The organism is Myxococcota bacterium, from assembly GCA_041389495.1.
Classification (GTDB): Bacteria; Myxococcota_A; UBA9160; order UBA9160; family UBA4427; genus JAWKRT01.
The window spans coordinates 1,192,077-1,249,360 of record JAWKRT010000002.1; the positions used below are offsets into that span (position 1 = coordinate 1,192,077).

Here is a 57,284-nt window from a genome sequence, read left to right on the forward strand (position 1 = left end):
CGGACTCGACGCCGCCGAAGCCGGGCGCGGACGTCGCGCTCGTCGGTCACGCCTATCCGCCGACCGCCGACGCGCGCGAGTTCGACGTGTCGCTGCAGGTGGGCGAGCGCATCCACGTCGTGCGCGTGTTCGGCGACCGGCACTGGGAGCGCGGCCTGCTCGGCTGGCGCCCCACGCCGCCCGAGCCCGTCGAGCGCGTGCCGCTCGTCTACGAGCGCGCGTTCGGCGGCGCCGACCTCTGCCCGAGCGACCCGGCGAAGCACGCCTTCGAGCCGCGCAACCCGGTCGGCACGGGCTTCGTCGGACGCGGCGGCCGCGAGCGGCTGCGCGATCTCGCGCTGCCGAACCTCGAGGATCCGGGCGCGCCGATCGGGCGGCCGAAGGATCGCCCGGCGCCCGCGGGCTTCGGATTCGTCGCGCCGGCGTGGAGCCCGCGCGCCGAGCGCGCGGGCACGTACGACGACGCGTGGCAACGCGATCGCTGTCCGCTCCTTCCGCTCGACTTCGACGAGCGCTTCTTCCACGCCGCCCATCCCGCGCTCTGCTCCCCGCAGCCGCTCGCGGGCGGCGAGCGCGTGCGCATCGTGAACGCGAGCCGCGACGGCACGCTCGACTTCCGCCTTCCCGCCGAGTCGCTCGCGGTGACGGCGTGGATCCGCGGCGAGCCCGTGCGCGGCGAGTCGCGCCTCGACACGGTCGTGATCGAGCCCGACGCGCGCCGGCTCGTCGCAGTCTGGCGCGCGGCGATCCCGTGCCCGCGCACGCTCCTCTACGTGCAGTACGTGTTCGTGAAGCGCGCCGGGGACGCGCGCGGCGACGCGCGCGCGGAGGTCGCGTGAGCGCCGTCGCCGCGCCGGGCGCGGTCGTGACGGCCGTCGGTGCCGTGACCCCGGTCGGCTGCGGCGTCGTCGAGACGGGCGCCTCGATCCGCGCGGGCATCGCGCGCCTGCGCGTGCATCCGAGCTACGTGCCGATCCAGCCCGAGATCCCCGACGGCGAGCCCGAGCCCGTGCGCGCGGCGTGGGTGCTCGATCCCGGGCTCGGCGTCGGGCTGCGCGAGCGACTCGCGCGGCTCGCGCTCGCCGCGCTCGCCGACCTCGCCGCGACGAGCGGGCTGCGGCGCGACGAGTGCGAGGGGCTTCCCGTCGCGTGGGCGCTGCCCGAGCGCGGACGCGACGGCATCGCCGACGTCGACGCGGCCGACCTCGCGCGCGACGTCGCCGCGCGCAGCGGGCTCGCGCTCGCATTCGCCGGCGCGTGCGAGGACGGCCACGCGGCGGCGCACGCCGCGCTCGCGCGCGCGCTCGAGCAACTCGCGGGCGGCGCGCCGCGCTGCCTGGTCGTCGCCGTCGACTCGCAGCTCGACGAGGACGTGCTCGCGTCGCTCGACGCCGCCTACCGGCTGCGCAGCGCGCGCAACGTCGACGGCTACATCCCCGGCGAGGCGGCGGTCGCGCTGCTCGTCGAGCGCGCCGACGCGGCGCGCGCGCGCGGCGCGCACGCGCCGGTCGCGATTCGCGGCGTGGCGCGCGGGGACGAGCCGTCCTCGAGCCGGTCGGACGCCGCGTCGACGGGCGCGGGGCTCGCGGAGGCGTGCCGGGCGGCGCTCGCGGGAGCGGCGCTCGAGCGCGCGCGCTGGGTCGTGTGCGACCTCAACGGCGAGAGCCATCGCGCCCACGAGTGGGGCACGGTATCGACTCGGCTCGCGGCGGAGCTCGCGTCCCCCGCCGTGTGGCACCCGGCCGACTGCGCGGGCGACGTCGGGGCGGCGTCGGGCGCGCTCGGGGTCGCGCTCGTGGCGCGCGCGCACGCGCGCGGCTACGCGCCGGCCCGCGATGCGCTCGTCTGGTGCGCGTCGGAGGGCGCCGCGCGCGCCGCGGCGATCGTCGGCGCGAACGAGGAGGCAGGCCCATGGGCTCGACCGTGATCGTCAACGGCCGCACCGCCGTGCACAAGGGCAGCGGCGGCGTCTCGACCGCCTTCCCCGACGTGTGCAAGACGCCGACGCCCGGCGGCCCCGTCCCCATTCCGTATCCGAACGTCGCGATGTCGTCGGACACGGACAAGGGTGCGAAGAAGGTGAAGGTCGACGGCAACCCGGTCGCGCTCGCGAGCTCGAACTTCAAGACGAGCACGGGCGACGAGGCGGGCTCGGCGGGCGGCGTCGTGTCCTCGAAGACGAAGGGCAAGGCCGAGTTCGTGAACTACTCGTTCGACGTGAAGGCCGAGGGCAAGAACGTGCCGCGGCTCGGCGACCTGATGCTGCAGAACAAGGGCGGCTCGCCGAACACGCCGCCCGCGCCCGAGGTGCAGCCGCCGGCCGTGGCCGTGCCGCTCGCCGACCCGGAGGCGCAGGACGACGAGCTCGAGGAGGTCGCCGTCATCGACGTCGAGGAGTACGACCGCGAGGAGTCGGAGTAGGAGGCGGCGCGATGCCGACGTTCCAGCAGTGGGTGAACTTCCCCGACCGCGACGGCCGCATCGGCAGCGTGGCCGTGACGCGCGCGGACTTCGTCGACGGCGACGTGCCCTCGACGAGCCGGATGGGGCGCGTCGTCTACGTGCGCGCGCGCTTCCGGCGCAACGAGTCGGGCGGGGTCGCGAAGCTCGAGATCATTCCCGACGGCGACAACGCTCGCTATTCGCTGCGCGAGCGGAGCAGCCACGCGGGCATCTTCGTGCCGTCCGCGCAGCGCGGCGTGCGCATCGCGCGCGACGGGCGCGCGCGCTTCCGCGTCACGCTCCCGCCGGCGGGCGGCGACAAGTTCCGCTTCCGCGCGCGCAACCCCGCGACGGGCCACACCGTCGACTGCGACGTCGAGATCGAGACGCGGCGCAAGCTCTTCTTCCAGCTGATCCGCATGCGGCGCGCGCGCAAGATCACCGCCGCACACGCGCGCCGCTTCGAGGACCGCTTCTGGGACACGGGCTCGAAGCTCTACCTGAAGCTCGAGGAGCTCGCGACCGGCCGCACGATCCCGAACCTCGTGAACTTCGACGACACGATCCAGTCGGTCGCCGACCGCGTGAAGCGCGACGCGCGCGGCCAGTACGACGCGTCGCGCGCGCCGTTCTCGTTCGTCGTCGTCTTCGTCAACCGCAACTGCATCCAGGGCACGGAGAACGGCAGCCAGCGCGCGACGAACGGCGGCGGCGCGCTGCAGATCCAGACGAACGACCCGCTCTTCCACTACGCCGACCCGTCCGTCGGCTACTACAACCGCGTGACGTGGACGCCCGACGGCGGCCCGCCCGAGGTCGTGCCGCGGAGCGCCATCACGGTCGTCGACAAGTGGACGCTCTCGATCGACGCGTCGGCGCTCGCGTCGGGGCCCGGGCGGCTGCGCTGGTCGCTCAAGGTGGTCGAGATCGAGGGGATGGGGCTGTCGCTGCCGACGGAGAACCTGTGCACGGTCGCCTCGCGTTCGCTCGACGCGACGGTGCCGAGCCGCGAGATGCTGAACGTGATCGTGCACGAGGTCGGCCACAAGATCGGCATGGTGCCCGGGCCGCAGGGCGACCCCGACCTCGACCGCCAACCCAAGTACTACGACGGGCGCGGGCACAGCGGCGGGCACTGCCACTTCGGCGCGCCGCTGCTCGCCAACTACATGGCCGCGGGCAACCCGTCCATCGACCCGCGCTGCACGATGTTCGGCGACACGAGCTCGGACACCGACCGGTTCTGCCGCTACTGCCTGCGCTCGGTGCGCCGGCTCGACGTGAGCCCCGCGCGCAAGCAGGGCCTGCGGCGGCAGTTCTGATGCGGCGCGGCCCGGCGAGCGGGCGGAACGGCGCGGCGTGGGCGTGGGCGATCGCCGCGGCGCTCGCGCTCGCGTCGGGCTGTGCGAGCGCCGGCGCGAGTGCGGGTGTGGGCGCGGGAGACGCCGCGGGAGGGGAGGGAGCGATGAGCGGAACGGATCCGGTCGAGGACGCGGCGGCCTTCGAGGCGGTCGATGTCGGGAGCTTCCGCGAGGCGGAGTGCTCTCCCGTGTTCGACGACGACGAGCGCGGGCTGCGCATCCGCATGCCGGCGCGCGCGGTGCTGCCCGTCGCGGGCGGCGCGTTCGAGCCCGACGCGCGGCTGCCGCTGTGCATGGCCGTGCAGATGAGCGGCCTCGAGCTGCGCGGCTACGACAGCGTGTTCGAGGCGGTGAACGTCGTCGTCGTCGACGACGCCGGCGAGAGCGTCTTCGCGGGCCGCGTCTGGCGCGACCGCACGCGCCGGCCCGCGCAGCGCCCCGAGCGCAGCGACGACGCGCTCGCCGCCGTCACGCTCACGAAGTTCTACAACCCGGATCTGCTCGAGTTCGCGGCGCTCCCGGCGCGCGCCGGGCGCTACCACGTCACCGCGCTGCTCGACGACATGAAGTCGAACACGTGCTCGGTCGAGGTCGTGCCGGAGGGCGAGGAGTGAGCGACCGCGCGGACGCGGACGCGCGCACCGCGGAACGCCTCCCGCACTTCCGCGCCGCGCCGACGAGCCCGCGGCTCGACGACGGCGCGCTCGGCATCGCGCTCGCGACCGACGGGGTCGTGGCGTCGCGCGACGCGCGCACGTGGCCGCTGCGCGGCGTCGTGCGCATCGCGCTGCCCGAAGGCCTCGACCGGCCCGTCGACGTGCTGCGCCGCATCGCGATCGTGATGACGCCCGAGGCGGACCGCGTGTCGCAGCCGCACCGCGTCGCCGCCGACGCCGTGCTGTTCGACGACGACGTGGTCGCGGGCGAGCGCGTCACCGCCCACTTCAACGTCGACGTCCTGCGCGCCTTCCGCCCGGTCGCGCGCCGCGACCGCTATCACTTCGTGGCCGCGATCGGCGCCCACACCTCGGACGTCGTGAGCGTGGACGTCGAGCTGCCGTGGCTCGACGAGGGCGCGGGCGCCGCCGCCGACGCGGCGGACGAAGACGCCGCGGATGCCGCGGCGGACGACGAGCCCGCGGACGACGCGGACGACGGCGACGAGGAAGCGGACGATCCGGGCTGGGAGGTCGACGACCCCGCGTGAGCCGCGCGCCGAGCGCGCGTGCGGCCTCGCGCGGCGCGCGTCGGGCCGCGCGTCGAGCGCGTGTCGGGTTCGAGGCCGCGCGCCGCGCGTCCGTCGTCAGGGCGCGGTGGCGCCCTCGCGACCGCCGGCGCCGCCCGCCTCCGCGCCGAGCGCGCGCTCGAGCTCGTCGGCCGCCTGCGCGAAGAGCCCGGCGGCGCGCGGCCAGTCCTCGGCGCCCATCGCCTCGTTGCCCTCGGCGAGCAGGAACGGCGCGCGCCCCGCGTCGCCGCCGCGCTCGCGCAGCGCCTCGATGGCGCGTTCGGCGCGCAGCTTCGGCCGCGCGGCGGCGGCGATCGCGGCGGCGTTCTCGAAGTCGGCGCTCGCGGTCGCGAAGAGGCCGCGCGCCGCGCGGAAGTCGCCCGCGCGCTGCGCGCGTTCGCCGCGCACGAGGCCGAGCTTCGCGGTGCGGTAGGCGCGCAGGTAGGTGGCGTCGTCGAGGCCCGGCCCGTCGGCGGCCTCGTCCGCGGCGCGCGCGCTCGCGTGGGCTTCGTTCGCGGCGCGCTCCCACGCCGCGGGGAGTCCGCGCTCGAGCTCCGCGGCGGTGGCGAGTGCGCTCGCTCCGCGCGCGGCGCGGGCGGCGCGCGCGTCGGCGAGCGCGCAGCCGGCGGCCGTCGGCGCCTGACCGAGCTTCGCGATGTCGTCGCTCAGCGCCGTCCACGCGTCGCCCGCGACCTCGGGCGCGCCGGCCTCGACGAGCCGCGCGCCCGCCTCGCGCGCGCGCGCGAGCGACGCCTCGGTCTGCGCGGCGAGCGCTTCGTCGGCGACGATCTCGCACGCGTCGTCGAGCGCGGCCCGCGCGTCCGCGAAGCGCTGCTGCGCGAACGAGAGCTTCTGCGCGTCGCCCTCGGCGGCGCCGGCTTCGAGCGTCTGCTCGCCGCGCATGAGGTCGTCGGTCGCCTTCGAGACGAGGAGCTCGGCGCGCTCGACGACGGGCCCGAGCGCCGCGGCGCCGATCGCCGCGTCGGGGCCGAGGTCGGCCGCGGCGCGCACGGCGGCGAGCGCGCGCTCGCGGTGCGCGCGGGTCGTCTCGCGCGCCTCCGCCGCCGCCTCGCGCAGCGATGCGAGCTCGCGCGAGCGGAAGAGCGCATAGGCGCCGCCGGCGAGCGCGAGCAGCAGGACCAGTGCCGCCGCGATCGCCCACGGCGGCGGCCCCGCGTGGCGCGGCTGCGCGACGGGTGCGGGCGCCGCGGCCTCGCGCAGCGCGGCGCGCATCTCGGCGGCGCTCGCATAGCGATCGTCGGGCGCGATGCGCAGCGCGCGCCGCAGCACGTCCTGGACGGCGCGCGGCACGCCCGCCTCCTTCGGGAAGCGGACGTCGAACTCGGAGCGGTTCATGACGAGGCTGCCGATGTACATCAGCACCTCCATGCCGCTCGTCGAGTCGATCGACTCGACGTGGTCGTACACGACGTTGCCGGTGAGCGCCTCGTAGAGCGTGAGCGCGAGCGAGAACAGGTCGCTGCGCGCGTCGACGGGGCGGCCGCGCGCCTGCTCGGGCGACATGTAGAGCGCCGTGCCGACGGCGACGCCCGTGCGCGTCTGGCTGCTCGCCGTCTGCTCGCGCGCGATGCCGAGGTCGCCGAGGCGCGCGATGCCGCGGCTGTCGAGCAGCACGTTCGCGGGCTTGATGTCGCGGTGCACGATCTGGTTGGCGTGCAGCGCCTCGAGGCCGTCGAGCAGCCCGTCGAAGAGCCGCAGCGCCTCGTCGACGCCGAGCGGCCCGCGCTCCTTGAGCCGCATCTTGAGCGTCGGCCCGTCGACGAAGCTCATCGCGTAGTAGTAGTTGCCCGTCTCGTCGTCCTGCCCGAAGTCGTAGATCGCGACGACGTTCGGGTGCTCGATGCGCGCGAGCCAGGCGGCCTCGTTCTTGAACCGCTGGAACTCGTCGCCGCGCGCGGCCTCGGGCTTCAGCATCTTGAGCGCGAGGCGGCGGCCTGCGAACACGGGGTCGAGGTCGCGCACCTCGAAGACCCACGCGAACGCGCCTTCGTCGACGTAGCGGACGACGTCGTAGCGGCCGATGCGCGAGAGGGATCGGGGGTCCATCGGGGTCATCCCTGCCAGAGGAGCCAGGCCGTCGCGAGCACGAGCAGCACCGTGACGACCGTCGTCGCGGCGGCGATGCTGCGCACGCGCGGGTCGACGCGCGGCGCGGCGGTGGTGCGCGGCAACGGCGGCACCTCGATCTCGTCCGTGCTCGCGTCGGCGCGGCTCGCGGCGCGCTCGGCGCCGGCGATCGCGACGACCTGCACGGTGACGTTGTCCGGGCCGCCGTTCGCGTTCGCGAGCGCGACGAGCGCGCGCGCCGCCTGCGCGGGCGAGCCGGCCGCGAGCGCGGGCGCGATCGCGTCGTCGTCGACGCAGCCGCAGAGCCCGTCGCTGCACAGGAGCAGCCGGTCGCCCGGCACTGTGTCGACGGCGCGCACGTCGACGAGCACCTTCGGCTCGACGCCGACCGAGCGCAGGATCTCGTTGCGGCGCGGGTGGTGCGCGGCGTCGGCGGGGTCGAGCAGGCCGCGGCGCACGAGCTCGGCGACGACGGAGTGGTCCTCGGTCAGCGCCTCGAGGCGGCCCGCGCGCAGTCGATAGGCGCGGCTGTCGCCGACGTGCGCGACGAAGGCGCCGCCGTTCGCGGCGAGCAGCAGGGCGACGCTCGTCGCGCCCATGCCGCGCAGCGAAGGATCGGCGTCGGCGGCGCGCTGCACGGCCTCGTTCGCCGCGCGGAGCGCGTCCTCGAGCAGCTGCGGCGGCGGCGCCTCGGAGCGCGCGAACTCGGCGCCGACGGTCTCGACGACGAGGTGGCTCGCCGTCGCGCCGCCCGCGTGGCCGCCCATGCCGTCGGCGAGCACGAGCAGATGCGCGCCGTCGCCGCGCGTGAACTCGCCGCACCAGTCCTCGTTGTGCGCGCGCACGCTCCCGACGTCGGTGAGCGAAGCCGTCTCGTGTCGCGCGGCGCCCGCCACCGTCACGCCTCCACCCGCAGCTCGATGTCCGCGATGCGGATACGGTCGCCCGGGCGCAGCGTCGCCGTCTTCACGCGGTTGCCGTTCACGAGCGTTCCGTTGCTCGACGCGCAGTCCTCGATCTCGAGCGACCGTCCGCGGCGGTAGATGCGCGCGTGGTAGCGGCTCACGGCGGGCGACTCGAGCACGAGGTCGTTGTCCGCGAGCGCGCCGATGCGCGTCGTGCGCGCGCGCAGCGGGAGGCGCTCGCCCTTGCGCGGGCCGCTCTCGATCCGCAGCTGGCTCGCCGAGCCCTTCGCCCACGCGAACGCGCCGATGCCTCCGCCCGCCAGCGCGACGCCGACCGCCCACGGCCACCACGGCCCGCCCACTTCGGGATACGACGCGACGCGCGTCGCGCTCTGCCCCTCGACGCGCACCACGACCTCGTGCGCCGCGCCGTCGAGGTCGGCCGGGTAGCGCACCACGTAGCTCTGCTTCATCTGGCGCAGCACGCTCGCGAAGAAGTCCGGCAGGTAGACGCTCGACGACGCCTGGAAGAACGACGCCTGCGTGCGCTTCGCGACGTGGCGCAGGGCGGAGAGGTCGGCCGCGCTGCCGCTGCCGAGGCCGATCGCGAAGATCGGCGTGCGCGCGTCGCCGGCGGAGCCGTGGGCGAGCTCGGCGACGACGTCGGCGGTGGCCGCGCTGCCGACGTCGGCACCGTCCGAGAACACGACGAGGAAGCTGCGGCGGGGCAGGTCGCGGCGCGCGCGCACGGCGCCGAGCGCGTGCTCGAGCGCGTCGAAGAGCCGCTTCCGCTCCGCCGGGCCCGAAGGGCCCGCGCGCTGCGCGAGCTGCTCGAGCGCCGCGCGCGCGTCGGCGCGCGGCGCGTCGAAGCTCGCGACGTCCTCGACCTCGTCGCCGAAGGCGACGACCGCGACGCGGTCGAACTCGCCGAGGTCGTCGAGGAGGTCGAGCGCCCCCGTGCGCGCCCGCGCGAACGCGTCCGCGTCGATCGACGCGCTGACGTCGATCGCGAGCGCGCAGGCGACGCCGTGGGTCGTGGCTCCGAGCGCGCGCAGCTCGAGGTCGTCGGCCGCGATGCGCTCGCCCGCGTCGACGATCTCGATGTCGACGGGCCGCAGGTCGTCGACCGGCTCGCCGATCGACGTCTCCGCGCGCAGGTAGAGCTCGACCGTGCGCGCGCCGTCCGGCGCGGGCACGACGTCGTCGAGGAAGAGGCGCTCGACCTTGCGCAGCGCGAACGCGCCGTCGTCGGCGGCGCGCGCGATGGCGCTCGCGACGATCGCGAGCGCGAGCGCCGGAAGCGCGCGCGGGAGGCCGTGCGCGCTCATGACCCTTCGATGGTGCGGAAGCGGAACGTCGAGCGTCCGAGGCGCACCGCGTCGCCGTCCTTCAGCTCGCTCCCGTCGACCGGCTCGCCGTTCACGAACGTCGGGTTCTGCTCGGCGAGCGAGGCGATCACGAAGAGGCCGTGGTCGTGCACGATCTCCGCGTGCTCGCGCGAGAACTTGAGGCTCTGGCTGCGGAACACGACGTCGCACTGCTCGCCGCGTCCGAGCTTGTTGCGCCCGTCGCGCAGCGCGTAGAGCTCGCCCTCCTCTTCGCCCTCGATGCCGACGAGCACGCCGCACACGCTGCCGCCGAGCGTCGGGATGCGGTGGTACTCGGTCTCGGCCGCGCTCGTGTTGCCACCCGCGGCGGGCGGGCGCGGTGCGGGCGGCATAGCGGGGGCCGGCGCCGCCGGGCGCGCGGCGGGAGCGACGGCGGGCGGTGCGATCGGCGGAGGCGCGACGGGTGCGGAAGGAGGGGCTGCGGGCGGGGGGGAGGCGGGAGCGGGCAGGTCGACCGCGCGCATCTGGACCGTCGGATCGCTGCGCTCGCGCGGGCGCGTGCGCGCGCCGCGCCGCCCGCGCTGCGGGCGGGGCTCGCCCTTCAGGCGATCGATCCAGTCGCGAAGTCCCACGGCGGCGCGCTCCTCGCTCCTCGTTCGGGGTGCGGACACGGGCTCCGTCGGCGCGTCCGGGCGCGCGGTCGGCCGCGTTCGTGGCGCGCGCGCGGCCCGCATCCGGTGCTCCGGCAGGACGGCCCACCATACCACGCAGCCCGCGCAAGTCCGCGATTTCGGTAGCGGTCCCGGGCCGTTCGGCCCCCGCCTTGCGGCCGTGCGCAGGCGCTCAGCGGCGCACCGGACGGTAGCCGGCAGCTTCGAGCGTCTCGGCGCGCGGAAGGCCGCCCTCGCCCGCGACCGCGGCGGTCAGGAAGCGCGTCACGTAGAGGCGGGTCTCCTCGGGAATCAGCGAGCGATCGACGAGCGTCCAGTACGAGCGCTCGCTGAACGGGTCGTCGAGCTTCTTGAGCGCGCGCTGCACGCCGTTCTCGCCGTAGTTGTAGCCGGCGAGCGCGAGCAGCAGGGCGCTGCCGCTGAACTCGAAGGCGAGGTCCTGCAGGTAGTGCGCCGCGGCGCGCGTCGACTTCCCGGGGTCGAGCCGCTCGTCGATCTGCGCGTCGACGCGAAGGCCGTAGTGCCGCGCCGTCGCGGGCATGAACTGCCACAGCCCGACGGCGCCCGCGTGGCTGCCGGCCGTCGTCACGTAGCTGCTCTCGATCAGCGCGAGGTAGTGGAGCAGGGCGGGCATGCGCGCGGCCTCGAGCTCGCGGCGCAGCATGGGAACGATGGGCCGCCCGCGCTCGAGCGCGCGCTCGAGCACGCCGTACTCGACGCTCATGCGACGCGCGATCTGCGACGGGAGGCGGCTCGGGTAGCCGTCCGGGTCCTGGCGGAGCTCGCCGAGCACGACGCGGACCCACTCGTCGATGCAGCCGTCGAGGCCGGGCGCATCGACGCGGTCGAGCGCGCAGCGCGCGGAGGCCGGCGCGCCGCGCGCCGCGGAGGGGCGAGGCGCGGCGGCCGACGCCGACGTCGACGTCGACGTCGCCCGGGCCTGCGGGTCGTCGCCGCGCGCCGCGGGCGTGCGCGTTCCCGCGTCCTCCGCGAGCGCGCGCTCGAACAGCGCGAACAGCGGCGGCGCGCCGTCCATGCCGTCGGCGATGCGCTCGATGCCGACGCGCAGCGCGTCGTGGCGCGGGACGTCGTCGAGGTAGCCCTCCTTGAAGAGCAGCCCCGCTGCGTGGCGGAGCTTCGTCTTCACGGCCTCGGCGTCGCCGGCCTCCGAGGCCGCGACGGCCTCGCGCGCGAGCGCGCGCGCCGCGTCGAGCACCGGGTCGTCGCCGGTGCGCCCGACGAGCAGCGCCACGAGCGCGGCGAGCAGCGCGACGGCGAGCGCCGCGCCCGCGCCGACGGCGATCGCGCGCGGCGACGCGCCCGACGGCGCGGCCTCGAGCACGAACACCACCTCGTCCGCGAGCTCGAGGCGGTCGCCCTCGTGCAGCAGCACGGGCTCCGCGCCGAGCGGCGTGCCGTTGAGCTTCGTGCCGTTGCTGCTGCCCGCGTCGTAGACCGTGTAGCGGCCGTCGTCGCGCGGGCGGAGCACGGCGTGGATGCGCGACACGCGCGCGTAGTCGCAGGCGAGGTCGCAGGCCGCGTCGCGCCCGATGCGCATCTCGCCGCGCAGCGTCGTCGCGCCGCGTCGCTTGCCGTCGCGAAGCTCGACGAGGCGCATCGACATCGGAGGCGCGCGCTAGCGGAGCCGCAAGCAGACGTCGAGCTCGTCGACGCCGCCCGCGCCGACGTCGGCGGCGGCCGAGGAGACGAGACGCGCGCGGCTGCCCGACGGGAGCACGTCCGTCACGCGCGCGCGGCCGAGCAGCGCGTCGCCGCGGAGCACGTGCGCGATGGCGCCCACCTCGATGCCGTCGCTGCTCCCCTGGTTGAGCTCGAGCACGAGCGCGCCCGCTGCGTCGCGCTCGACCGCGAGCAGCAGGAGGCGCGACGCGGGGTCGCACGCCGGCGGTGTGTCGGCGGCGGCCTCGGACGGTGCGGCCTCGGGAACGGGCGTCGGGGGTGTCGTCGTCGTCGGCGGCGGCGTCGTCGTCGGGCGGCGCACCGCGCGATCGGGCGACAGCGGCTCGATCGTGGCCTTGATGTCCCAGTCGCCGCGCTCGGCCGCGCCGTCCGCGGCCGCGACGCGCAGCGCATAACGTCCGGCCGCGAGGCGCTCGTGGAGGAGCTTGGTCGTGCTCCGCCGCGACCACTCGCCCGACGCCCGCGTCGCACCGCTCTCGTCGACGACGTCGACGCGAAGCGGTGCGAGCTCGGCAGGGGCGACGACGTCGACGCGCAGATCGCCCGCGCGGTCGAGCGCGATCGCATAGCAGGCGGGACAGCCGCCGTCGGCGCAGAGCGACTCGCTCGCGTAGTGGCCGAGCGCGAGCGCCGGGCAGCCGGGCTCGCCGGGCGCGTCGCCGCCGCCGGTGATGATGCTCGGCTTCGGCATCCAGGACTCGACGACCGCCATCCAGGCCTGCATCTGCGCACACCCCGCGGCGGTCGCGGCGGCGCACGCCGCGACGGCGAGGGCGAGACGGCGGAGGCGGCGAGCGCGCGCGTTCGAGGGCGGGAGAGTCATCGCGGAGGGCTTCCTAGTGAGGAGGGGGGCGGACGGTGCTGCAGGGCGCGGAGCGTCTGCGCGCCCTGCGCCACGTACTCGAGCTCGATCGACGCGCCCGACTCCGGGTAGTCGAGGCGCCACCGGTAGCGGTCGCGCGACACCGGACGCGCCTCGTTCAGGAAGTCGGGGAACGCGAAGGGGCCTGCGTAGCGCAGGCGCGGCCGCAGCTCGACCTCGTCGTTGTTCGCGTCGAGGCCGACGACGCGCAGCTCGAGCGCATTGCAGTCGGGCGACCACAGGAAGCGGTGCGGGCGGCGCCCGCCCTCCGTGTACACGAAGGCCGGCTGCGGGTCGCTGCACGTGAGCCGCAGCTCGCGCCGCGCGACCTTGACGCTTCCGCGCGTCGTCGTCGCGGGGATGCCCTCCATCACCACTGGCACGCGCGCGCCCGTCTCGAGCATCCGCACGATCGTCCCGGCGCGGTCGAGCCAGGCCGCGGCGTCGGCGCCGAAGGGGACTGCGCGATCGGCGATCACGGGGATCGCGCCCTGATCGCCCCAGAAGAGGCCGAGGTCGTCGTCGAGGAACTTCGCGAGCGCGCCGCCGCGGCCGTACAGCTCGAGCATGCCCTGCGTGTCGAGCTGCCCGCGGTCGAAGCGATCGGCGATGCGGGCGCGCCAGGCGGGCTCGAGGCCGCGCAGCGACGACGCGAGCACGTGCGAGGCGCCGTCGAGCACGGGCATCGACAGGATGGAGCGCAGCTTCGCGGCCGATGCGGCGTCGCCCGTCGCGGGCACGAGGTCGCGCACGGCGAGCAGCGCCTTGCGGAAGGAGGTCTCGCCCGGCTGCGCCATCGCGCGCGCGAGGTCGAGCGCGAGCGCCGGGTTCTCCGACGCGCTCGCGACCTCGGCGCCGACCTGCTCGAGCAGCGCGAGGTAGCCGGGCCAGGGCGCCTGCGCTTCCTCCTCGTCGGCCGGCTCCGTGCGGTGCACGGCCGCGACGACGTCGATCCACGCGGGCGGCGCGCCGTCGCGCGGCAGCGCCACCGCCGTGTTCTCGTGGATGGCGTCGACGAGGCGCACGTAGCCCGAGCCCTTCACGTTCGCCTCGGCGCGCGGCGGCATCGGCGTCGCGTGGAGGAAGCGGCGCCAGCGCTCGTCGTAGCCGGTGACGTAGGCGCGCCGGAACGCCGCGACGCGCTCGGTGGAGGAGCCCGTCGCGTCGACGGCGCGGACGAGCGTCGAGACGATGCCCTCCCAGCCGCGGCGCGTGTACGGCCCGCTGACGGCGGGCGCGTCCTCGCCGGCGGGCACGCCGAGCGCGGCGTACGTCACCGCGGGGTAGAGCTTCGTGCGCTCGGCCCACCCGTTGAAGCGCTCGATGTCGAGCAGCTCGCGCGCGGTCTCGGAGACGAGCTCCGACTCGCTGCGCGCGCGCTCCTTGCGCTCCTCGGGCGCGATCCACCCGGCGAACGCCGCATAACATCGGTCGAAGGCGTCGCGGCCCGACGTCGCGACCGGCGCGTAGGCGGCGATGCGCGGCTCGGGCGCGTCCGCGCTCGCGACGGCGCCCGCGTGCAGCCACGCGACGTCCTGCGCGAGGCTCGCGAGCGCCTCGAACGCGCCGTCGTCCGCGCCGCGCACGCCGCCGCGAAGGCGCGCCTTCGCCGGCGCCTCGAACTCGCGGCCGAAGGCCCAGAGGAACGTCGTGCGCGCGCGCGCGAGACCGGCGTCGAGGTTCGCGCCGAGCCCGCCCGTCTGCAGCACGGTGCGCTCGCCCTCCGCGCCCGCGATCGCGGCGCGCAGCTCGTCGAGCAGCTCGACGTTCGAGGAGCCGGCGGCCGCGAGCCGCGCCGTGCGCGAGAGCTCGCGCAGCGCGCCGAGGTTCTCGGTGAACGACACGCCCCACCAGGCCGCGAGCAGCACGAACACGGTCGCGGCGAGCGCATGGAGGAGGCGGCGGCCGCGCGGGCTCGTGGAGTCGAGGGGCAGGGCGAGCGCCTCGTCGCCGAGCACGATCTCGTCCGAGAACAGGTCGCGCGTGAACAGGCCGCCCTCGCCGAAGCTCCCGGCGACGTCGTGCTGCGCCCACGCGTGGCCGAGCCGCTGCAGCTGCGGGGAGAGCGTCGTGCCCTCGCGGCGCGCGCTCGTGAGGTAGACGCCGCGCAGGAAGGGCATCTCGTCGTACGACGACGGCGCGAACGCGGCGGCGACGAAGTCGGTGACGGCGTCGGCGACCGCCGCGAGCTCCTGCGGAAAGGCGTACAGGCGGCGGCGCCGCGCGGCGTCGGGCTCGCGCGCGACGAGCCCGGGCACGAGCGTCTCGAAGCGCGCGACGAGCGGCGCGAGGCCGCGCGCGACCGTCTCGCGCGGGTGCGCGAGCTCGCGCTCGTCGTTCGTGAAGCCGAGCGCCTCGGCGAGCCGCGCGCCGGGCAGGTGGCCCGCCGTCTCGACGAAGCCCTCGATCGCGTCGCACTTCGTGACGACCACGTACACGGGCGCGCCGACGTGCAGCGTGTCCTCGATCTCGTTCAGGCGTCGCCGCGTCGCGAGCGCGAGCTGCTCGAGCTCGCCGGCCGAGCGCGAGAGCAGCGACGTCGCCGACACGGCGAGCACGATGCCGTTGATGGGGACGGACGAGCGCTGCCGCCGCACGAGGCGCAGCAGCGCGCGCCACTCGCGCGCCGCTTCCTCGTCGTCGCCGAGCAGGTAGCGGCCGGCCGTGTCGATCGCGACGGCCTGGTTCGCGAGCCACCACTCGCACGTCGCGGTCGGGCCGCGGCCGCGCCCGTGCGCGAACTTGGCCGGGAGGTCGAGGCCGCTGGCGCCGAGCAGCGCGCTCTTCCCGCTGCCGGGCTCGCCGACGACGAGCAGCCACGGCAGCTCGGCCGCGCCCGCCTCGCCGATGCGCGACGAGCGGATGTCGTCGACCGCGCGCGCGACCGCCTCGTGGACGCGCGCCTCGGCCGTTCCCGCGGCGGGCGCCGGCGCGTCGCCGCCGTCGCGATCGTCGATGCCGCGCCCGAGCCGGTCCGCGCGCTCGCGCGCGAAGACCGTGCGCCAGAACGCGACGAGCAGCGCGGCGAGCGTGAGGAAGAGCGCGACGACCACGGCGACGAGCCAGTCGCCGATCAGCAGGTAGCCGGCGACGCCGAGCAGCACGACCGCGAGCACGCAGACGAGCGGGATCGCGACCTTCGGCTGGGCGACGGCCTTCAGCCACGCCGGGGCCTTCGGCATCGTCAGCCGCCCGCCGGCAGCGCGACGCCGCTCGCGACCCAGCGCAGCACGCCCCAGAGCAGTGCGAAGAGCCCGACCGCCGCGGCCGCCCAGCCCGCACCGATGCGCGCGACGGCGCCGCCGCGCGCCGGGCGCAGGTCGACCTCGACCTCGTAGGCCGCGGGCGCGAGCGGCGTCACCGCGCTCGCGTCGACGGCGCGCCCGGCGACGCGCAGCTGCTCGAGCTGGTGGCGGAGGATCTCCTGGCGCTGCGCGTCGTGGCCCGCCCACTGGCCCTGGAAGCCGAACGCGAGGCAGAGCGCGAAGACCTCGCGTGCGTCGCTCTCGTCGGGGCGCAGCAGGGCGAGTCGCTCGTAGAACTCGTTGCCGGCGCGCTGGGTGCGGAAGAGCTGCTGCTGCAGCGGCTCCTGCGCCCACGCGTCGTGCCCGGCCCACGCCGTCAGCAGCACCAACTCGTCCGCGAACGCGACGAGCGCGAAGCGCGCGGCCTCGACCTGCGCGGCGTCGAGGCCCTCGGCGGACGCGCGGCTCGCGAGCTGCTCGAGCAGCGCGGTGAGCTGCGCGCGCAGCGCGGACGGCGCGGGGCGCGTCGCCTCCGGCGCCGACGCGAACAGCACGACGGCCGAGACGAAGTCGCACGCGATGCGGCCGAGGGGCGCGGCCACGCCTCAGCTTCCGCCGGTCACGACGTAGAGGCGCACGTCGGCGCTCTCCACCTTCGGCAGGCTCAGCGCGAAGTCGAAGTCGTCGCGCACGCGCTTCCAGTTCTCGTGGTGCGCATCGAGGCGGAAGTACTCGAAGCCCGGCGTCGCCGCGATCTCGAGCGGCGCCGACGCCATGTGCTCGATCGGCAGCGTGTCCTTCGAGAGCAGCAGGGCGACGCGCACGTCGCCGAGCGCGCCGAGCTTCGCGGCGAGCACGCGGTCGACGAGCTCCTTGCGCTCGAGGCTCGCCTTCACGCCGAGGTAGAACTGGTGGTGCGGGTCGACGCGATCGGTGTTGAGGTCGGTCGTGAGGTAGACCTTCTTCTCCGCGTCGTACGGCATCGCGAGCGCCTCGTAGCTCGTGGGCACGGCCGACGAGAGGCGCGCCTCGACGAAGTCGAGCAGCGCGCCGAAGCAGCGCACCGGGTCGTCGTGGGCGTAGACGGGCAGCTCGGCCGGCTCGTCCGCGTGGAAGGCGGCGAGCGCGCCGGCCGCCTCGACGAGCACGGTGTAGAGCTCGTAGGGCCGCGTGTGCCCGGTCGAGAGCACGTGGCGCAGCAGCGGCGCGAGGCGCGCGAGCGTGTAGCGCATCCACAGCCGCGGCAGGTCGCCGACGCCCGTGCCCGCGGTGCGGGCCGCGACGACGCGCGCCTTCGCGGCGATCTGCGAGACGACCTCCTGGATGCGGTCGTGCAGCGGCGCCCACGCCTGCACGGCGACGAGCGGCGGGCCGACCTCGGGCGCGAGCGCGAAGGGCCGCGCGATCTCGCCGGTCGCGACGACGTCGCAGAGCCGGAACGCGTCGTGGCGCTCGAGCTCGGACTCCTCGCCCGACAGCAGGAGCCGCAGGCTCGGGCGCAGCTGCTCGACGGGCTCGCCCGCGCCGCCGCGCGCGAGGTCGGGCAGCTCGCTCTCGACGAGCTCGAAGCGCGCGTCGCGCCGCGCGGCGCCCGGCGTCTGCACGCTCGGCTCGTTCGTCGCGACGCGCGGAAGCGCGAGGTAGACGGTCGTGCGCTCGGCGGTCGCGTCGAACTCGCGCGCGGGCAGCGACGCGGCGCCCGGATACGACACGAACGTCCCGTCCGGCAGGATCGCCTCGAGCCGCAGCAGCTCGACGCGGTGGGCCGACAGCGCCTCCTCGTTCACCTCCACCTGCACGACGCCCCAGTGGAACGGATCGATCGCGCTCGCGTGCCGCCGCATCCGCTCGAGCAGGAACAGGTCGTGATGCTGGAAGTGGTGAGGGCGCAGGAACATGCCCTCGGTCCAGGCCACGGAGTGGTGTCGCAGCGGCGCCATGTCGAGCTCCCGAGTCCGTCGCTCTCCGCGCGACTCAGTCGAGGTAGAGGTCGCGCGCGGTGAGGTGCAGGCGCGGCGTGAAGAAGAACGAGCAGCGCGCGGGCACCACCTGGCGGCGCGAGCCCTCCGGATCGCCGGGCGCGCGGTAGTAGTCGGCGATCACGCCGAGGTGCTGCGTCTCGCCGGGGAAGAGCTTCTCGAACCTGCGTCCCTGCTCGCCCGGGCCGAGCGCGAGCTGCGCGGGGCGCGACAGCATGCCCGTGCCCTCGACACCGGCGAGCAGGTCGTCGACGGGCGTCTCCTCGAACACCGCGCTGCTCGACAGCGGGAACACGAAGACGGTGACGGGGTGCGACTGCTCGTTGTAGAGGTTGAGGTCGGCATCCGCGTCGAGCCGCAGGCAGGCCGAGCGGGGCTCGGCTCCCCCCGTCGCGCAGCCCGCGAACGCGGCCGCGACGAGCGCCGCGAGGCCCACGGCCGCGCGGCCGCGCGACCCGTGCGGGGCGGCGGCCGGCCGCGGCCGCCGAGAGCGCCATCCATCGAGCACCGGCACCTCCCCCCGCCATTGCGGCGCGTGATCGCGCCTCGCGGCCGCGTCGCGTGGCCGTGCCGCGGCGCGGAGGCGCTCGTCCCGCCGCGGGCCGACGCGACTCGCAACTGCGCGAGCCAAGGCAGCGGGATGGAGCCTATCACGCGAGGAGACGGGGAGGGCGCACGCCGCGCGCGGGGCGGGGGCCGAGCGGCCCGCCCGCCATGCCGGGCGGCGCGATGCGGCCGCGCGCGACGCGGGCGGGCCGCATCGCGCGCACCCGCGGAGCCGCCTCGCGCCGCTCCCGCCGACCCGCCCCGAGCGCGCGCGGCCCTGTCGCGGAGCGCGCGCGGCCCCGTCGCGGAGCGTGCGCGGCCCTGTCGCGGAGCGCGCGCGGGCGAGCGCGCCGCCGGATCCGCGCTATACCCCCGCCGTCCGCGAGCCGATGGGGCTCGCGCGAGGCGAACAACAGGACCCGCGCGCCGGCTCTCGCCGGCCCCTCCCCAGGGTCGCGTCGCCCAACACTCCTTCTTTCCCTTCGCTGTTGTCGGGGCAAGAACGTCGCGGCCGTGCCGCGCGCGAGAGACTCGCGCGTGCGGGCCGTGGAGCACCGTTTCCAAGAATGGCTACTGCCACACCTTCCGTTCCGATCCATTCCGGCTCGCGCGCACACGGCGCCGCGAGCCCGTCGTCGCCGAGTGGCTTCGACGCCTTCGATCTCGAGCCGCGGATCGCCCGCGGCGTGCGCGCGGCCGGCTACGCCGAGCCGCGCCCGATCCAGCTCCAGACCATCCCCGCGGCGCTCGACGGGAGCGACGTGCTCGGCCTCGCGCAGACGGGGACGGGCAAGACCGCGGCCTTCGCGATCCCGATCCTCGATGCGCTCGTCGACGAGCGCCCGGGCCGGCCGCTCGCCCTCGTGCTCGCGCCGACGCGCGAGCTCGCGGCGCAGATCGACGGCGAGTTCCGCACGCTCGCGAAGTTCACGAAGCTGAGGACGGCGACCGTGTTCGGCGGCGTCGCGCCGTCGGTCCAGATCCGCGCGCTGCGCGACGGCCCGCAGGTCGTCGTCGGCTGCCCGGGCCGCGTCCTCGATCTCGTGCAGCGCGGCGCACTGCACCTCGACGAGGTCGAGATCCTCGTGCTCGACGAGGCCGACCACATGTTCGACATGGGCTTCCTGCCGGACGTGCGGCGCATCCTGGCCGCGCTCCCGCGCGAGCGTCAGAACCTGCTCTTCTCGGCGACGATGCCGAAGGACGTCCGCAAGCTGGCCGACGAGGTGCTGCACCGCCCGCACGTGGTGGAGCTCGCGAGCGCGTCCCCGGCGTCGACGATCGAGCACGCGCTCTATCCCGTCGCCGAGGATCGCAAGCGCGCGCTGCTCGACCGGATGCTCGACGCGGACGGCTGCGAGTCGGTGATCGTGTTCACGCGCACCAAGCACCGCGCGCGGCGCCTCGCGCAGCAGCTCGAGGCCGGCGGTCGCCGCGCCGTCGCGCTGCAGGGGAACATGTCGCAGTCGCAGCGCGAGCGGGCGATGCGCGGCTTCCGCGGGGGCCAGTTCGACGTGCTCGTCGCGACCGACATCGCGGCGCGCGGCATCGACGTGACCGGCGTGTCGCACGTGATCAACTTCGACGTCCCGACGACGCCCGAGGCCTACCTCCACCGCATCGGCCGCACCGGCCGCGCGGAGCGGGAGGGCACCGCGGCCACCTTCGTGACGCGCGAGGACGCGGCCTGGGTGCGCGCGACCGAGCGCCTGATCGGCGCGCCGATCGCGCGCGGCGCGGTCGAGGGCTTCGAGCTCGAGGCGGCGATGCCCGAGCGCGAGCCGCACCGCGGCGGCGGCGGGCGCGGGGGCGCGCGGCCCGGAGCCGGAGGCGCTCGCCGCGCGGGCGGCGCGCCGGGGCGCTCGGGCGGCCGCCGACGGCGCCCGCGCTCCCGCTAGCTCCCGCACGCCGGGGCGTTGTCGCCGCGCGACGCGCGGGCGTACCATGCGCGCCGCGGGAGACGCATCCGCGCGGAGGGGCCCCGGGCCCCTCCGCGCATCGCCGACCCCGCCCCACGCCCGACCGACGTCAGCACCGGCACGACAGGAAGGACCGCACCCATGAGCGACCTCGGCTACAAGCCCTTCGACGCGGACAACCACTACTACGAGGCGCACGACGCGTTCACGCGGCACGTGCCGAAGGCCATGCAGCCGCGCTGCGTGCAGTGGTGCGAGATCGAAGGACGCAAGCACCACCTCGTCGGCGGTCGGCTCTCGCGTGCGGTCGCGAACCCGACGTGGAACCCGATCGCGAAGCCGGGCGCGATCGCCGACTACCTGCGCGGCAACCCCGACAAGAAGGACCCGAAGACGCTGATGGGCGAGCGCGAGCCGCTCCCCGACTACTACATGGATCGCGACGCGCGCGTCGCGAAGCTCGAGGAGCAGGGCCTCGAGGGCATGTGGCTCTTCCCGACGCTCGGCGTGCTCTACGAGGAGCTCCTCAAGCACGACACCGAGGCGGTGAAGGTGCTGTTCCGCGCCTTCAACCGGTGGGTCGACGAGGACTGGGGCTGCAACTACAAGGGCAAGATCTTCGGGGCGCCCTACATCACGCTGTGCGACGTCGACTTCGCCTGCGAGGAGCTCGAGTGGGCGCTCGCGCAGGACGCGCGCGTGGTGGCGATGCGGCCCGCGGCGGTCGTGACGGCGCACGACGGGACGCTCTCGCCGTCGAGCCCGACGTTCGACCCCTTCTGGGCGCGTGTGAACGAGGCCGGCATCACGGTCGTGATCCACGCCGGCGACTCGGGCTACACGACGCACGGCTACGTGCGGGACGGCTTCACGTCGGTCGGTGCCGCGAGCGCGATCTCGCCCAACATCAAGCACTTCAACATCGAGCGCGCCGCGTACGACTTCCTGGTCACGCTCTGCTACGAGCGCCTCTTCGAGCGCTTCCCGAACCTGCGCATCGCGTCGGTCGAGAACGGCGCCGAGTTCCTGCCCGACCTGTTCCGCAAGCTCCGGCAGTCGCGCGACCGCCTCGCGGTCACCGGCTACTACAAGGAGGACCCGGGCGAGCTGTTCCGGCAGCACGTCTGGATCAACCCGTTCTGGGAGGACGACCCGTACGAGGTCGAGTCCTTCATGGGTGCCGACCGCGTGATCTTCGGCTCGGACTGGCCGCACATCGAGGGCATGCCCGAGCCGCTCGACTACGTCGGCGAGATCTCGAAGTTCGACGCCGCGAAGAAGCGCCGCATCCTGCGCGAGAACGCGCTCGAGCTGAACGAGCGACGGCCGGCCTAGCATCGGGCGCGGGGGGCGCGTGAAGGTCGACGGCGCGATCTTCCCGGGCCGCGACGACCTCTCGCTCTACGAGAGCGACCTGTCGAGCGTGCCCGCGCGGGCCCGCCTGCTCGAGCAGCAGGGCTTCGACGGGCTGTTCACGCTCGACACGTCGATCGACCCGTTCTTCACGCTGCTCCTCGCCGCCGAGCACAGCGAGCGCATCGAGCTCGTCACGGCCGTGGCGATCGCGTTCGCGCGCACGCCGATGACGATGGCGCTTCCCGCCTGGAACCTGCAGAAGCTCTCGGGCGGGCGGCTCGTCCTCGGGCTCGGCTCGCAGGTGCGCGCGCACGTCGAGAAGCGCTTCGGGATGCCCTGGCACGGCCCGGCGCGACAGATGCGCGAGTTCGTGCTCGCGCTGCGCGCGATCTGGCACGCGTGGCAGACGGGCGAGCCGCTGCGCTTCCGCGGCGAGCTCTACACGCACTCGCTGATGAACCCGCTGTTCGACCCCGGCCCGATCGACGTTCCGCCTCCGCGCGTCGTCGTCGGCGCGCTCGGTCCGCAGATGGTGCGCGTGGCCGGCGAGGTGGCGGACGGGCTCTACGGCCACCCGTTCACCACGAGCGCCTTCGTGCGCGAGGTGCAGCTCCCCGCGCTGCGCGAGGGGCTCTCGGCCAGCGGGCGCACGCTCGCGGACTTCGACATGCCCGCGATGCTCCTGACCGTCACCGGGCGCGACGCGCGCGAGCGCGCCGTGGCCGAGGGCGCGGCGCGCCGGCTGCTCGCCTTCTACGGCTCGACGCCCGCCTACTACTGCGTGCTCGAGCAGCACGGGTTCGACGACCTCGGGCCGCGGCTCAACCGGATGTCGAAGGAGGGCCGCTGGGCGGAGATGTCCGCGCTCCTGCCCGACGAGCTGCTGCGCGAGATCTGCCTCGTCGGCACACCCGACGAGATCCCCGACCTCGCGCGCGAGCGGTGTCGCGGCGGGTGCGACCGCATCACGTTGTACGCGCCGTATCCGTCGAGCCCCGAGACGTGGCCGTCGATCGTGCGCGGCATCCAGCGGATCCCGGTGGAGGGGCGATGACGAGCAGCGCGACGACGCACGAGGAGATCGCGAGCCGCGTGACGCGGCTGTTCGAGGAGCAGGTGCGCGCGCGGCCGAAGGCGCGGCGCGCGGGCGACGTGCTGCCGAGCGTCGACGCCATCACGGTCGAGTGGCTGAACGACGTGCTCGCGGACGTGCGCGGCCCGGCGCGCGTCGCGGCCTTCCGGGTCGAGGACGTGAGCGCGGGCACGCACGCCCGCCATCGCGTGCACCTCGAGTGGGAGCCGCCGGGCGAGGCGCGCGCCCTTCCCGCGACGCTCTTCACGAAGTCGCTGCCGGACGTGCAGACGCGCATGATCGCCGGCATCACCGGCCACGCGCGCACCGAAGGCCTGTTCTACACGCAGCTGCGCCCCGAGCTCGACCTCGAGATCCCGCGCGCCTACCACTCGTCCGTCGATCGCCAGTCGTTCGCGGCGCTGCACCTGCTCGAGGACGTCGGCGCGACGCGCGGCGCGGCCTTCTGCAACCACGAGACGCGCGTCACGCGCGACATGGCCGAGCAGATGATCGACCTGCTCGCGGTCGTCCACGGCCACTTCCACGGCGACCCGCGCTTCGCCGACGCCTTCCGCGCGGTGGTGCCGTACGACCGCTGGTTCCGCGGCGGCATCGAGAAGCTGCGCATCGACCACTACACCGACCTCGCGCTGACGCAGGCCGCCGACCTCATCCCGCCGCGCCTGCTCGCGCGGCGCGACGAGGTCTGGCCGGCGTCGCTCGCGGCCCTCGCGGTGCACGAGCGCAGCACGCCGACCTTCCTGCACTCGGACGTCCACATCGGGAACTGGTACCGGACGCGCGACGGCCGCATGGGCCTGTGCGACTGGCAGTGCGCCTCGCGCGGCCACTTCTCGCGCGACGTCGCCTACGTGCTGTCCGCGGCGCTCGACGTCGAGGACCGGCGTCGCTGGGAGCGCGCGCTCGTCGAGCGCCACGTGGAGCGGCTCGAGAGCGAGGCGCACGAGCGGTTCGACCGCGACGACGCGTGGAAGCACTACCGCCAGCAGATGCTGCACGCGCTGCTGATGTGGACGCCGACCCTCTGCCACTCGGAGCATCTGCCCGACATGCAGCCGGAAGCCGCGTCGCTGTGCATGATCGAGCGGATGACCGCCGCGATCGACGACCTCGACTCGCTCGACGCGCGGGCCGACGCCGCGCGGTAGCGCCGGCTAGGCGGGGCCGCCCGTGATCTCGCTCGGCTCGATCCCGATGTAGCGCTCGAGGTTGCGGTGCGTGTTGATGAGGCGCGCCTCCTCGCACGACAGGTTCAGGTGCGTGAAGCCCGGCTGCCGCACGCCGCGCTGCGCGTTCTTCAGCACCTCGACGTCCTGGTTCAGCACGAAGCCGAAGTCGGCCTCGGCCATCGGAAGCGCGACGTCGAAGGGGCGGGCCCGCGGCACGCCCTCGGCCTCGCGCTCGAACGTCATCCCGAACAGGATCGCGTCGTCGGGGGAGTCGCCGGGCCGCGCGGCGAGCACCTGCAGCAGGTCGCCGTTCACGAGCACGGTCAGGTTCGGGAAGACGTTGTACTGGTGCAGCTCGAGGATCGCGCGCGCACTCCAGCGCGAGAGGTCGATGCCCTTCGTCGCGCGCTGATGGGCGCGGATGCGCTCGGCGATCACGTCCATCATCGTCTGCCCTTCCGGAACGGGCGGCGCCGGGCACGACTTCGTGACGCCCATCCGCTCTCCCTGCGACACGATGAAGGAGTCCCAGACCACCTGGTCGTTCGCGCGCGCGAGGCGCGGGCTCGGGACGCCGTAGAGCTGGCGCGACACGCCCGCGTGGCCCCAGATCTCCTGCGGCGCGTCGACGTCGTCGACCGAGCCCAGCATCTCGCGGTGGAGCGTCTGCAGGTGATAGGTCTCGGAGAAGCCGTCGGCGACGAGCTTCCAGTTGGCGGGCGCGCGCGTCGTGATCGTCGCGACGCAGCGGAACGTGTCGACGTCGAGCCACGCGGCGTCGGACGGCATCTTCTCGAGGTAGGCCGCGAGCGGCATCGCGTCCGCGTCGAAGTTCACGAACACGAGCGGGCCCCAGGTGTCGACTGCGACCGGCGAGAGCGAGAGCGACGCGCGGTCGAGCTTCTCGCCGAACCCCTTGCGCGACGGCACGCCCTGCAGCTCGCCGCGCAGGTCGTAGAGCCAGCCGTGGTAGGGGCAGCGGAGGTGGCGGAGCCCCTGGCCCGTTCCGGTGCAGAGCACGTTGCCCCGGTGCTTGCACGCGTTCTGGAACGCGCGCAGCACGCCGTCGCGACCGCGGACGACGATCGCCGCATAGCCGTCGACCACGTACTCGTAGTAGTCGCCGGGCTGCGCGACGTGGTCGACGCTGCAGGCGACCTGCCACGTGCGCGGCCACACGCGCTCGTGCTCGAGTCGCGCGAACTCGGGCGACCAGTAGCGCGCAGCGGGGATGCGCACGGGGCTTCCCTGCGTGTTGCCGACGGACGTGATGGCCGTGCCGGCGAGGTCCTCGCGCGTCGGGGTCGTGGCGTCGGGCAGGGCGGCGCTCATGGCGTGGATCCTCCGGCGGATGCGGTGCGCGCCGGCGCGCGATCCGCGCGCCGGCGGCCGCGAGCATACGACGAACACGGCGAGGGGTGCGCGCGCCTATACTGCCGCGCCATGCCGCGCGCACTCGACGGGATCCGCGTCCTCGACCTGACCACTGCCCTCGGCGAGGCGACGGGCCGCGTGCTCGCCGACCTCGGCGCCGACGTCTGGAAGATCGAGCCGCCCGGCGGCTGCGACGCGCGCCTCGCGCCGCCCTTCGTCGGCGGCGCGTGCGAGCCGCCGGCGGGCGATCCCGAGGCGTCGCTCTTCTGGCGCGCGTGGGGGCGCGGCAAGCGCAGTGTCGTGCTCGACCTCGCCGACGCCGCAGGCCGCGAGCGCTTCCTCGCGCTCGTGCGCGGCGCCGACATGCTGCTCGAGTCGTTCGCTCCGGGCGCGATGGAGGACCTCGGGCTCGGCGCGAGCGAGCTCCTCGCGATCAACCCGTCGCTGCTCTACGTGTCGATCACGCCGTTCGGCCAGTCGGGCCCGTGCGCGCGCGAGCCCGCGACCGATCTCACGCTCGCCGCCGCCGGCGGCCTGCTCAACATGACCGGCAACGGCGACCGCCCGCCCGTGCCCGTCGGCTTCCCGGAGACCGCGCACCTCGGCGCGACGCAGGCGGCGGCCGACGCCGTCCTCGCGCTCTACGACCGCAACCGCACCGGACGCGGACAGCACCTCGACTGCTCCGTGCAGGCCGCCGTCGTGTGGAGCCTGATGAACGTCACGGGCTACTCGGTGCTCGGCCAGGATCCGCCGGGGTTCGGCGACGATCGCGCGGGCCGCAGCGGCTCGATGGACGTGGTGCCCGGGCTCTCGCTCCCGGTGTGCGAGCCGTGCCGGGACGGCTTCGTCGTGATGACGCTCGTGCTCGGCGCGCAGGGCGCGTTCGGATTCGACGCCGCGATGAAGTGGCTCGCCGCCAACGGCGAGCTCGACGACGACCTCGCCGCCGTCGACTGGATGACGTGGATCCAGCAGATCCAGGAAGGGAAGCTCTCCGTCGCGGACGCGAACCGCGGCGTCCAGGCCCTGCTCGCGAAGATCCGCACGATGACGAAGGCCGAGATCCACGCGCAGGCGGTCGCGCAGAAGTGGCTGATCGCGCCCGTGAACCTCGCGCCCGACCTGCTCGCCGACCCGCAGCTGCGCGCGCGCGACTTCTGGGTGGACGTCGACGGCGCACCGCTGCCCGGCCCGTTCGCGCGACTCGCCGCGACGCCGATCGCCTACGACCGCGGCGCGCCGAAGCTCGGTCAGGACCAGGCGCTGCTCGAGCGCGCCGAGCGCGCGCCGCTCGCGCCCGTCGCGCGGGTCGACGTCGCCGGCGCGCCCCGCGGCTCGCTGTTCGAGGGGCTCAAGGTCGCCGACTTCTCGTGGATCGCCGCGGGCCCGCTCATCTCGAAGGATCTCGCGAACCTCGGCGCCACCGTGCTGCGCGTCGAGACCGAGACCCGCATCGACACGCTGCGCTTCATCCACCCGTTCATCGGCGCGCCGGGCATCAAGACGGGCTACGCGGCCGCGAACATGAACCAGTCGAAGCTCGGCGTCGCCGTCGACTTCGCGAAGCCCGAGGGCATCGCGCTCGCGCACCGCATGGCGGAGTGGGCGGACGTCGTCGTCGAGAACTTCACGCCCGGCACGGCCGAGCGACTCGGGCTCGACTACGAGACGCTGCGCCGCCGCAACCCGCGCCTCGTCATGCTCTACACGTGCATGCGCGGGCAGACGGGGCCCGAGCGCAAGCACACCGGCTTCGGGCTGCACGGCGCGGCGCTCGCCGGCCTCGTCGGCATCACGGGCTGGCCCGATCGCGCGCCCGTCGCGCCGTGGGGCGCGTACACGGACTTCATCTCGCCGCGGTACGCGCTCGCGGCGCTCGGCGCCGCGCTGCACCACCGCGATCGCACGGGCGAGGGGCAGTGCATCGACGTCTCGCAGATCGAGGCGGCCATCCACTACCTCGCGCCGTCCGTCCTCGACCACGCGGTGAACGGCCGCGTGCTCGACCGCGCCGCGCACGACGCGGAGTGGGGCTGCCCGCACGGCGTGTACGCGACGCGCGGCGTCGAGCGCTACGTCGCGATCGAGGCCCGCACGTCTGCGCACTGGCGGGCGCTCCGGTCCGTCGTGCCCGAGCTCGCCGCGCTCGGCGGCGACTCGCTCGACGCGCGCACCGAGCGCGTGCGCCGACGCGCGGAGATCGACGAGCGCCTGGCGGCGCGCTGCGCGCGCGAGGAGGCGCACGCCTTCGCGGCCGCGCTGCGCGCCGCGGGCACGCCCGCCTATGCGGTGCTCCGCGCGAGCGAGCTCCACGGCGACGCGCAGCTCGACGCGCGCGGATTCTTCCTCGAGCTCGACCACGCCGGCTTCGGTCGACGGAAGTTCGACGGCGCCGTTACGGTGTTCTCCCGAACGCCTGCGCGTCCGACGGGCGCCGGCCCGCTGATCGGGCAGCACACGTTCGAGGTGCTGCGCGACGTGCTGGGGTATTCCGAGGAGGCGATCGCCGACCTCGCGGCCGCGGGCGCGCTCACGTAGCACGGCGTCGCGACGGCGTGCCGACGACGGCGCGCGCTCATTCCTCAAGCTGGGCCATTCGGGGACCGACGCGGCACGGCGCATCGCGTGCTCGCATCGCCTCTGGCGGCGCGCGGCGACGATGCGCGCATCCCCAGTCGTCGACGGCGTCGCGCGGACGCCGCGACTCGATCAGCGCGAGCGGAGACCATGACCAGGACGATCGGTATGAAGGTGGGAGCGCTGTCGGCCGCGGCCGTGGCCGGCGCGCTCGTCGTCGGTGGCCTCGACGGCCGGAGCTTCTCCGACGTGGCGCAAGCGCTCGCCGCCGTCGAGACGATGAACGGCGCGCTCCGGACGCACATGGAAGCCGACATGCTCCACGACGGCATCCGGGGCGATGCCATGGCGCTGCTCCTCGCGCGCGACGAGAGCGAGCGCGATCGGGGAGAAGCGCAGCTCGCCGAGCACCTGCGCCACCTCGCCGAGCTGCTCGACCAGAACAAGCAGCGCTCGCTCGGCGCCGAGGTCGATGCGCAGCTCGCGAGTGCGAGCGCCGCACTCGAGGAGTACGCGGCGAGCGCGCGCCTCGTGGCCGACCTCGTCAAGGTCGATCCGTCGCGTGCGCGCGAGGCGCTCGGACGGGTCGAGCGCGCGTTCGCGGACCTCGAGGGGCCGATGGGCGAGATCAGCGACGCGATCGAGGCGGGGGTGGGCAGCGCGAAGACCGGCGCCGAGAGCTCGATCGCGCGCGCGCGCCGGGCCGGCCTGCTCGCGAGCCTCGTGCTCGCCGTCGCCTTCGGCATCGCGGGCACCGTGCTCGTGCGGGACCTGCGCCGCCGGATGCGCGAGATCGCGGATCGCACGAGCGCCGTCGCGCGCGGCGATCTCCGCTCGGCCGGAGTCTCCGAGGGTGGCGACGAGCTCGCATCGATCGCGAGGGCGCTCGAGGCCGGCGCGGCCGGCATGCGCACCGCACTCGGCGCCGAGCGCGTCGACTGGCGCGAGCTCGGCGAGCAGCGGCGGCTCGCTCGACAGCGCGAGCTCGACTCGGAGCGCCTCGCCGCGCACCTCGACGAGCTCGCGACCGGCGCGATCCCCGACGAGATCGAGACCGACGTCGTCGCCGACCTGCTCGCGATGCGCGACGGACTGAACGCACTCGTGAGGTCGGTCCACGACGTCGCGAGCACCGCGGCGAGGCTCGGAGACGGCGACTTCTCGGTCGCGGTCACGCCGCGCTCGCCCGACGACGAGCTGCTCACGAGCCTCGAGCGCATGGTCGCGAGCCTCGAGCGCGTGCTCGTCGAGCTGCGGCGCGACTCGGGCGCGGTCGGCGCGAGCAGCGCGCAGGTCGCCGACACGAGCCGCCGGATGTCGCAGACGGCGATGGACTCCGCGGCGTCGCTCGAGGAGATCACGTCGCAGATGGCGGAGCTCGAGAGCCGCACGCGCGAGAACGCGGAGGGCGCGGGGCAGGCGGTCCGGCTCGCGCAGGAGGTCAGTGCCGCCGCGAGCGAGGGCGACTCGCAGATGCAGGCGATGGTCCACTCGATGCGCGCGATCACCGAGGACAGCCAGGAGATCGGCAAGATCATCAAGGTGATCGACGAGATCGCGTTCCAGACCAACCTGCTCGCACTCAACGCCGCCGTCGAGGCGGCGCGCGCGGGCACGCACGGCAAGGGCTTCGCGGTCGTCGCGGAGGAGGTGCGCGGGCTCGCCGAACGCAGCGCGCGCGCGGCGCGCGAGACGACGGAGCTGATCGAGGGGTCGGGCGAGAAGGTGCGACTCGGCACCGAGGTCGCCGAGCGGACGGCCGCGCGACTCCACGAGATCGTCGAGGCGACGCGGACGACGACGGAGCTCGTCGAGCGCATCACCGAGGCGAGCCACGAGCAGGTGGACTCGATCGCGGGCGTGAACCGCGGGCTCGCGCGGATCGACTCGGTGACGCAGCAGAACGCCGGCGCTGCGAAGGATCTCGCCGACGCGGCCGCGACGCTGCGCGATCGCGCCGACGCCGTGCAGGCGACGCTCGGGCGCTTCCGGCTCCGGGAAGAGGCCGAGCGCTCCGTGTCGCGGGCCTAGCGGCGGACTCCGAGCGCGGTGCGCGACGAGCGGCCCTCCGAGGCTCGCCGTCGCGCCGGCGGCGTCGCCGCGGTGGTAGGCTGCGCCGTGCAGCGCGGCGGGTCGCCGGCCGCGCTCGGTCCGCCACGCATCGCACGGGCCGGCGCGCCTCCGGAGCGCGCCGGTCGCTCGGAGCGCTCGCCTTGGCTCGTTCGCGCACGGTTCGCTCCTCGCTCGCCTCGTCGGCACTCCTCGCGTTCGTCGCCTGCGGCGGCCCCTTCCTCCTGCTGCCCGGCGGCGCGCTCGACGGCGACGTCGCGCCGGTGCCCGCGCGCTGGGACGCCGTCGGCGATGCGGGCACCGCGCAGCTCGAGACGAACGCCGCCGACCCGTACTCCGTGAACGTCGCCTACACCGTCGTGGACGGGCGCCTCTACGTGAACGCCGGCGACACCGAGACGCGCTGGGCGCGCCACATCGCCGGCGATCCGCGCGTGCGCCTCCGCGTCGACGGCGCGCTCTACGCGCTGCGCGCCGAGCGCGTGACGGCCGCGGGCGAGATCGCGTCGTTCGCCGAGGCGTGGACGGCGCAGTCGATCTTCCGGCGCGATCCGCGCGGGCTCGACGCCGTCTGGCTGTTCCGGATGGAGCCGCGTTAGGCGAGCCACTCGGCGGCGTGTGCGCTTGACAGCCGCCCCCCTTCGCGGGCACAAGGGCCGCGCGCACCGCCGCTCGACCGCGAGGACCCGTCGACATGCCGACCGCCGACCGGCGACGCCACTGGAAGCCGCGGCCGCGTCCCGAGTGGCTGCAGCGCGTGAACGAGGAGGGCCGCGTCCTCGACGCGCGGGCCGTCGTGCCGCTCGACGAGCGCTCGTTGCTCGACGCCGCGCGCGCGAACACGGGGCTCTCGGACTTCGGCGACGACGGCTGGCGCGAGCCGTTCCACATCCTCCTGCGCGCCCTCGAGGAAGAGGCCGACCTGAACTTCTGGGGGCGCGTGACGACGCGCTCCGACCTCGTCGCACACCTCGAGGTGCGTCTGCGCGTCACCGACTGGTACGCGCGGCACCCCGAGGTGGAGGACGAGCGCATCGTCGCGCCGGTCTTCGTGACGGGGCTCCCGCGCTCGGGCACGACGATCCTGCAGGAGATCCTCGGCGCGGATCCGCGCGCGCGCACGGTGCGGATGTGGGAGGCGCGCTTCCCCGTGCCGCCGCCCGCGCCGGGCGACCCGCGGCCCGACCCGCGCATCGCGCGCGCCGACGCGCTCTGCACGATGCAGGATCGCGTGACGCCCGAGTGGGCGGCGATGCACAAGGTCGGCGGCGACCTCCCGGTCGAGTGCATCGAGTTCACGTACGCGTCGTTCCTGTCGGACGCGTTCTCGGCGTCCTTCCAGGTGCCGAGCTACTCCGCGTACGTCGCGAAGACGGACCCGGCCTACGCGTTCTGGTGGCACGAGCGCGTGCTCAAGCTGCTGCAGTCGACGGGACGGCCGGGCCACTGGCTCCTCAAGGGCCCGACGCACCTGCCGTTCCTCCCGCAGCTCTTCGAGCGCTATCCCGACGCGCGCATCGTGCTGATGCTGCGCGATCCGGTGAAGGCGCTCGCCTCGGTCGTCGACGTGTGCGGCACGCTCTTCTGGATGCGCAGCGACGACCCGTTCTCGGGCGATTCGTACGGGCACTTCCTCAGTGTCGAGCCGGTCGTGGCGAACCTCGAGCGCCTGATCGGCTGGCTCGAGAGCGGCGCGATCCCGCGCGAGCGCGTGTGCCCGGTGCGCTACCTCGAGTTCTTCGCCGACCCGGCCGCGCAGCTCGACGCGCTCTACCGCGCGCTCGACGTCGCGCTGACTCCCGAGGCGGCCGCCGCGATGCAGGCGTACCTCGCGCGCAAGCCGAAGGGCGCCTTCGGAGAGCACGATTACGACACGGGCGGCGAGGCGATCGTCGCGGCGGAGCGCGCGCGCTTCCGCGCGTTCCAGGACTACTTCGGCGTGCCGAGCGAGATCTAGCGGGGAGGCGGATGGCGATCGAGCTGGGAGCGCGAGGCGTCTGGTTCTACCCCGATGCGCTCGCGAGCGACGAGGTGGTCGCGTTCGCGCGCCGCGTCGAGGCGCTCGGCTACGGCGCGCTGTGGCTGCCCGAGGCCGGCGGTCGCGACCCGTTCGCGCTCGCCGCGCGGCTGCTCGACCACACCGATCGCCTCGTCGTCGCCACGGGCGTCGCGAACGTCTACGCGCGCGACGCGCACGCGATGAAGGCCGCGCAGCACACGCTCGCCGAGCAGTCGGGCGGCCGCTTCCTGCTCGGCATCGGCATCTCGCACCGGCTGCTCGTCGAGGACGTGCGCGGCCACCGCTATGGCCCGCCGCTCGCGACGATGCGGGCCTACCTCGACGCGCTCGACGCGGCCGACTACGGCGCCGTCGCGCCGCGCGAGCGGCCGCCGCGCGTGCTCGCCGCCCTCGGCCCGCGGATGCTCGCGCTCGCGCGCGAGCGCGCGGACGGCGCGCACCCGTACATGGTGACGCCCGCGCACACGCGCGAGGCGCGCGCCGCGCTCGGCCCTGCCCGGCTCCTGTGCGTCGAGCAGAAGGTCGTGCTCGAGGCCGACGTCGCGCGCGGGCGCGCGATCGCGCGCGCGTCGGCGGCCATCGCGATGGGCCTCACGCTCCCGAACTACCGCCGCAGCCTCCTGCGCCAGGGCTTCGCCGAGGCGGATTTCGGCGAGGACGGCCCGAGCGACCGCGTCGTCGACGCCGTCGTCGCGATCGGCGACGCCTCCGCGCTCGAGGCGCGCCTGCGCGCGCACTCCGACGCGGGCGCCACGCACGTGTGCGTGCACCCGCTGCACCCGGAGGGCCGCAGCGAGCCGCACTGGCCGGTGCTCGAGGCGCTCGCACCGGCGCACGCCTAGCAACCGTGGGCGGCGCGTCCCGCCGCGGGACGCGCCGCTCGCTGCGACCGAGGGGAGGGCGAAGCGATGGAAGGCGACGACGAGAGGCTCGCGCGCGCGCGACGTCCTCGCGACGCTCGGCGGCGGAGTCGACGCCGCGCGCGGGCTCGAGGCGTACTTCGACGCGCAGGGGGCCGTCGGCGACTACGCGCTGCGCTTCGGCGCCGGCGAGGTGTGGAGCCGTCCCGGCCTCGCGCGGCGCGACCGCAGCCTCGTCGTGATCGCGCTCCTGACCGCGCTCGGGCGGGAGCGCGAGCTGCGCGCGCACGTCGCGGGAGGGCTCCATCACGGGCTCGCGCGCGAGGAGATCGACGAGATCCTGCTGCAGACCGCGGTCTATGCGGGCGTCCCGTTCGCGCTCGGCGCCGTCGCGGTGGCGAACGAGGTGTTCGCCGCGCGCGACGGCGCGCCGCAGCGGCGCGACGCGCCCGCGCGGCTCGCGCCCGCGGACGGCGCGACGCGGCGCGCCGCCGGGGCCGACGTCCTGCGCACGCTGCTCGCGCAGCGGGAACGGGACATGCCGGCCGTGCTCGACGCGACGCTCGCGGCGCTCGGCGAGATGGGCCGCTGTGTCGTCGACACCGCCTTCGGCGAGGTGTGGAGCCGCCCCGGGCTCTCACGCCGGGATCGCAGTCTCGTCGTCGTCGCGGTGCTGACGGCGCTCTCGCAGCCGCGCGAGCTCGAGACGCACGTGCGCGGCGCGCTGCACCACGGCGTGACGCAGGCCGAGCTCGAGGAACTGATGCTCACCGCCGTCGTGTACGCGGGCTTCCCGCGCGCGATCGAGGGGCTGCACGCCGCGCGGCGCGCGATCGGCGAAGCGTCGCCCGCGCCTCCTCGCTAGGCGGCGAGGAGGCGCACGGCGCGCGCTCAGCGCACCTGGTAGAGCCGCGCCGCCGTCGACCAGAGCACCTTCTCGACCGTCGCCTCGTCGACGCCGGCGAACGCCTTCTCGGCGTAGTCGGCGGGGTGCTGCGTGAGGCCGCCTCGGAGCCCGGGGTGCTGGCAGGTCGGGTGCGGGAAGTCCGTCTCCCACATGACGTTGTCCGGCAGGTGCCCGACCGCGTCGCGCATGCCGGACTCCTCGAACCAGAAGCAGCCGTAGATCTGGCGGCGGAAGTACTCGCTCGGCAGCAGGTCGTACTCGGGGTGTTCCTTGCGCGTCTGGCTGTTGACGAACTGCCAGTCCGCGGCCTCGAGGTAGGACGGGATCCAGCCGACGCCGCTCTCGACGGACACGAAGTCGAGCTCCGGGAAGCGGTGGCACACGCCGCCGAAGATCAGGTCGGCGATGCACGTGACGTTCTGCATGAACACCATCGACGACGCGCGCGCGAAGTTGGCGCGGATGCCGAGGCCCGCGGAGTCGACGAAGAGGTCGGACAGGTCGCCGCCGCCGATGTGGAAGCTGATCGGGACGCCGGCCTCCTGCGCCGCGGCGAAGAACGGATCCCAGTGGCGGTGGCCGATCGGCGGCTGGCCCCACGCCTGCGGCTGCGAGCACGCGAGCACCGTGCGATGGCCCTTCGCGACGGCGCGCTGCACCTCGGCGACGCACGCCTGGACGTCCCAGAACGGCATCGCCGCGGCGGGCAGCAGGCGGTTCGGGTCGGCGCTGCACCAGTCGACCAGGAAGTCGTTGTAGGCGCGCACGCACTCGAGCATGAGCTCGGGCTCGCGCAGCTTCAGGAAGCCGGCCGATCCGAAGCCGCCGACGTTCGGGTAGAGGATCTGCGCGTAGATCCCCTCCGCGTCCATGTGCGCGAGCCGCTCCTTCGCGTCGTACGAGCTCTTCGGGATGTCGTCGTAGCCCATCGGCCCGTCGGGCGGCGAGCCGTCGAAGCCGGCCATCGTCGTGAAGCCGGGCGCGCCGACCGTCTCGTCGCGGATGAACCAGATGTCGCGGCCCTCGTGCTTGCGCACGTGCGGCACCGCGTCGCCCCAGCGCTGCGTCGAGACGCGCGCGGTCCACACGTCCGGCGGCTCGGTGATGTGCGTGTCGGTGTCGATGGCGCGGATGCGATCGAAGATGCGTGCGGTCATGGCGAGTCCTCGCTGTCGGGGCGCCCGCGGGCGCCGTGCCTGACGTCTAGCGGATCGGGCCGGAGAGGCCGGGCGGCGGGTAGCCCGAGATCATGCCGCCGTCGACGACGAACTCGGCCCCCGTGCAGTACGCGCTCTCGTCCGAGGCCAGGAAGAGCGCGAGGCGCGCGACGTCCTCGGGACGCCCGGCGCGGCCGAGCGGCACGAGGTCGTCCGCGTAGCGTTCGAGGGCGGCGTGCGTCACCGCCGTGTCGCCGCCCTCCGGTGTTCCCATGTGCGTGCGGATGAAGCCGGGGTGGATCGAGTTCACGCGGATGCCGAGCGGGCCGAGCTCGCGCGCGGCGACCTTCGTCATGCCGCGCACGGCCCACTTGCTCGCGACGTACGGGGTGCAGAGGTCCATCCCGATCATGCCGTCGATCGACGAGACGTTGAGGATCGACCCGCCGCCCGCCGCGCGCATGGGGGCGACGGCCGCGCGCATGCCGAGGAAGACGCCCGTCTGGTTCACCTCGGTGACGCGCCGGTAGCTCTCGAGCGTGGTCTCGGCGAGCGGCGCGGCGTCGGCCACGCCGGCGTTGTTGACGAGCACGTCGAGCCGGCCGAACGCGTCCGTCGTCGCGGCCACGGCGTCGCTCCACGCGGCCTCGCTCGTCACGTCGAGCCGCAGCGCGAGCGCCGCGGCGCCGATGCCCGCGGCGACCGTCTTCGCCTCGTCCTCGAGCACGTCCGCGACGACGACCTTCGCGCCCTCGGCGGCGAAGAGCTCGGCCTCGGCGCGCCCCATGCCGCGCGCGGCGCCCGTGACGAGTGCGACGCGCCCCGCGAGCCGTCCCGGTGCCGTCATGCCGTCTCCCGGTAGGTCGGCGGCTCGTACGTCCCGAGCAGCTTGTCGTAGATCATGCTGAGCGTCGCGTAGTTGCCGTGGTTCATGTCGATGTGGTGCGAGGCGTGCACGCCGGTGATGTACGACACCACCGAGTAGGGGAAGCCGCGCAGGTTCACCCAGTCGTGGTTCAGGATGTTGAGCTGCGTGAAGAGCAGCGTGGCCACGGCCATCGAGTAGGCGCTGAGCGGCGCGCCCGTCGCGAGCGCCACGATCGGGATCGAGCCCTGGAACAGCACGATGCCGATCGCCGTCTCGAGCGGGTGCACGAACAGGCCGTCCATGTGGGTGGGCGTGCGCGCCTGGTGGTGGAGCGCGTGCACCTTGCGCAGGAAGCCGTCGTGGAAGACGAAGCGGTGCGTCAGGTAGTACAGGAAGTCGAAGACGAGCAGCACGGCGACCACGTCGACGGCGTGCCGCCAGAGCGGGCGCGCGTCGAACGACAGGAACCACGGGAGCACCGCGGCGTAGAAGAAGAGGTTCGTGAACAGCCCGGCCCGGTTGCTCGCCTTGACGCCCTCGCGGTAGCGCGGCCGCGCCATCTTCTTCTCGTCCGCGACGCGGTTGAGCTCGCGCACCTCGCGGAACGCGGCCACGCGGAAGATCAGCAGGTACAGGATCCGCGTCGCGACCACGAGGATCGCGATCACGGCGAGCATCGCCTTCCAGTCGTACGTGAACTCGTAGGTCATCGCGGGGCCCTCGTCGTGGAATCGAGCAGTGCGGCGAGCCGGGCGGCGTCACCGGTGCCGAGACGTCGGCGCAGCGCGCGCGCGAGGCGCTCGATGCCGTCGGCCGGTGCGGGCCGCGGCGCGGCGGCGCGCGCGACCTCGCCGCCGCCGAAGATCTCCTCCTCGAGATGCAGGCGGTCGTACAGCAGGCGCGCCGTGCGCTGCAGCTCGCGCATGCGCGCGGCGCCGAGCGTCGCCGCGAAGCGCGTCTCGAGCGCGTCCACCGAGGCGACCGAGTCGGCGATCAGCCGCGCCCCGCGCGCGGTGAGCTGCAGCAGCGCGCAGCGTCCGTCGCGCGGGTCGGGCTCGCGCCGCAGGTAGCCCAGGCTCTCGAGCTCGCGGGAGGTCGTGGAGATGGCCTGCCGGCTCACGCGCTGCAGCCGCGCGATCTCGTTCACGCGCCCGCCGCGCGGCCCGATGAAGGGCAGCACCTGGCCGAAGGACATCCTGAGTGCGGGATGCCCGCGCGGGATCGTCGCGCGCATGAGCTCCTGCTCGATGCGCGTCGCGACGAGCGGCAGCACGCCGATCGACCCTCGCGCCCGCGCTGCGAGCTCGCCGCTCGCGTGCGTGGGGATGCCGAGCCCCTCGTAGAGCGCGCCGAGCGAGCGCGCGAAGCGCGCGAACGCGGCGTCGCCGACGAGCGAGCGGTAGTCGTCCTGCGTCGCGAGGATGACGCGGACGGCATCGGCGGCGAGCGCGCGCCCGCGGCGCGTCAGCACGAGGAGCTTCGAGCGGCGGTCGGCGCCGCCCGCGCGACGCGCGACGTAGCCCGCGCTCTCGGCGAGGTTCGCGAGCTGGCTGCACGCCTGGCGGCTCGTGCCGAGCCGGTCCGCGACCGCGGCGAGCGAGAGCCCTTCCTCCCACAGCACGGCGAACAGCGGCCCGAAGCTCGGCCGCAGGCCCGCGTGGCCGTCCTCGTCGCCGAGGCGGCGGAGCAGGCGTGTCTGCAGATCGCGCGAGATGCCGATCAGGTGCCGCGGCGTGTTGACGCGATAGCGCTCGGCCGCGGCGCCGCGCACGGCGGCGGGCCCCGAAGCGGGAGTGGCGACGCCCGATCGCATGCGCGCAGCCTACGGCGCGGCGCAGAGATGATCAATCCCGTTTGACAATCTCGTCATGCGTGGTTTATCAGGGCGGCGGAGGTCGCCCCGTGCCCGCTCCCGCACCGCTCGCGCCGCCGGCGCCCGGAACGCAGCTCCTCGTCGACGGCCGCCTGCGCGAGGCGACGGGCGCACGCCGCTTCGAGAACGTCGACCCGGCGACCGAAGCCGTCCTCGGCACCTGCGCGGACGCGACGCGCGAGGACATGGAGGACGCGATCGCCGCCGCGCGGCGCGCGTTCGACGAGACCGCGTGGTCGACGGATGCCGAGCTCCGCAAGCGCTGCCTCGGGCAGCTGCGCGACGCGCTCGCCGAGGAGCGCGAGAACCTGCGCTCGATCCTCGTCGCCGAGGGCGGCATCCCGGTCGCGCTCACGCAGTGGTACCAGCTCGATCCCGTGATCGAGGACGTGCTCTACTGGCGCGACCGCATCGACGACTTCCCGCTCGAGACCGAGCTCCCGACGAAGCCCGTGATGGGGCGGCCGACGCGGCGCACGCTGCGCCGCGAGCCCTACGGCGTCGTCGGCGCGATCACGCCGTGGAACGTGCCGCTGCACCTGATCGTCGTGAAGCTCGGGCCGGCGCTCGCGACGGGCAACACGGTCGTGCTGAAGCCGCCGCCCGACACGCCGTGGACGGCGGCGACGTTCGCGCGGCTCGTCGCCGAGAAGACGGACATCCCGCCGGGCGTCGTGAACGTCGTGACGTCGTCCGACCACGGCGTCGGCGAGCAGCTCGTCGCCGACCCGCGCGTCGACCTCGTCTCGTTCACCGGCTCGACGGCGACGGGCAAGCGCATCATGCAGGTCGGCGCGTCGAACGTGAAGCGGCTCTTCCTCGAGCTCGGCGGCAAGAGCGCGCACATCGTGCTCGACGACGTCGACTTCGGCGAGATCGCGGGCTCGTTCACCGCCGGCTGCACGCACGCCGGGCAGGGCTGCGCGAACCTCACCCGCATCCTGCTCCCTCGTTCACGTTATGCGGAGGGGCTCGAGGCCGTGGTGAAGGCGGTCGAGGCGACGCCGTACGGCGACCCGCGAGACCCGGCCAACGTGATGGGCCCGGTGATCCGGAGGTCGCAGCACGAGCGCATCCTCGGGATCATCGAGTCGGGACGGCGCGAGGCCCGGCTCGTGACGGGCGGACGCGTTCCCGACGGCTTCGAGCGCGGCTACTGGGTCGAGCCCACCGTCTTCGCGGACGTCGACAACGCGAGCGCGCTCGCGCAGGACGAGATCTTCGGCCCCGTGCTGTGCGTGATCCCGTACGACGGCGACGACGATGCCGTGCGCATCGCGAACGACTCGCGCTTCGGACTCTCGGGCGCGGTGACGAGCCGCGACGTCGAGCGCGCGCGCGCCGTCGGACGCCGCATCCGCACGGGCACGATGTCGATCAACGGCGCCGCCTACTTCTCCGTCGACGCGCCGTTCGGCGGCTATCGCGAGAGCGGCATCGGACGCGAGAACGGCAGCATGGGCTTCGAGGAGTACCTCGAGACGAAGCTCGTCGCGTCGCCGGCGGACTGAGGAGAGCCGATGGCCGTGCGCATGGGCTTCGTCGGGGCGGGGGCGATGGGCGGCGCGATGGCGACGCGCGCGCTCGAGGTCGGGCGCGAGGTCGTCGTGTGCGACCCGAGCGAGCGGGCGACCGCGCCGCTCGCGGCGAAGGGCGCGCGCGTCGCCGCGACCCCGCGCGAGCTCGCCGAGGGGTGCGACGTCGTCGCGATCGTCGTGCTCGACGACGCGCAGGTGCGCAGCGTCGTCGCCGGCAAGGACGGCCTGCTCGCGTCGAACGCCGAGCGGCTCGACATCCTCGTCCATTCCACGATCCACCTGCCGACGCTCTTCGACGTCGAGGGGGCGGCGCGCAGGCGCGGCTTCGCGCTGCTCGACGCCGGCGTGTCCGGCCACACGAGTGGCGCGTTGCGCGGCCAGCTCGCGGTGATGGTCGGCGGCGACGAGGCGACGTTCGCGCGCTGCACGCCCGCGCTCGAGACGTACGGCGGGCTCGTGCTGCGCGTCGGGCCGCTCGGCGCGGGCATGAAGGCGAAGGTCGCGCGCAACCTGCTCGGCTTCGGGCAGGTGGCCGCGACCTACGAGGGCATGCGCCTGGCCGAGGAGGCGGGCGTCGAGCTCGAGGCCTTCGCGCGCATCGTGCGACACAGCGAGGGGCAGAGTCACCTGGTCGACGGCTTCCTCTCGTCGCCGACCGTGCGCGAGGGGAACGAGGAGACGGCCGTCGGCCGGCAGCGGCTCGCGCTCGCGCGCGTCGTCGTCGAGACGGCGAAGAAGGACCTCTCCGCCGCGCTCGAGCTCGCGGCGAGCCTCGGCATCGAGCTCCCCGTCGGCGAAGCCGCGCATCGCGAAGTGACCGCGACGTGGGGCGCGGAGCCCGGCCCGAGGCGATCGTGACGGCGGTCGCGGCGCGGGGACGCGCATCGCTCCGCATCGCGATCCTCGGCGCGGGGCCGGGGGGGCTGTGCGCGGCGATCCGGCTGCGCGAAGCGGGCTTCCGCGACGTCGTGCTGCTCGAGAAGAGCGCGGGCGTCGGCGGCACCTGGTACCACAACCGCTATCCCGGCTGCGCCTGCGACATCCCCTCGCATCTCTACTCGTTCTCCTTCGCCATCAAGCGCGACTGGTCGCGCCCCTACGCGCCGCAGGCCGAGATCCTCGCCTACATGCAGGGCATCGCGGAGGAGTACGGCGTGCTGCCGCTCTGCCGCTTCGGCTGCGAAGTGACGGGCGCGCGCTGGGACGACGCGCGCGCCGTCTGGACGGTCGAGCTCGCGAGTGGCGAGGAGCTCGAAGCGGACGTCGTCGTGAGCGCGCTCGGGATGTTCAACGAGCTCGCATGGCCCGAGGTCGAGGGGCTCGAGGCGTTCGCGGGCACGCGCTTCCACTCGGCGCGCTGGCGCTTCGATCACGATCTGCGCGGGCGGCGCGTCGCGGTGATCGGGAGCGCGGCGAGCGCCGTGCAGTTCGTGCCCGAGATCGCACCGCGGACGGGGCACCTGACGCTCTACCAGCGCACCGCGAACTGGGTGCTGCCGAAGGAGGACGTGCCCTTCACGGAAGAGCAGCTCGCCCATCTCCGGGGCGATCCGGACGCCGCGCTCGCGATCCGGCAGGAGATCTTCGATCGCGTCGACGGCGGTCTCACGTTCGACGACGCGCGGGCGCTCGCGGAGTACGAGGCGACGGGCCTCGCCGCGCTCGAGGTCGTCGAGGACCCGACGGTGCGGGCGAAGCTCCGGCCGACGCATCCGTGGGGATGCAAGCGGCCGCTCTACTCGAACGACTACTATCCGACCTTCAACCGCGCGAACGTCGAGCTCGTCACCGAGCCCATCGCCCGCATCGAGAGCGACGGCGTGCGCACCCGGGACGGCGTGTTGCGCGAGGCCGACACGCTGATCCTCGCGACCGGGTTCTCGGCGACGAAGTACCTGTCGGCGATCGACGTGCGCGGTCGCGGCGGACGGCGCATCGACGAGGCCTGGCGCGATGGCGCGCGCGCCTATCTCGGCGTGGCGACCAGCGGCTTCCCGAATCTCTTCATGCTCTACGGCCCGAACACGAACAACGGCTCGATCCTCACCATGATCGAGGCGCAGGCGGCCTACGCCGTGCGCCACATCGAGTGGATCGCGGACGAGGGCCTGGCGTGGGTCGACGTCCGCGAGGAGCCGATGGAGCGCTACAACGACGAGCTCCAGCGCGCGATCGCCGACGTCGCCGTCTGGCAGGCCGACTGCCACGGCTACTACCGCACGCCCGCGGGCCGCGTCGTCACGCAGTGGCCGCACACGATGACCGAGTTCCGCGAGCGCACCGAGAAGCCCGACGCGGACGTGTACGAGGTGCACCGCCGATGAGCGCTCCGGCGATCGTCGGCGTCGGGCAGGTACTGCAGCGCGGGGAGGACGCGCGCGCCGCGGACGAGCCGCTCGCCCTCATGCGCCGCGCGCTCGCGCGCGCGGGCGAGGACGCCGGCGCGCCCGGCCTGCTCGCGCGCGCGACCGCCATCTACGTCGTGCGCGGTGCCTGGCGCTACGGCGACGCGGGCCGCGCGCTCGCCGCGACGATCGGTGCGCGCGTCGTCGAGAGCGTGAGCACCCCCTACGGCGGCAACTTCGCGCAGGCGTGCGTGATCGACGCGGCGCGCGCGGTCGCCGCCGGGCGCTGCGAGGTGGCGGTCGTCGTGGGCGCCGAGAACGGGCGTTCGAGCGCGCGGGCCCGACGCGCGGGCGAGACGCTCGCGGCGACCGACGTGCCGGGCGCGCCCGATCGCATCCTCGGCGTCGACAAGCCGCTCTTCCACGAGGCCGAGATCGCGCGCGGCATGAACAGCGCGTCCGACGTCTTCGCGATCGTGGGCAGCGCGCTGCGGCGTGCGCGCGGCGAGTCGATCGACGCGAACCGCGACCGCATCGCGGCGCTCTGGGCGCGCTTCGCGGCGGTGGCGAGCGACAACCCGCACGCGTGGATCCGAAGCGCGCCCGGCGCCGCGGCGATCCGCGACGCCGGGCCCGACAACCCGATGATCTCGTTCCCGTACACGCGCCTCATGAACGCGAACGCGCGCGTCGACATGGCCGCCGCCGTCGTCGTCTGCTCGCGCGAGGCGGCCGAGCGCGCCGGCGTGCCGCGCGAGAAGGCCGTCTTCCTCCACGCGGCGTCCGAGGCGAACGACGGCAACTACCTGTCGGAGCGCGCCGAGCTCCACCGCTCGCCGGCGATGCGCATCGCGGGCGCGCGCGCGCTCGCGGAGGCCGGCGTCGACGCGGCGCGCGTCGAGCACGTCGACCTCTACAGCTGCTTTCCGTCGGCGGTGCAGGTGGCGGCCGCCGAGCTCGGCCTCTCCGAGGAGCGCGCGCTCACGGTCACGGGCGGGCTCACGTTCGGCGGCGGGCCGCTCAACCACTACGGCCTGCACGCGGTCGCGCGCATGGTCGAGGTGCTGCGCGCGGATCGCGGCGCGCGCGGGCTCGTCTCCGGCAACGGCGGCTGGCTCGCCAAGCACTCGTTCGGCGTCTACGGCGCCGCGCCGCCCGAGCGCGGCTTCCGCTACGCGTGCCCGCAAGGCGAGGTCGACCGGGTCGCGCTGCGCGAGGCGCGCGTCGACGCGGAAGGCGCGTGCACGATCGAGGGCTACACGGTCGCGCACGCGGGCGGCGAGCCGCGCCGCGCGATCGCGGCCTGTCTCACGGACGACGGGCGGCGCACGTGGGGCGTGTCCGAAGATCCCGACGTCCTGCGCGCGATGATGCGCGACGAGCACTGCGGCGCGCGCGCGCGGCTCGACGGACGCGGGGGGCTCCGCATCGCGTGAATCGGCGTCGCGGGCGAGAAGCAGCTCGCACCCGACGGACCGCGCGTGCGAAGCTGCGCGCTTCCGCGACGCCGGGACGGGGACGGCGCGCCCCGCGCCTCCCCCGGCCGCGCGGCCGTCTCCCACCGCGCCATTCCTCGGAGGAGGTTCCATGCACGCTTCCGCATCCCGCTCGCCGCTGCGCCGCACGCGCGCACTCGTCGCCGCATTCGCCTGCGCGCTCGCGATCGGCCTCGCGCCCGGCGCGCGCGCCGACGATCCCGCCGGCGCCGATCGCTTCCGCGAGCTCGAGAGCGTGAAGGCGTTCGACGAGCTGCTCGCGACGCTCGGCGGCATGCGCGACATGATCCTCGAGGATTCCGCCGATGCGCGCGAGGCGTCCGAGGGCATGCGCTTCCTGCTGCGCGTGGTGGCGATGTCGCAGGAGGTGACGGGCGACGGCTACCCGCTCGCCCCGCACTTCGCGCGCATGGACACGCCCCGCCGCAAGATCGGCGGCGACAACCCCGACGCCGAGTACGACAACCTCATGTGGTCGGGCGACGTCGACTACCGCATCACCGGCAACCGGGGGACGGTCGACCACCTGTCGTTCACGGTGCTCGTGCGCGAGCCATCGGGGCGCAGCCGCTCGATCGGCTACGTGAACGAGCGCGGTCTCGGCGTCGACGACGACGGGAGCTTCACGCTGTGGCTCACGAAGGAGAAGCCGAAGGAGCCGGGGTACTGGGTGCGCACGGAGCCCGGCCAGGTGGGCTCGATGCTGGTCCGCCAGTACATCGGCGACCGTGCGAGCGAGCGGCTCGCGACGTACGAGATCGAGGCCGTCGGGCGCGAGCGCTTCGACCCGCTCCCGCCGTCGACGGATGCCGAGGTGGCGGCCTCGATCCGCGGCACGCTGCTCGCGATGAACGGCCTCGGTCGCCTGCACCGCTACGTGTCGCCGTCGCTCGCCGACCCGCCGAACCGGCTCGGCCTGCGCAACAGCGACGACTTCGGCGCCGACATCAGCAGCACGGACAACCTGTACGTGATCGGCACCTACGGATTCGGCCCGGACGAGGCGCTCCTGATCGAGCTCACGCCGCTCGAGGTGCGCTACTGGAACTTCGCGATCGAGAGCCCGTGGCACGAGTCGGTCGACTACATGCAGCGCAAGACGTCGCGCACGCACGACGACGTCGTGCTCGACCCCGACGGCAAGCTCCGCTTCGTCGTCGCGCACGCGCGCACCGACCACCCGAACTATCTCGAGACCGCGGGCCACGCGCGCGGCTTCATGACGTTCCGCTGGGTGGGCGAGCGCGACACGAAGCCGCCGCTGCCGACGGTGCGCAAGCTGCCGCTCGCCGAGGCGGTGCGGCTGGCGAACGAGCTCGGAGGGCGCTGAGACGGGCGCGGGCGCGGGGCGGAGCGGTGCCGCTGCGTCCGCAGCGGAAATCCGGGGTTCGCTCCGCACCGCGACGTGCCGATGGGGCCCGCCATGCGAGCCCCGGCCCTTCGCGTCCGACCCCTGCGCCGCACGGCCTGCGCGGTCGCGGCCCTCGCGCTCTGCGCGACGGCGTGCTCCGAACCGTCGCGCGTGATCGAGGCGGCCGCGAGCGCCGCCGCGGCCGTGCGCGCGGCTCCGGACTCCGGAGCCGACGACGCGCCGGCGCGCGCGGACGGCGGCGACGCGTCGGGCCTGCGCACCTACTACCAGTTCCTCGACGACCGCGGCTCGGTGCGCTTCGTCGCCTCGCTCGACGAGGTGCCGCCGGAGTGGCGCGATCGGGCGGGGCGCGTCGAGATGGCGAGCGCGCCGCCCGCGCGCCCGGCCGACCGCCGCGCCGCGCAGGCGGCGACCCGCGAGCGCGCGCGGGAGGCGGTGGCCTCGCGCGTCGCCGCGCGCGCCGGCGGCGACGTCGTCCTCTACTACGCCGACTGGTGCGGCTACTGTCGCAAGGCGAAGGCGCACCTCGACGGGAAGGGCGTCGCCTACGAGCTGCGCGACGTCGACATCGCGGCCGTGAAGAGCGAGCTCGTCGCCAAGACGGGGAGCGGCGGCATCCCGGTGCTCGACGTCGGCGGCCAGTACGTGCGCGGCTTCGACCCCGGCGCGATCGACCGGCTGCTCGCGAGTCGTTAGTCGACGGCGGGGGGCGCGCCGGCCCGGGCGCGCGCGGCGAAGCTCTCGCGGACCGCCGGGCCCGCGAGCCAGTGCGCCACGCGGTCGAAGAGCGGGACGCAGCCCGGGAAGGCGAAGTGCGCGTGTCCCGCGCCCGGCATCACGTGCAGGCACACGTCGGCGCTGGCCGGGAAGCTCGCGACGACCTCGTGCGGCGGCCCCGCGATGTCGCGCTCGCCGAGCCCGAGGAAGACCGGGACGCGCACGCGTTCGAAGAACGGCCGCGAGCTGCCGGGGATCAGCGAGAAGAGCGACGCCACGCTCGGGATCGCGCAGCGCACGGCGCGCATGGCCGCGTGGGCCGCGGCGTCGGGCATCGGGCCCAGGACTTCGGCCGCGCGCTTCGCGCGCGGCGCCTCGCTCCACGCCTCGCCGCCGCTCCGCGCGCGCGCGAGCGCGACGAGATCGCGGCGCACGGCGTCCGGGCGGTCGACGTAGCCGAGCTCGTCGGCGGTGAGCACCTGGCGCACGCCGCGGCCGCCCACGCCGAGCAGCACGAGCGCGTCGAACGTCTCGTGCTCGGCCTGCTGCACGATCGCGAGGAGCGCGCCGAGCGAGTGCCCGACGCCGATCCGCGGCAGGTGCGCGCCGTCCGGGCCTCGCTCGCGCACGAGCGCCTCGACCGCGAGCGCGTTCCCGCGCGCGATCGCCCACGGCAGCAGCGCGAAGCCGTCGCGCGGCCGCGCGCTCCCGCCCCAGCCGAGCGAGTCGATCGCAGCGACCGCGAAGCCGCGCGCCGCGAGCGCGCGCGCGAAGCTGCGGCCCGGCACGTCGAGGTCGAAGTAGGCGCGCGTCGTGCCGCCGCCCGGGAAGCAGAAGAGCAGCGCGCGCGGGGACGCCGTCGGCTCGAACACGTCGGCCGCGAGCGAGAGCCCGGGCTCGCCGTCGATGGCGTCGGGGATCGCGATCCGGCGCGCCTCGGCGCGCTCCGCGCGATCGCCTCCGCTCGCTCGCGCGCCTACAGGTTCCAGACGCGCGCCGCGTTGCCGCTCACGACCTTCTCGCGGTCGCGAGCCGGCTCGCCCGCGAACATCTTGTCGACGATCGCGCGCGAGCGAGGCCAGCTCGACACCGGGTGCGGGTAGTCCGACGACCACATGATGTTGTCGACGCCGAGCCGCTCGCGCGCATCGCGCATCGCGTTCGGCTCGTCGATGAACGTGAGGAACACGTTGCGGTGGAAGTAGTGGCTCGGCAGCTCCTTGATCGCGGGGAACTCGTACCCCTGCCGCAGCGTGAGGTCGTCGGCGATGTAGAGCCACCAGGCGACCCATCCGAGGCCGGGCTCGACGAACACGACCTTGAGCTTCGGGAAGCGCTCGAAGACGCCGCCCATGATCCACATGCCGAGCGGCTCCGCCGTCGTGAGCGGGACCATCGGCACGAAGATGCCCTTCTGCGGCGTCGGGTCGCGCTTCGCGAGGTCGTTGAGCGCGGTGTTGAGTCCGATGTGGCAGCAGATCGGGAGGCCCGTCTCCTCGATCGCGGACCACAGCGGCCAGTAGCGCCTCTCCCAGTAGTCGGGCAGGCCGAGCTCGGAGGGATGCACGGGGAGCTGCAGCGACCGGCAACCGCTCGCCGCCGCCCACTGCACCTCCGCGACGGCCGCGTCGATGTCGTGGATCGGGATCTGGTAGGAGACGACCAGGCGCTTCGGGTCGGCCGACGCGAACTCGGCGAGCGCGAGGTTGAACGCGCGCGTCGCTTCCTTCGAGCCGCGATCGAGCATGTAGAGATAGCGGAAGGCGCTCACCTCGCAGTAGCTCGCCGACGCCTCGACGCCGTCCTCGTCCATGTCCGCGAGCCGCGCCTTCGCGTCGGTGTGGCCCCTGCGACCCCACGCGGGGTGCGCGCGGTTGCCGCCCATGCTCACCGTCGGATCGGGCGCGAGGCCCTCCTGCTCGCGCCAGCGCTGGTTCGCCTCGATCGCGGCCGCACCCGACATCGAGGTCGCGAAGCGTTGCAGCGCCGCGTCGTAGTCCGAGTGGAACTTCGACGCGAGATGGGCCTTGATCGCGTCGTGGGCCAGGTCGACGTGGTCGTCCGCGGAGATCAGTCGCTCGCCGTTCGCCATCGCGCTTCGCCTCCTCGCGCGTCGCCGTGGCAGGACGTCGTGGAGCGCTGCGCTCCGCGCACGTCCCGCCGGCCTCGTCGCGCGCGCGTCCAGGGTGCACGCGCGACGGCACGCTTGGCAAGACCGCGCGCGTCGTACGTCACGTCCGCGGGCGTACGCTCACGCGCCGCTCGCGCTCTCGCGTGTCACGACGGCGCCCTCGGCGACGAGCCGCTCGACGTCCTCCGCGCCGTAGCCGAGCTCGGCGAGCACCTCGCGGGTGTGCTGCCACAGCACGGGGATCGGCCCGCGCACGCGGCCCGGCGTGTCCGAGAAGTCGATGCCGAGCCCGTACATGTCGACGTCGCCGATCGCGGGGTCGCCCTCGAAGCGCGCGAGCCAGCCGCGCCGGTACAGGTCCGCGTCGTCGAAGAGCTCGCGCGAGAACGTGGCCGACGAGATCTCGCACGGGACGCCGTTCGCGTCGAGCCGTTCGAACCACTTGGCGGCCGCGTCACCCGCGAACGCGCGCTCGAGCACGCCGCGCAGCGCGGCGTCTTCGCGCGCGCGCGCCGGCGCGTCGGCGAAGCGCGCGTCGTCCGCGAGCCCGGGCACCGCGCGCGCGAGCGACGCCCAGTGCGCGTCCGTGAAGGCCGCGATGCAGATCCACTCGTCGTCGCCGCAGCGGTAGAGGCGATAGAGCGCCGAGAGGCCCGTCTGGTCGCGGTCGAGCTTCGGCCGCTCGAAGGCGCGGCCGTCGGGCGTCGTGAAGACGCGCGAGTTGTTCACGAGCGACGCGTTGAGGATCGACGCGTCGACCGCCTGGCCGACGCCCGTCCGTTCGCGGTCGTAGAGCGCCTGCGCGATCGCGATCGCGGCGAGGTAGCCGTTGCCGAGGTCACCGTTCGACGCGGAACCGAACCACGGGCGGCCGCCGTCCGCGCAGCCGCCGTCCTCGAACACGCTGCCGCCGAGCGAGTTCCCCGTCTGGTCGTTGCCGGGGAGCAGCGAGCGCGGGCCGTCCTCGAAGCCGCGCGTGTGGCAGAAGACGAGGCGCGGGTTCTGTGCCGAGAGCGTCTCCCAGTCGAGCCCGAGCTTGCGCGCGGCCTGCGGGCGCATGTTGTGCACGACGACGTCGGCCGTCGCGACGAGCTCGCGCACGATGCGCTGACCGGACGGCGTCTTCGCGTCGATGCCCGCCCAGCGCTTGCCGCGGTTCACGGCGATCCCCATGTGCGTGCGCATGAAGAACGCGAGGCGCCCCTGCGGATCGACCTTGATCACGTCGGCGCCGAGATCGGCGAGCAGCTGCGACGCCCACGGTCCGGCGACCGCGCCGCCGAAGTCGAGCACGCGCACGCCGGCCATCGGCCCGCCGTCGAGCGACGCGGCCGCTCGCTCCGGCGCCGGGCGCGGCGGCGGCGGCGCGCTCGCGAGCGCGCGTACCTCTTCCGTGTGCGCGCCGGGCACGGGTGCGCCGGCGCGCACGCGGATCGGGTGCGCGCCGAGACGATAGGCGGCGCCCACCTGGCGCAGCGGGCCGAGCTCGCGGTCGGGCACCTCGACGACGCTGCCCTCGGCGAGCAGCGCGGGGTCGCAGAGCGCCTGCTCGGGCGTGCGCACGGGCTGGCACGAGATCTCTCCCGACTCGGCCGCGACGCGCACCCACTCGTCGACCGTGAACTTCGCGAGCACGGGCGCCGCCGCGTCGAGCGCGCGCAGGCGTTCCTCGATCGTCATCATGCCGCCCGCGCCGCGCGCCGCGACCTCGGCCGGGTCGGGCACGCGCAGCGCGTCGCCCGCGCCCGCCGCGACGAACCACGCGGGCGGGCTCACCCAGATGCACATGAAGCCGTCCTTCGCGCGCACGAGCCCCCACGTCTGCCGGCGCTCCGTCACGGGGAAGGGCTCGTAGCCCGGGCCGTCGAGCCGTTCGGGGCGCTGCCACGTCGCGCACGACGACAGGATCACGGCCTGCAGCATCGACGTCTCGACCCACTGCCCGCGGCCGGTCTGCGTGCGCGCGCGCAGCGCGGCGCTCGCGCCGAGGAGCGCGTGATAGGCGGTGACGATGCTCGGCGCGGGCGTCGCCGTGAAGATCGGGCCGTCGCGATCGGAGCCGATGCGCACGGCGTCGGGGACGGCCATCGAAGGCGTCGCGCGATCGCGACCCTGGATGCGCGCCATCGGGCTTCCGTACCAGCCGCGGCACTCCCACTGGAGGCCCGTGCGCGCGGCGACGAGCTGGTCGTACGCGGGCCGGTGCGCGTCGCGCCCGTCGCGCCCGTACGGCGTGATCGAGACGTGCACGAGGCCCGGATTGCGCGCCGCGAGCGTCGCGTGGTCGAGGCCGAGCGCGCGCGCGCGCCCGGGCGCGAACGTCTCGACGAGCACGTCCGCGCGCGCGGCGAGCGCCGCGACGGCGTCGCGATCGCGCGCGCGGTCGAGATCGAAGGCGGCCGACCGCTTGCCGCGGTGCCACACGCGCTCTCCGCCGAGCGGCGGGAAGAGCTCGGCGTCCGGACGCTCGATGCGGATCACGTCGGCGCCGCGGTCGGCGAGCATCATCGTCGCGATCGGGCCGGCGATGCCGTCCGTCAGGTCGAGCACCGTGATTCCGTCGAAGATCTCGGGCATCGCCACCTCCGGTCGCGCGATGCTCCGCCCGCGCGTCGATGCGTGTCAACGCCGCAGGCGCGCGTGCGCGGCGCCGGCGACCTAGGCGCGCGCCACCGCGAGGCCGAAGCGCTCCGACATCGGGATGTGCGAGCGAAGCGGCGCGAAGTAACGCGCGTACAGCTCGGCGCGCGTCGGGAGCTCGGCGGAGGCGAAGCCCGCGGCGAGGATCGCCGCGCGCATCTCGTCGGGGCGGTAGCGGTTCACCTGCGGCTCGCCCGTGTCGCGCAGGTAGCTCGCGACGCTCGCGAACACGTCGCGGTAGCGCTGCGAGAGGGAGCCGACCGGGAGCTGGTAGTCGAGCGCGACGGCGCTCCCGGGCGCGAGCACGCTGCGCAGGTCGGCGAGCGCGGACGCCACCGTCTCGCGCGAGAGGTAGTAGACGACGCCCATCCACGTGACGACCGCCGGTGCGTCGGTGCGCAATCCCGCGGCGCGGAGCGCATCCGAGACGGCCGTGCGCTCGAAGTCGCACGCGACGAAGCGGAGCCCGTCGGGCTCGGACGCGCCGAGCTCGGCGAGGCGCGCGCGCTTCCACGCCTGGGTCGCGGGGTGGTCGACCTCGAAGACCGCGAGTGCGCCGAGCGCCGCGGGACGCCGGAGTGCGAACGAGTCGAGCCCCGCGCCGAGCACGACCACCTGCGCGACGCCGCGCGCGCACGCCTCGGCGATCACGTCCTCGCCGAAGCGCGCGCGGAACGGGATGAACAGGCGGTTCTCGAGCAGGAGCCAGCGCGCGCCGGCGGCATCCGCCGAGCCGCCCGCGCCGCTCGCGTCGTCGGCGTAGGAGGCGACGAGCTCGTCCGCGGCCGCACCGAGCAGGCGTTCGGCGAAGACGTCGCCGAGCAGGTGCGGGGGTGGGTCGTAGCGCAGGTGCGCAGCGCGCGCGGCGGCGACGTGCAGCGCCGTCCGACTGACCTCGCCCTCCCGCACGGCTCGCCCTCCGCAGCCCCGTCGACGCCCTTCCGCGCGGCGGGTCGACGCGCGCTGCATCGTACGCCGCGCTCCGGCCGCGCGTCGAGCGCACACGGCATGCGCGTGCGGGCGTGCCGCGTTCCGCGCTGGCTCGCACTGGGCCCACGTCCCGCGCGCATCGACGCGGCAGGGCGCGCGCACGGAAGGGTCGGCGCCGGCGCGCGGAGCGCGGCGGCGCGCGCGGGGCTCGAGATTCGCGACGCCGGTGCCGATAGGCCGGCTCGCGAACACGAACGGATTCCTGCGTCGGAGGGGAGCGGGAGCGCACCAAGAGGAGTGCTCTCATGTCGTTAGGTCCCGCGTCCGCGATCGTCTCCCGCCGTCGCACGTCGCTTCCCTCGTTCGTCCTGTCCCTCGCCTCCCTCGCTCTCGCTCTGGCTCCGTCCGCGTCCGCGCAGGACGCGACGAGCGGCGCCTTCCCGCTCTCGGTGGAGCTCCACCGGGGCATGGAGGCCGACTTCGGCGACGTCGTCGTCGAGGAGGACGGCGTCGGCGGGCTCCACTTCCACGTCGCGCTCGATCCGGGCGTGGTCGGTGAGCGCGCGCGCGTGCGGCGCGTGTTCCTGTCCATGGCCGGGATGCCCGAGGGCCTCGCCGTCGTGCCCGACGACCCCGACGCGATGCGCGGGCTCGTCTATCCCGCGCATCACGAGTGGCGGACGATGGGCGCCGAGCTCGGCGTCGTCGTCGCGCTGCGCGAGCGCGCCGAGAGCGACGCGCACCGGCGCTGCCATCGCGACCGGCACTCGCACCGGGGCCACCACGGCGGCAAGGGCCCGATGCTCGAGGCGGGCTTCACGCTCGTCGCGTCCGCGCCCCTCGCGCTCGCGGACGTCCTGGCCGTGACCTCGACGTGGCGCGGCGACGCCACGCAGGTCGGCGTCGGCGTCGACGACGCCGAGCTCGGGCGGCGCCTGCGGCCGGCGCTCCTCGGCGGCCTGTTCGAGGCCGACCCGCCCGCGCCCGGCGGCGGGAGCGGCGGCGGCGTCGGCTCGGGCGGTGGCGGCTCGGGCGGCGGCGGCGTGATCCCGCCCGGCTGCTTCGGCGAGATCGATCCCCTCACCGGGGAGGTCATCAACCTGATCTGCCCGTGAGCCGCGCCCCGGTTCGCGCGGCCACCCCGCTCGTCCCGGCGGGCCTCACGCGCCCTCGACATCGCATCGACGTCAACGCTCGATGGACGCCGGTGCATGTCGAGGAGCGCGTGAGAGGCGTTTCAGCGCCCCGATGTTGCATTGAGGACAATGGAAATGCAGCGTGCCCCGTGCCGACCCGCGCGAGGCGGCCGCCCGCGTCGGGCGGCCGTCGCCGCGAAGAGGGGTCGAGCGGGGGAGGAGCATGCGAGCCACGACGAAGGCGCTCCTGTGCGCGGCGGCGGTCGTCGCGGGAGCCGCGGTCGCGCCGGCGCCGGCCGGAGCCGTCGAGAACATCTGGAAGCGCTGGGTCCGCGACATCGACGAGCGCGAGTACAAGTGGGAGATCCCGCTCGCGGCGGTCGTCTCGATCCCGCCGATGATCGTCGTCACGCCGTTCTGGCTCGGCAGCATGGCCGTCGAGGCGATCTCCGGCGACGACTAGCATCGCGGCGCGCGTTCTCCGATCAGAAGCGGTACTGCAGCGTCGCGCCCGCGCCGACGTAGTGGATCCCGTCGAGGTCCTCGGCCGTCGCGTTCGACGACAGCTCCTCCGTCGTGAGCACGGCGGATGCGCCCACCTGCAGGAGCCAGCTCTCGGAGAGGACGAGGTCGACGCCGGCGCCGACGCGGCCTGCGAACGCGCGGTCGTCCTCGAAGACCGCGGCGCCGAGGCCGCTGATGCCGCCGCTCGCCCGGTACCAGACGACGCCGAGGCCCGCGAGCACATACGGCTGGATGCGCCAGGTGGGGAGCACGAGCTTGAGGTTTCCGGTCAGCACGTGGCCCCGGAGATCGACGCGGCCCGAGACGCCCGCACCCGACGCGTCGACCCCGAAGTCGTCGACGTACTCGTACTGCGCCTCGACCGCGAGGAAGGGAAGGGCGCGATAGCCGAGCAGCGCGGTCGCACCCCACGTGTCGTGGATGTCGACGTCGACGTTCGTCCCGGCGAGGCCGCTCGCGAAGTCGGCGACGTCGTCCTCGAACACGTCCGTCACCCACGTGCCGCCGGCTCCGATGTACGCGCCGGTGCGCGCGAAGCCGCCGTCGCCCGCGCGTGCGGTGGCGGCGAGGAGGAGCGTCGCGGCGACGCCGAGCAGCGCGGCGGAGGTCGAGCGGGGAATGCGGACGTGCGGCATGACGGGCTCCTCTCGGTCGCGCGCGGCGCGGCCGGGCGATGCGCGGCGCAGGAGAGCGGCGCGCGGCGCGGGAGGTTCGGCCGCGGCGCGCGCCCGGTCGGTGACGCGCGCCACGGCGCGGCGCGGCTCCGCGCGCGCGCCGCGCCCACGCCGGCCGCGGCTCAGAAGTCGAGTGCGGGGAGGGGGAGCGTCGAGAGATCGCGGCCGCTCCACGTCGTCGGCTGGAAGCGGCGCGCCGCGAAGCGCCAGCCCGCGGCGGTGCGGCGATAGCGATCCTGGTAGAGACCGAACGCCTTCGTCTCCTGCCCGGTCTTCGCGTCGAGGCGCAGCTCGACCATGTAGAGGCGTCCCAGCGCCTCGTCGTCGGGCCCGCCTTCGGGCCACTCGATGCGCGCCTCGAGGACGACGAACTGGAACCAGTCGAAGCGCTTCACGGCCGCGTCGATGAAGGCGCCGAGCGCCGCCGGCCCGACGGCCTCGACGGGCTCCTGCCGCGGCATCTCGACGCGCACGACGGCGTCGGGGAGGAACAGATCCGCGAGCTCGGGCCATGCGCGGCGGTTCACGACGTCCGCGTAGCGCGCGTGCAGGCGTCGGATCGCCACCCAGTCGAGGGTCTCGCGGAGCTCGGTGTCGGAGATCGGGTCGCGGGGCATGCGGGCGAGCCTAGCGTGCCGCGCGCGGCCGGGTCCGCCCGTCGGGTAGAGTGCGCGCGCTGCGCGCGCTCGCGCGGCACCACACGGGAGGGGACGCCATGCGCACGGGTCGGTTCATCGTCGCACTCTCGCTCGCGGCCGCACTCGCCGCGGCCTTCGTTCCCGCCGTCCGCGCCGACGACGCGGCGGCGGACTCCGCGCCGTACGAGGTCGGAAGCCGGCTCCCGCGCATCGAGCTCGCAGATCAGCACGGCGAGACGCGGGCCGTCGACGAAGGCGTGCGCTTCCTCCTGTTCAGCCGCGACATGGAGGGCGGCGACGTGCTGCGCGAGGCCGTCGACGACCAGGACGCGGCGAGCCTCGCGCGCGTGCGCGCCGTGTACCTCGCAGACATCCACCGCATGCCCGGGCTCGTCGCGCGCCTGATCGCGGTGCCTCGCATGCGCGGTCGCGCCTACCCGATGCTGCTCGACCGAACGGGCGAGGCGACCGCGCGGCTTCCGGATCGCGAGGGACACGCCACCGTGATCGAGCTCGACGCGCTCGCGCTGCGCGCGGTCGATCACTTCGCGACTCCCGACGAGGTGCGCGCGCGCCTCGGACTGTCGGCGCGCGCGGGCGCTTCGGCGACTGCCGGCGCCAACGCGGACTGAGCGACGCGCCGATGCCCGTGCGCGACATTCCCGTCGTCGCCGCGCCGTCGCTCGACACGTCCGCCGGCCGGGAGGCGCTCGACCGCGCGTGCGTCGAGTGGGGCTTCTTCCAGCTCGTCGACCACGGCGTTCCGCCCGCGCTCGTGGGCGAGGCGCTCGCGCAGATGCGCGCCTTCTTCGCGCTTCCCGTCGATGCCAAGCGCTCGATCGAGCGCACGCGCGAGAACCCGTGGGGCTTCTACGACCGCGAGCTCACGAAGAACGTGCGCGACTGGAAGGAGGTCTTCGACTTCGGGCCCGCGCACGGCGCCGAGGTGACGCCGTGGCCGGACGCGATGCCCGCCTTCCGGGAGACCATGACGCGGGTCTACGAGGCGTGCGCGGAGGTCGCGCGGCGTCTCGTCGCGGCGATCGCGCGGAACCTCGGCGCGAGTCCCGACGACCTGCTCCGCTGCTTCGACGACCACACGAGCTACCTGCGCCTCAACTACTATCCGCGCTGCCACGACCCTGCGCCGCCCGACGCGCCGACGCGGCCCGAGCGCGGCGCACTCGCCGTCCACCACCACACCGACGCCGGGGCGCTCACCGTCCTCCTGCACGACGGCCGGCCCGCGCTGCAGGTCGAGCGCGGCGGCGTCTGGCACACGATCGCGCCGCGCGACGACGCATTCGTGATCAACCTCGGCGACGTCGTGCAGGTGTGGTCGAACGATCGCTACCGCGCGCCGCTCCACCGCGTGCTCGCGAGCCGCGACGGCGAGCGCTACAGCGCGCCCTTCTTCCTCAACCCGTCGTACGCGACGCGCTTCGCTCCGCTCGCGAGCGCGTGCGCGGGGGCGCCGGCGCGCTACCGGGCGATCGGCTGGCGCGCATACCGCGCGGGCCGCGCGGCCGGCGACTACGCCGACCTCGGCGAGGAGATCCAGATCGCGCACTTCCGGGTCGAGGCGAACGCGCTGCCGTGAGCGGGTGGCGGTGCCGTGCGAGATGGAGCCGACGATCGGACTCGAACCGATGACCTGCTCATTACGAATGAGCTGCTCTACCAACTGAGCTACGTCGGCTTGCGGCGCGGAGCCACGAGCGGCCGCCGGGGGCCGGCGGTGCGGGCGCGCAATGTAGCGTGGCGCCGGGGCCTTGCCATCGCGCATGCAGCGCGCGTGCGCGCTCGGCAGCACGCGCGCAACTCGCTGCGGCGAAACGGGAATTGACCCTCGATGCGCGAGCCCGTAGAAGGGGTGGCAGCGCGCCGCGGACGGGGGGCGCGGGCCATTCGAGCGGAGGCGTCGTCATGCCCATCCTGCCCCTCGTCGACCTCGTGATCCTGTTCGCGTCGGTGATCCTCGGCCTCGGAGCGGTGCTCAAGCTCTACAACGTGGTGTGGGTCGCGTCGGCCGCGCCGCTCGGGTTCTCGCCGCTCGACCTGCTGCTGATCGCGGTCGCGATGCTGGTCTTCGCGTTGGCGCTCGTCGGCCGCCAGTGGCTCAAGGCCAACGAGCAGGCGGCCGCCGGGCAGCGTGCGAGCTCGACGCTCGATGCGTACCGCGAGGCGCGCATGACCGCGGGCGACGGGGATCCGCGCACGCCACACGCGACCCCGTCGGTCGGTGCATCTGCGCTTCCGGCGCGCGGCGCGGAGGCGCCGGCCGGCTGGGAGACGCGGCCGCTCGGACGTTAGGCGCGTCCGAGCGACCGCGCCGATCCCTCAGCGCCGGCGGAGGGCGGCGCGTGCGCCGGCGGTCGCGATGCCGGCCGCGAGCGCCGCGATGCCGACGAGCGGGAGCGCCGGGACGCTCCCGCCGACGTACAGCCCGCGCACGAGGGACTGCTCGTTCGACGTGCCGCCGAGGTTCGTGCGGCTGATGTACGGGACACCCTCCATGTCGCCCGCGGAGTCGAAGCTCCACGTCCCCATGTCGTAGGTGGGCGAGGGCATCGGCCCGAGCGGCGAGGTCGTCGCGTGCGGCGTGCCCGCGGACGCGGCGCAGATCGTCGTCGGGCTCGAGGCGCAGTAGACGAAGCCGGTCTGGGTCCAGCCGCCGAGGACGCCCCAGTCGACCGCGCCGGAAGGCGCCGTGCTGCCGACGCCCGTGTAGGGCAGCGCGGGGTGCACGGTGGAGCGCGCGTCGATGAACACGTACGCGCCGGGGCCGAAGATCGTCTCGATGTCGAACAGATTGACCGTCGTCGGCTCCTGCGAGTGCTCGGTCACCGTGACCGTGCCGCTGCCCGTGTCGCTGATCGTGTAGTGGCCCCACACGATTCCCGGGCGGATCTGCACCGGCGGACACAGCGCGTCGTTGAACGTGAAGTTGTCGCCGGGCGTTCCGTGCGGCGGCGTCGCGTCGTAGACCTTCACCACGGCCGCCGCCGGGGCGGCGGCGAGCAGCAGCAGGGCGAGGCAGAGAGATCGAAGTCGCATGGCGAGCATCCCTTCGAGTTCGGCGGGAGCGGTCGCCGCGACGCGTGCGAGCCCGTCGCTCGCGCGCGCTGCACCCCTGTGAAGGAGCGCCGGCGAGCCGTTCCACCTGCTGATGCGCAGGTCGAGAAGCAGGTTCCGTGCCGGTGGGGCACGCGCCGTCGCGCGCACGAGCGCGCGCACGCGTGGGGCGCTGGGGAAGGATGCGCCAGCTGGCGCAGGGTTCCGCACCGTGTGCGCCGATGCGGTGCTGCGCGAGGGCCCGCCTAGCGACGAGCGGGCGGCGGCCGCGTGCTAGGCGACGCGTTCGTCGCGGCGGCGGACGAGCGACAGCGCGGACAGCGCCATCTCGCGATACAGGTGCGCGCCGATGCGAACGACGTTCGTGGCCTTGAGGAGGGCTGCGCTCATCGGGGGGAATCCTCTGCTGTCGCGGCGGGCTCGCGGCGTCGGTTCGCCCGCGTCGGAGTCGGGCCCGCGCGGGTG

Annotated in this window: 49 protein-coding genes and 1 tRNA gene (1 of these 50 only partly in view); 27 read left to right on the forward strand and 23 right to left on the reverse strand. The window is 74.7% G+C overall.

Features of this window, described 5'->3' with window-relative positions; all coding sequences use genetic code 11:
- From R3E88_15930 to R3E88_15955, 6 genes are all read left to right on the forward strand, one after another.
- Positions 1–839: the 3' portion of a DUF2169 domain-containing protein gene (locus tag R3E88_15930; GenBank protein MEZ4217976.1), read on the forward strand. It extends 211 nt beyond the left edge of the window; the window shows 839 of its 1,050 coding nt (coding positions 212–1,050); its start codon lies beyond the left edge, outside the window; the stop codon is at positions 837–839.
- The gene (locus R3E88_15935) at positions 836–1,927 is read left to right on the forward strand and encodes a hypothetical protein (protein ID MEZ4217977.1); all 1,092 of its coding nucleotides are present in this window, start codon (positions 836–838) and stop codon (positions 1,925–1,927) included. Before R3E88_15930 ends, R3E88_15935 begins: the two co-directional genes overlap by 4 nt.
- The gene (locus R3E88_15940) at positions 1,912–2,421 is read left to right on the forward strand and encodes a DUF4150 domain-containing protein (GenBank protein ID MEZ4217978.1); all 510 of its coding nucleotides are present in this window, start codon (positions 1,912–1,914) and stop codon (positions 2,419–2,421) included. The genes R3E88_15935 and R3E88_15940 overlap by 16 nt, the downstream gene beginning before the upstream one ends.
- Before the next feature lie 11 nt (positions 2,422–2,432).
- A complete protein-coding gene (locus tag R3E88_15945) occupies positions 2,433–3,764 on the forward strand; it encodes a hypothetical protein (GenBank protein MEZ4217979.1) in 1,332 nt (443 codons plus the stop codon).
- Between the two features lie 143 nt (positions 3,765–3,907).
- Positions 3,908–4,417, forward strand: coding sequence for a hypothetical protein (locus tag R3E88_15950; protein MEZ4217980.1), 510 nt, complete (start codon positions 3,908–3,910; stop codon positions 4,415–4,417).
- The gene (locus tag R3E88_15955; GenBank protein ID MEZ4217981.1) at positions 4,414–5,010 is read left to right on the forward strand and encodes a hypothetical protein; all 597 of its coding nucleotides are present in this window, start codon (positions 4,414–4,416) and stop codon (positions 5,008–5,010) included. The genes R3E88_15950 and R3E88_15955 overlap by 4 nt, the downstream gene beginning before the upstream one ends.
- A gap of 96 nt (positions 5,011–5,106) precedes the next feature.
- On the opposite strand, the gene R3E88_15960 is transcribed toward R3E88_15955, so the two are convergent.
- From R3E88_15960 to tssJ, 10 genes are all read right to left on the reverse strand, one after another.
- On the reverse strand, positions 5,107–7,095 hold the full coding sequence (locus tag R3E88_15960; protein MEZ4217982.1) for a serine/threonine-protein kinase: 1,989 nt from the start codon (positions 7,093–7,095) through the stop codon (positions 5,107–5,109).
- Positions 7,096–7,100: 5 nt separating this feature from the next.
- The gene (locus R3E88_15965; GenBank protein MEZ4217983.1) at positions 7,101–8,012 is read right to left on the reverse strand and encodes a Stp1/IreP family PP2C-type Ser/Thr phosphatase; all 912 of its coding nucleotides are present in this window, start codon (positions 8,010–8,012) and stop codon (positions 7,101–7,103) included.
- 2 nt (positions 8,013–8,014) lie between these two features.
- Complete coding sequence (locus R3E88_15970; protein ID MEZ4217984.1) at positions 8,015–9,349, reverse strand: FHA domain-containing protein; 1,335 nt, start codon at positions 9,347–9,349, stop codon at positions 8,015–8,017.
- Positions 9,346–9,981 (reverse strand): FHA domain-containing protein, encoded by a 636-nt coding sequence (locus tag R3E88_15975; protein ID MEZ4217985.1) that lies wholly within the window; start codon positions 9,979–9,981, stop codon positions 9,346–9,348. The genes R3E88_15970 and R3E88_15975 overlap by 4 nt, the downstream gene beginning before the upstream one ends.
- A 211-nt stretch (positions 9,982–10,192) precedes the next feature.
- Positions 10,193–11,644 (reverse strand): transglycosylase SLT domain-containing protein, encoded by a 1,452-nt coding sequence (locus R3E88_15980; GenBank protein MEZ4217986.1) that lies wholly within the window; start codon positions 11,642–11,644, stop codon positions 10,193–10,195.
- Between the two features lie 12 nt (positions 11,645–11,656).
- Positions 11,657–12,544 (reverse strand): hypothetical protein, encoded by an 888-nt coding sequence (locus R3E88_15985; protein MEZ4217987.1) that lies wholly within the window; start codon positions 12,542–12,544, stop codon positions 11,657–11,659.
- Positions 12,541–15,765, reverse strand: coding sequence for a type VI secretion protein IcmF/TssM N-terminal domain-containing protein (locus R3E88_15990; protein ID MEZ4217988.1), 3,225 nt, complete (start codon positions 15,763–15,765; stop codon positions 12,541–12,543). The genes R3E88_15985 and R3E88_15990 overlap by 4 nt, the downstream gene beginning before the upstream one ends.
- Positions 15,766–15,767: 2 nt before the next feature.
- On the reverse strand, positions 15,768–16,430 hold the full coding sequence (locus R3E88_15995; protein MEZ4217989.1) for a DotU family type IV/VI secretion system protein: 663 nt from the start codon (positions 16,428–16,430) through the stop codon (positions 15,768–15,770).
- Positions 16,431–16,433: 3 nt separating this feature from the next.
- Positions 16,434–17,768, reverse strand: a complete 1,335-nt coding sequence (gene tssK, locus R3E88_16000; protein ID MEZ4217990.1) for a type VI secretion system baseplate subunit TssK — start codon at positions 17,766–17,768, stop codon at positions 16,434–16,436.
- Positions 17,769–17,802: 34 nt separating this feature from the next.
- Positions 17,803–18,243 carry a type VI secretion system lipoprotein TssJ gene (gene tssJ / locus R3E88_16005; GenBank protein MEZ4217991.1) on the reverse strand — a complete coding sequence of 147 codons (441 nt, stop codon included), beginning with the start codon at positions 18,241–18,243 and terminating at the stop codon, positions 17,803–17,805.
- A 676-nt stretch (positions 18,244–18,919) separates the two neighbouring features.
- Here tssJ and R3E88_16010 point away from each other — a divergent pair.
- From R3E88_16010 to R3E88_16025, 4 genes are all read left to right on the forward strand, one after another.
- Entirely contained in the window at positions 18,920–20,251 is a 1,332-nt protein-coding gene (locus R3E88_16010) for a DEAD/DEAH box helicase (protein ID MEZ4217992.1), read from the forward strand.
- Positions 20,252–20,413: 162 nt separating this feature from the next.
- Positions 20,414–21,607, forward strand: a complete 1,194-nt coding sequence (locus tag R3E88_16015; GenBank protein ID MEZ4217993.1) for an amidohydrolase family protein — start codon at positions 20,414–20,416, stop codon at positions 21,605–21,607.
- Positions 21,608–21,626: 19 nt separating this feature from the next.
- The gene (locus R3E88_16020; protein ID MEZ4217994.1) at positions 21,627–22,682 is read left to right on the forward strand and encodes a TIGR03617 family F420-dependent LLM class oxidoreductase; all 1,056 of its coding nucleotides are present in this window, start codon (positions 21,627–21,629) and stop codon (positions 22,680–22,682) included.
- Positions 22,679–23,872 carry a hypothetical protein gene (locus R3E88_16025; protein ID MEZ4217995.1) on the forward strand — a complete coding sequence of 398 codons (1,194 nt, stop codon included), beginning with the start codon at positions 22,679–22,681 and terminating at the stop codon, positions 23,870–23,872. Before R3E88_16020 ends, R3E88_16025 begins: the two co-directional genes overlap by 4 nt.
- Before the next feature lie 6 nt (positions 23,873–23,878).
- Here R3E88_16025 and R3E88_16030 read toward each other — a convergent pair whose 3' ends face one another.
- Positions 23,879–25,225, reverse strand: coding sequence for an aromatic ring-hydroxylating dioxygenase subunit alpha (locus R3E88_16030; GenBank protein ID MEZ4217996.1), 1,347 nt, complete (start codon positions 25,223–25,225; stop codon positions 23,879–23,881).
- Between the two features lie 111 nt (positions 25,226–25,336).
- Here R3E88_16030 and R3E88_16035 point away from each other — a divergent pair, with 111 nt between their 5' ends.
- From R3E88_16035 to R3E88_16060, 6 genes are all read left to right on the forward strand, one after another.
- On the forward strand, positions 25,337–27,808 hold the full coding sequence (locus R3E88_16035) for a CoA transferase (GenBank protein MEZ4217997.1): 2,472 nt from the start codon (positions 25,337–25,339) through the stop codon (positions 27,806–27,808).
- A 189-nt stretch (positions 27,809–27,997) separates the two neighbouring features.
- Positions 27,998–29,878 carry a methyl-accepting chemotaxis protein gene (locus R3E88_16040; protein ID MEZ4217998.1) on the forward strand — a complete coding sequence of 627 codons (1,881 nt, stop codon included), beginning with the start codon at positions 27,998–28,000 and terminating at the stop codon, positions 29,876–29,878.
- Positions 29,879–30,060: 182 nt separating this feature from the next.
- Positions 30,061–30,516: a hypothetical protein gene (locus R3E88_16045; protein MEZ4217999.1), complete on the forward strand. Its 456-nt coding sequence runs from the start codon at positions 30,061–30,063 to the stop codon at positions 30,514–30,516.
- A 95-nt stretch (positions 30,517–30,611) separates the two neighbouring features.
- Positions 30,612–31,874 carry a sulfotransferase gene (locus tag R3E88_16050; GenBank protein MEZ4218000.1) on the forward strand — a complete coding sequence of 421 codons (1,263 nt, stop codon included), beginning with the start codon at positions 30,612–30,614 and terminating at the stop codon, positions 31,872–31,874.
- A gap of 11 nt (positions 31,875–31,885) precedes the next feature.
- Positions 31,886–32,779, forward strand: a complete 894-nt coding sequence (locus R3E88_16055) for a TIGR03620 family F420-dependent LLM class oxidoreductase (GenBank protein ID MEZ4218001.1) — start codon at positions 31,886–31,888, stop codon at positions 32,777–32,779.
- Positions 32,780–32,969: 190 nt separating this feature from the next.
- Complete coding sequence (locus tag R3E88_16060) at positions 32,970–33,662, forward strand: carboxymuconolactone decarboxylase family protein (protein MEZ4218002.1); 693 nt, start codon at positions 32,970–32,972, stop codon at positions 33,660–33,662.
- A gap of 26 nt (positions 33,663–33,688) precedes the next feature.
- Here R3E88_16060 and R3E88_16065 read toward each other — a convergent pair whose 3' ends face one another.
- The 4 genes from R3E88_16065 to R3E88_16080 are packed head-to-tail and all read right to left on the reverse strand — an operon-like array spanning position 33,689 to position 37,542.
- Positions 33,689–34,861 carry an amidohydrolase family protein gene (locus R3E88_16065; GenBank protein MEZ4218003.1) on the reverse strand — a complete coding sequence of 391 codons (1,173 nt, stop codon included), beginning with the start codon at positions 34,859–34,861 and terminating at the stop codon, positions 33,689–33,691.
- A gap of 46 nt (positions 34,862–34,907) precedes the next feature.
- Positions 34,908–35,708 (reverse strand): glucose 1-dehydrogenase, encoded by an 801-nt coding sequence (locus R3E88_16070; GenBank protein ID MEZ4218004.1) that lies wholly within the window; start codon positions 35,706–35,708, stop codon positions 34,908–34,910.
- The gene (locus R3E88_16075; protein MEZ4218005.1) at positions 35,705–36,439 is read right to left on the reverse strand and encodes a sterol desaturase family protein; all 735 of its coding nucleotides are present in this window, start codon (positions 36,437–36,439) and stop codon (positions 35,705–35,707) included. Before R3E88_16075 ends, R3E88_16070 begins: the two co-directional genes overlap by 4 nt.
- The gene (locus R3E88_16080; protein ID MEZ4218006.1) at positions 36,436–37,542 is read right to left on the reverse strand and encodes a MarR family transcriptional regulator; all 1,107 of its coding nucleotides are present in this window, start codon (positions 37,540–37,542) and stop codon (positions 36,436–36,438) included. The genes R3E88_16075 and R3E88_16080 overlap by 4 nt, the downstream gene beginning before the upstream one ends.
- Positions 37,543–37,631: 89 nt before the next feature.
- Here R3E88_16080 and R3E88_16085 point away from each other — a divergent pair, with 89 nt between their 5' ends.
- The 6 genes from R3E88_16085 (at position 37,632) to R3E88_16110 (ending at position 45,049) form a co-directional block, all read left to right on the forward strand.
- Positions 37,632–39,113 (forward strand): aldehyde dehydrogenase family protein, encoded by a 1,482-nt coding sequence (locus R3E88_16085; GenBank protein ID MEZ4218007.1) that lies wholly within the window; start codon positions 37,632–37,634, stop codon positions 39,111–39,113.
- Positions 39,114–39,122: 9 nt separating this feature from the next.
- Positions 39,123–39,998 carry an NAD(P)-dependent oxidoreductase gene (locus R3E88_16090; GenBank protein MEZ4218008.1) on the forward strand — a complete coding sequence of 292 codons (876 nt, stop codon included), beginning with the start codon at positions 39,123–39,125 and terminating at the stop codon, positions 39,996–39,998.
- A complete protein-coding gene (locus R3E88_16095; GenBank protein ID MEZ4218009.1) occupies positions 39,995–41,464 on the forward strand; it encodes an NAD(P)/FAD-dependent oxidoreductase in 1,470 nt (489 codons plus the stop codon). The genes R3E88_16090 and R3E88_16095 overlap by 4 nt, the downstream gene beginning before the upstream one ends.
- Positions 41,461–42,921, forward strand: a complete 1,461-nt coding sequence (locus R3E88_16100; GenBank protein MEZ4218010.1) for a hypothetical protein — start codon at positions 41,461–41,463, stop codon at positions 42,919–42,921. The genes R3E88_16095 and R3E88_16100 overlap by 4 nt, the downstream gene beginning before the upstream one ends.
- A gap of 151 nt (positions 42,922–43,072) precedes the next feature.
- Positions 43,073–44,311: a DUF1214 domain-containing protein gene (locus R3E88_16105; protein MEZ4218011.1), complete on the forward strand. Its 1,239-nt coding sequence runs from the start codon at positions 43,073–43,075 to the stop codon at positions 44,309–44,311.
- A 192-nt stretch (positions 44,312–44,503) separates the two neighbouring features.
- Positions 44,504–45,049, forward strand: coding sequence for a glutaredoxin family protein (locus R3E88_16110; GenBank protein ID MEZ4218012.1), 546 nt, complete (start codon positions 44,504–44,506; stop codon positions 45,047–45,049).
- Here the strand turns inward: R3E88_16110 and R3E88_16115 are convergent.
- The 4 genes from R3E88_16115 to R3E88_16130 all read right to left on the reverse strand — a co-directional run bounded on the left by R3E88_16115 (position 45,046) and on the right by R3E88_16130 (position 50,750).
- On the reverse strand, positions 45,046–45,942 hold the full coding sequence (locus tag R3E88_16115) for an alpha/beta fold hydrolase (protein ID MEZ4218013.1): 897 nt from the start codon (positions 45,940–45,942) through the stop codon (positions 45,046–45,048). The genes R3E88_16110 and R3E88_16115 overlap by 4 nt on opposite strands.
- A gap of 104 nt (positions 45,943–46,046) precedes the next feature.
- A complete protein-coding gene (locus R3E88_16120; protein MEZ4218014.1) occupies positions 46,047–47,162 on the reverse strand; it encodes an amidohydrolase family protein in 1,116 nt (371 codons plus the stop codon).
- A 159-nt stretch (positions 47,163–47,321) separates the two neighbouring features.
- Positions 47,322–49,778, reverse strand: coding sequence for a CoA transferase (locus R3E88_16125; protein MEZ4218015.1), 2,457 nt, complete (start codon positions 49,776–49,778; stop codon positions 47,322–47,324).
- An 81-nt stretch (positions 49,779–49,859) separates the two neighbouring features.
- A complete protein-coding gene (locus tag R3E88_16130; GenBank protein MEZ4218016.1) occupies positions 49,860–50,750 on the reverse strand; it encodes a class I SAM-dependent methyltransferase in 891 nt (296 codons plus the stop codon).
- A 326-nt stretch (positions 50,751–51,076) separates the two neighbouring features.
- Here R3E88_16130 and R3E88_16135 point away from each other — a divergent pair, with 326 nt between their 5' ends.
- Both R3E88_16135 and R3E88_16140 read left to right on the forward strand, forming a co-directional pair.
- Entirely contained in the window at positions 51,077–51,886 is an 810-nt protein-coding gene (locus R3E88_16135; protein MEZ4218017.1) for a hypothetical protein, read from the forward strand.
- Between the two features lie 244 nt (positions 51,887–52,130).
- Complete coding sequence (locus R3E88_16140; protein MEZ4218018.1) at positions 52,131–52,370, forward strand: hypothetical protein; 240 nt, start codon at positions 52,131–52,133, stop codon at positions 52,368–52,370.
- A gap of 22 nt (positions 52,371–52,392) precedes the next feature.
- On the opposite strand, the gene R3E88_16145 is transcribed toward R3E88_16140, so the two are convergent.
- Together R3E88_16145 and R3E88_16150 are read right to left on the reverse strand one after the other, a co-directional pair.
- Positions 52,393–53,067 (reverse strand): hypothetical protein, encoded by a 675-nt coding sequence (locus tag R3E88_16145; protein ID MEZ4218019.1) that lies wholly within the window; start codon positions 53,065–53,067, stop codon positions 52,393–52,395.
- 161 nt (positions 53,068–53,228) lie between these two features.
- Positions 53,229–53,723 carry a nuclear transport factor 2 family protein gene (locus R3E88_16150; GenBank protein ID MEZ4218020.1) on the reverse strand — a complete coding sequence of 165 codons (495 nt, stop codon included), beginning with the start codon at positions 53,721–53,723 and terminating at the stop codon, positions 53,229–53,231.
- A 98-nt stretch (positions 53,724–53,821) separates the two neighbouring features.
- Between R3E88_16150 and R3E88_16155 the strand changes: the two genes are divergently transcribed.
- Positions 53,822–54,376, forward strand: a complete 555-nt coding sequence (locus tag R3E88_16155; protein MEZ4218021.1) for a hypothetical protein — start codon at positions 53,822–53,824, stop codon at positions 54,374–54,376.
- 11 nt (positions 54,377–54,387) lie between these two features.
- Entirely contained in the window at positions 54,388–55,344 is a 957-nt protein-coding gene (locus R3E88_16160) for a 2OG-Fe(II) oxygenase family protein (protein MEZ4218022.1), read from the forward strand.
- Between the two features lie 23 nt (positions 55,345–55,367).
- Here R3E88_16160 and R3E88_16165 read toward each other — a convergent pair.
- A tRNA-Thr gene (locus R3E88_16165) sits at positions 55,368–55,443 on the reverse strand.
- 227 nt (positions 55,444–55,670) lie between these two features.
- On the opposite strand from R3E88_16165, the gene R3E88_16170 reads away from it, so the two are divergent.
- Positions 55,671–56,057, forward strand: a complete 387-nt coding sequence (locus R3E88_16170; protein ID MEZ4218023.1) for a hypothetical protein — start codon at positions 55,671–55,673, stop codon at positions 56,055–56,057.
- A 27-nt stretch (positions 56,058–56,084) separates the two neighbouring features.
- Here R3E88_16170 and R3E88_16175 read toward each other — a convergent pair whose 3' ends face one another.
- Complete coding sequence (locus R3E88_16175) at positions 56,085–56,801, reverse strand: hypothetical protein (protein MEZ4218024.1); 717 nt, start codon at positions 56,799–56,801, stop codon at positions 56,085–56,087.
- Between the last annotated feature and the right edge of the window lie 483 nt (positions 56,802–57,284).

Coding starts and splice junctions, on each gene's coding strand:
- R3E88_15940 (MEZ4217978.1), top strand. CDS start 1,912: ATGGGCTCGACCGTGATCGTCAACGGCCGCACCGCCGTGCACAAGGGC.
- R3E88_16135 (MEZ4218017.1), top strand. CDS start 51,077: ATGTCGTTAGGTCCCGCGTCCGCGATCGTCTCCCGCCGTCGCACGTCG.
- R3E88_15960 (MEZ4217982.1), bottom strand. CDS start 7,095: ATGGACCCCCGATCCCTCTCGCGCATCGGCCGCTACGACGTCGTCCGC.
- R3E88_16100 (MEZ4218010.1), top strand. CDS start 41,461: ATGAGCGCTCCGGCGATCGTCGGCGTCGGGCAGGTACTGCAGCGCGGG.
- R3E88_15990 (MEZ4217988.1), bottom strand. CDS start 15,765: ATGCCGAAGGCCCCGGCGTGGCTGAAGGCCGTCGCCCAGCCGAAGGTC.
- R3E88_16035 (MEZ4217997.1), top strand. CDS start 25,337: ATGCCGCGCGCACTCGACGGGATCCGCGTCCTCGACCTGACCACTGCC.
- R3E88_15970 (MEZ4217984.1), bottom strand. CDS start 9,349: ATGAGCGCGCACGGCCTCCCGCGCGCGCTTCCGGCGCTCGCGCTCGCG.
- R3E88_16170 (MEZ4218023.1), top strand. CDS start 55,671: ATGCCCATCCTGCCCCTCGTCGACCTCGTGATCCTGTTCGCGTCGGTG.
- R3E88_16140 (MEZ4218018.1), top strand. CDS start 52,131: ATGCGAGCCACGACGAAGGCGCTCCTGTGCGCGGCGGCGGTCGTCGCG.
- R3E88_15950 (MEZ4217980.1), top strand. CDS start 3,908: ATGAGCGGAACGGATCCGGTCGAGGACGCGGCGGCCTTCGAGGCGGTC.
- R3E88_16015 (MEZ4217993.1), top strand. CDS start 20,414: ATGAGCGACCTCGGCTACAAGCCCTTCGACGCGGACAACCACTACTAC.
- R3E88_16010 (MEZ4217992.1), top strand. CDS start 18,920: ATGGCTACTGCCACACCTTCCGTTCCGATCCATTCCGGCTCGCGCGCA.
- R3E88_16050 (MEZ4218000.1), top strand. CDS start 30,612: ATGCCGACCGCCGACCGGCGACGCCACTGGAAGCCGCGGCCGCGTCCC.
- R3E88_16155 (MEZ4218021.1), top strand. CDS start 53,822: ATGCGCACGGGTCGGTTCATCGTCGCACTCTCGCTCGCGGCCGCACTC.
- R3E88_16090 (MEZ4218008.1), top strand. CDS start 39,123: ATGGCCGTGCGCATGGGCTTCGTCGGGGCGGGGGCGATGGGCGGCGCG.
- R3E88_16025 (MEZ4217995.1), top strand. CDS start 22,679: ATGACGAGCAGCGCGACGACGCACGAGGAGATCGCGAGCCGCGTGACG.
- R3E88_16075 (MEZ4218005.1), bottom strand. CDS start 36,439: ATGACCTACGAGTTCACGTACGACTGGAAGGCGATGCTCGCCGTGATC.
- R3E88_16105 (MEZ4218011.1), top strand. CDS start 43,073: ATGCACGCTTCCGCATCCCGCTCGCCGCTGCGCCGCACGCGCGCACTC.
- R3E88_16055 (MEZ4218001.1), top strand. CDS start 31,886: ATGGCGATCGAGCTGGGAGCGCGAGGCGTCTGGTTCTACCCCGATGCG.
- R3E88_16030 (MEZ4217996.1), bottom strand. CDS start 25,225: ATGAGCGCCGCCCTGCCCGACGCCACGACCCCGACGCGCGAGGACCTC.
- R3E88_16040 (MEZ4217998.1), top strand. CDS start 27,998: ATGACCAGGACGATCGGTATGAAGGTGGGAGCGCTGTCGGCCGCGGCC.
- R3E88_15985 (MEZ4217987.1), bottom strand. CDS start 12,544: ATGACTCTCCCGCCCTCGAACGCGCGCGCTCGCCGCCTCCGCCGTCTC.
- R3E88_16070 (MEZ4218004.1), bottom strand. CDS start 35,708: ATGACGGCACCGGGACGGCTCGCGGGGCGCGTCGCACTCGTCACGGGC.
- R3E88_16125 (MEZ4218015.1), bottom strand. CDS start 49,778: ATGCCCGAGATCTTCGACGGAATCACGGTGCTCGACCTGACGGACGGC.
- R3E88_16120 (MEZ4218014.1), bottom strand. CDS start 47,162: ATGGCGAACGGCGAGCGACTGATCTCCGCGGACGACCACGTCGACCTG.
- R3E88_15945 (MEZ4217979.1), top strand. CDS start 2,433: ATGCCGACGTTCCAGCAGTGGGTGAACTTCCCCGACCGCGACGGCCGC.
- R3E88_15980 (MEZ4217986.1), bottom strand. CDS start 11,644: ATGTCGATGCGCCTCGTCGAGCTTCGCGACGGCAAGCGACGCGGCGCG.
- R3E88_16150 (MEZ4218020.1), bottom strand. CDS start 53,723: ATGCCCCGCGACCCGATCTCCGACACCGAGCTCCGCGAGACCCTCGAC.
- R3E88_16065 (MEZ4218003.1), bottom strand. CDS start 34,861: ATGACCGCACGCATCTTCGATCGCATCCGCGCCATCGACACCGACACG.
- R3E88_16175 (MEZ4218024.1), bottom strand. CDS start 56,801: ATGCGACTTCGATCTCTCTGCCTCGCCCTGCTGCTGCTCGCCGCCGCC.
- R3E88_16145 (MEZ4218019.1), bottom strand. CDS start 53,067: ATGCCGCACGTCCGCATTCCCCGCTCGACCTCCGCCGCGCTGCTCGGC.
- tssK (MEZ4217990.1), bottom strand. CDS start 17,768: ATGGCGCCGCTGCGACACCACTCCGTGGCCTGGACCGAGGGCATGTTC.
- R3E88_16160 (MEZ4218022.1), top strand. CDS start 54,388: ATGCCCGTGCGCGACATTCCCGTCGTCGCCGCGCCGTCGCTCGACACG.
- R3E88_16080 (MEZ4218006.1), bottom strand. CDS start 37,542: ATGCGATCGGGCGTCGCCACTCCCGCTTCGGGGCCCGCCGCCGTGCGC.